We start from the raw sequence: 55,009 nt of genomic DNA, 5'->3' as shown, positions 1-55,009 counted from the left end.
CACCATCCAGGGCACCGTCGGCGCGGTCAGTCTGATCCCCGACGCGCTGACCCCGCACGAAGAAGCGGTGCTCACCAATATCGCGTTCATGGAGTCGGTGCACGCCAAGAGCTACAGCTCCATCTTCTCCACGCTGTGCTCCACCCGCGAGATCGACGACGCCTTCCGCTGGTCGGAGGAGAACCGCAACCTGCAGCGCAAAGCCGAGATCGTGCTGGAGTACTACCGCGGCGAGGATCCGCTCAAGCGCAAGGTCGCCTCCACCCTGCTGGAGAGTTTCCTGTTCTACTCCGGTTTCTACCTGCCGATGCACTGGTCCTCGCGGGCCAAGCTCACCAACACCGCCGATATGATCCGCCTGATCATCCGGGACGAGGCGGTGCACGGCTACTACATCGGTTACAAGTACCAGCGCGGGCTCGAGCAGGTGACCCAGGCCGAACGCGACGAGCTGAAGAACTACACCTTCGAATTGCTCTTCGAGCTCTACGACAACGAGGTCGACTACACCCAGGACCTCTACGACGAAGTCGGCCTCACCGAGGATGTCAAGAAGTTCCTCCGCTACAACGCCAACAAGGCGCTGATGAATCTGGGCTACGAGGGCCTGTTCCCCAAGGACGAGACCGACGTGAACCCGGCCATCCTGTCGGCCCTGTCCCCCAACGCCGATGAGAACCACGACTTCTTCTCGGGCTCGGGTTCCAGCTACGTCATCGGCAAGGCGGTCAACACCGAGGACGACGACTGGGACTTCTGACCCACCCGTCCGGCGCAGCACCGGTCGTTTCCGCGATCCCCACCGGTTCGGCCGGTTTCGGGGACGGCCGGGAGGTGGCCTGGATGAGCCGCTGAAGCGGTGGCACGGCTCGGCGGATGTTATGCGTCGATGGTTTCCTTGTCCGCTACCGCATTCTGCTGGTTCGGTGCGGGGATATGGCGCAGCAGGACGAGAACGAGCCCGACGGCCAGGGCGGTGAGGCCGATGCTGAGGATCGAGTTGACCTCCAGCGCCTGGGTGAAAGCTTGCCGTGCAGCCGTTGCCAATTCCGCGCCGAGTTGCTCGGGCAGCTGGCCGGAGACGTGCAGCGCCCCGGCCAGGGTGTCCTTTGCGGCGTCGGCGGTCTCCGCGGGGAGTCCCGTCGGCATCGCATCGGTCATCTGTGAGCGGTAGACCGCAGTGCCGATGCTGCCGATCACGGCGACACCGAGGGCGATGGAGAACTCCTGGCCGGTTTCCGAGACCGCCGACGCAGCCCCCGCGCGGGCCGGATCCACGGCTCCGACGATCATGTCCAGACCGAGGACCGACATAGGGCTGAGCCCGAGGGAGAACACCACCATGCCGGTCACGATGATCGCGAGGTCATCGCCGCCGGAGAGTTGGGTGAAGATCGCGTATCCGACGATGCTGGTGAGTAGTCCGCCTGCCATCAGGTAGGCGGGGCGGATCCGCGGTGCCAGCGCACTGACCAGTACCGTTCCGACCACCATGGCGGCCGCTTCGGGCATGGTCCACAGACCTGCCTGGAACGCGGACAGTCCGAGTACCAGTTGCAGGTACTGGGCGAGCAGCAGGAAGAGTCCGCCCATTGCCAGCATGGTGACCATCAGTGCGATGAGTGCGCCACTGAACTTGACGTTGCCGAACAGGCGCAGATCGACCAGCGGGTTCGCCAACCGCCGCTGTCGGGCTATGAACACCGCGCCCAGGACCAGACCGGCGGTCAGCACCAGGACCGGGGTTACGCCGAGGCTGTTCTCGGCGAGATCCTTGATGCCGTAGATGATGCCGATCACCGCCGCCAGGGACAGCGCCGCGCTGAGCAGGTCCAGCTTGCCGGGATTCGGATCCCGGTACTCGGGTAGCAGCATCGGTCCGGCGACGACCAGTAGCACCATCGCGGGCACGGCGACCAGGAATACCGAACCCCACCAGAAGTGTTCGAGCATTATTCCGCCGATCAGCGGACCGATCACCATCCCGACCATGAAGCTGGTCATCCACACTCCGATGGCGGTGGTGCGCTGCTTCTGGTCGTGGAACATATTGCGGATCAACGCCAAGGTGGACGGCATCAGGGTCGCACCGGCCACGCCGAGCAGCGCCCGGGTCGCGATCAGGACTTCGGCGCTGCTCGAGTACGCGGCCACGACCGATGCGATGCCGAATGCGACCGCGCCGATCAGCAAGAGTTTGCGACGTCCGATGCGGTCGCCGACGGTGCCCATGGTGATCAGGAATCCGGCCACCAGGAAGCCGTACACGTCGAGGATCCACAGCAGTTGCGAGCTGCTCGGCTCGAGTGCGGCGCTGATTTGCGGGATCGCCAGGTACAGCACACTCATATCCATGGAGATGAGCAGGGTCGGCAGCGCGAGGACAGCGAGGCCGATCCATTCCTTCCGGCCGGCCGTTGCAGGCGATCCGTCGATGTTCGGCTCTGTCGGCGCCTGCGCCATCACCACTCCTCTGCTGTCACCACCACCCGTCGGGTGGCTCCCGTCCAGTACAGCAGGTGACGCCCGTCGGACCATCTCGGACAAAGCTGACAACCTCTGAGCCAAATGTCACACGGCCGATCCGGAGCCACCGAATCGTCATGGCTGTACCGTATCATGATACGGTACAGCCATGACGATCGGTGCGAGGAAGCGTCGCGCAGGCGCAAGCCGGAGAAGTGACGTGCTGAGAGCGGTTCTCGACATCGTGTCCGATAGGGGATACCAGGCGACACGGTTTCAGGACGTCGCGGCCTCGACCGGTCTGGCCGTCAGCACCTTGCAAGGATATTTCGGTTCACGCGCCGACATGGTCGTCGAGGCGATGATGACCGGAACCGATGACGAAGTGTCTGCCATGCAAAAGGCCGCTCGTGAGTCCGCTGACCCGTGGCAGCAATTGGTGATATTGGTCGATCGCGGACTGCGGACACCCATCCCGATATGGCGAGTGCTGATGGAATTCTGGTGCGCCGCCGCACATGACGAGGAGCTGCGACAACACAGCATCACGCTGCAGCGAAAGTACCGGCAGCCGTTTCTCGACGCGATCACCGGTGGTATCGAATGTGGCCGATTCCAGCCGACCCATGCGCCCGATGCCATCGCGGATGCGACCATAGCGACCCTGGATGGGTTGCTTTTTCCGTATGTTCTGAGACAGCCGCATCCTGGCGATTCCGTTGAAGTACGCGCAGTGATCCTCGACCAACTCGCGCACACTCTGGGGGCGCGGTCGTAACGATGCCGATCACCGGAGCCACCGGCAAAGTCAGCCGCCGCATCGTCGAACAACTCGACGATTTCGTCACAGCGGCGGCGAAAGGCATCGCATGATCTTCACCGACGCTATCGCGGCCGCGATAGCGGCCGGCGACGTTCGGGTCGTGTACAGGCGGTGGCCTCGCTGTCGAATCATCCCCGGCGCGACTGTCATGACTACCGCAGGGATCATCGGCATCGGCGCTGTGGACACAGTGGCGGCGACCGCGCTCACCGATGACGATGCCCGGGCAGCCGGATACCGCACTCGACCGGAACTATGTGCGACATTCCGCGGCCGCGTCAGCGACCCGATATTCCGGATCGCTGTGCACTTTGCCGGGCCCGATCCCCGCGAAGCACTCGCCGTCCGCGATGACCTGGATGTCGTCGCGGTCGCAGCTCTGCACGCCCAGCTCGGTGCTGTCGACCACCGAGCCGCGCAGCCGTGGACCCGTCAGACTCTTGGAGCGATCGCACGGAAACCCGGAGAGCCTGCCGCCGACCTCGCTCACTCTCTCGACCAAATGCCGGCCGAGCAGCTCAAACGTCGAGTGCGCAAGCTCAAGGCACTCGGGTTGACCGTCAGCCTCGCGCGTGGCTACGCGCTCTCGTCACGTGGGCGAAAATATTGGGACCTGTCGAACGAGGGTCGCACCGCACCCTGATTCGTGACGGGTCCACTCGTTGGAGCCGAGTCGACGGGTTACCGCAGCCTTCCGCCGATCTGTCGGCCCGCATGCCCAGACCTGGACAGTCCGCCGCAGGTTCGGCCGCGAGGTGGCCTCAGCTCCCAGCCTTCTCGACAAGGGCGGTGATCGTCTTTTCGGCCTTGCTGCTCATCTCGGTCACGGCGAACGATGTGGGCCACAGGCCGCCGTCGTCGTCGATGTTCGCTTCAGTGGTGAAGCCGAAGGTCGAGTAGCGCTCTTTGTCGGCGTGCCCGCTACGGAAGAAGCACACAACCTTCCCTTTCCTGGCGTAGGCCGGCTGTCCGTACCACAGCTTCGGCGACAACTCGGGGGCGTTGGTGGTAACGATGGAGTGGATGCGTTCGGCCACCACACGGTCTGATACTTCCATCTCCGCGATTTTCGACAGCACGTCGAGCTCCTCGGTGGCCGCCTTGTTGCCACGACCACGGTTCGTCTCCTTCTTCAGTTCCGCAGCACGCTCCTTCATCGCAGCACGTTCGTCCTCGGAGAAGCCTTCTGTGCCCTTTGCGCTGGTCGTGCTGGTATTCGCGCCCATCGCTGTCATCTCCTGGTTGTTGTCGGTGTGCCGTCCATTCAGACGCTAGCCGTGTCGAGAGACCTGGCGCTTCTCGATTCCTGACCGATTGCTGGGCGGGTTACTCCTATGGGAGGAGATCCCCGGTAACGCCACCGACACTGCGAAGGCGACCGTCCACCTCACCCGCAACGGATCCCGAGAGTGTGAGGATGGGAACGTCGAGCCGGCGAGGGAGGAACCGATGGGGAAGTTGGACGGACAGGTCGCTGTCGTCACCGGCGGCGCGCGTGGGCAGGGCCGGTCGCACGCCGTCGCACTGGCCGGCGCGGGCGCCGATATCGTGGTCTGCGATATCGGCGCGTCGATCGCGAGCGTGCCCTACGCCCTGGGCTCGCCCGACGATCTCGCCGAGACTGTGGAGTTGGTCGGCGAAACCGGCCGCCGATGCCTCGCGATCACCGCCGACGTCCGCGATCAGCGACAGATGGACGCTGTAGCCGATCGAACGATCTCCGAGTTCGGACATATCGATATCCTGCTGGCCAATGCGGGTATCGCGTCCAACGCCTTTCTCTCCGAGATGCCCGAGCAGACCTGGCGGGACATGATCGATGTGAACCTGACCGGCGTCTACCACAGTTTCCGCGCCGTGGTCCCGCATATGCTCGAGCGCGGCCGAGGGCGGATCGTCGCCACCTCCTCCATCGTCGCCCGGATGGGCGCCCGCAAGTCCGGCCACTACGCCGCCGCGAAATGGGGTGTGGTCGGCCTGGTGAAATCGCTGGCGGAAGAGGTCGGCGCACAGGGAATCACCGTGAACGCGGTGCTGCCCTCCGGCGTACAGACCGATATGATCATGAACCCCGCCATCTACCGCGAACTCATGCCCGATGTCGAGAACCCGACGCGCGAGGCGGCGCTGGCAATGTTCGAAGCGGGAGGTGGGCTGATCCAGCCGGCGGAGGTCTCGGAGATGATCCTGCTGCTGGTCTCCGACACCGGGGCTCGCTACAACGGCGAAGCCATCACCATCTCCGGCGGCCTCAGCACCGGCACGACCTGAACCGCAACAGAGCGCACACCGACGGACTCTCTGACTATCCTCCGGAAACCGCGTCGCGGGCGCAGGGACTTGCACAGTTCCTGCCCGGTACCGCGGCGCGCGGCCCAGAACGCGACCGTTCGTCGGCCGAGATTCACCGCCATCGTGAGCAGCTGCCACGAAGAGCGCTGGTAAAGGCGCCCCACTCCGTCGATGTGAACCGCAGCACGGGCCCGTCCGAATACTTGGAGTCGCGGACACCGACCCTTCCTGAGTCGAGCCAAGCAACTTCGACGCATTCGTCGTTGCCGCTGTGCGAGGATTTGAACCACTGCACATCTGAGAACTCAACGTTCACTGCTCGTATCTCCTTGCTATCTTTCTGATTCGGTCTCGGGAAGCCGTCTCGTCGATAGTCGCGGCTCGGATCAGGTCATAGAGCGATCGGTAGCGCAGCACGTCTTCAGCATCGTCGAAAGTAGTCGACCCCAGGGCTGCTTCGGCATAAACTGCCGACGGCTCTCCGTCGAGAAACCCGAGAACGATGAACGGCGTCATGACACCGCCAGTCGGAATCCCCGCAGAAAATGGCAACACCCTGACCTCAATGTTGTCACGTGCACTAATATCGGCGATGTGTCGACATTGAGCAGCCATGACTCGAGCCGATCCGACCACCGCATGTAGAACGCTTTCATGTATTACGAACTCGACCCGGATCCTCAAATGTCGCCGTGTAAGTCGTGCGTATCGACGCATACGCAATTCCACCTTTCCCTCGATAGAGTCTTCCGACTCTCCGGGGGAATACTTGGCGAATATCTGCCTTGCATAATCGCCCGTCTGAAGAAGGCCGGGAACAATTAGTGGCTGGAATACTTGAAGTTCTGTAGCATAGGACTCCAATTCCAGGTAAGTCGTGAAACCGCCTCCCAGAACATGGCGATATCCTTGCCACCAAACTGTTGTACTCGATTGCGCTGCTACGGCTTTCAAGTAGCTCATTTTCTCAGAAGATAAACCGTAGTAGCGGCAGAGGTATTCGACCTCGCGAACCTTGATCCGCTCGTACTGCCCCAACTCGATACGGCTCAGCGTTGCCCGGCTGAACTCCGTATCCCGCGCGACTTGATCCAACGTCGCTCCGTGAGCGTGGCGGGCATCACGCAACGCCCGTCCCAGCTGCCGCCGCGGCAATGTGGTGCCGCTGAGATCCGCCTTGCTCGGCATCGTGCCTCCCCTGTTTCTCAACGAATCGCTCGGCGTTTCTCAGTTCGAGAATCATCGTAGGCAGGCCCTGAGAAACGCGCTGGGCCGATACGCAGATCCCGTGAAACCTTCTCGTCGAAACACTCCGAGTTCCTGACCTGCAGCAACATACCCACATGCCCGAGATACACGGAAGTTGGTGGCGCAAAGGCGAATCACCGTCGAGGCACGGTGCCGCCGCAGCGAACATCTCTCGCTACGAACCGATCCCGCCACCGCGCGCCGACGGTCCGGCCCGCCCGCGTGGAGGAACCCGATCCGGCTCGGGCGGTGGATTCCAGCAGAGCGCCAGGACGCAGAAACCGACTGTGCGGCAGACCGAGGCCGGCGGCTGGTCGGCGGTATGGCGACCGGACTGCGGAGGTATCCGAATCCTTGCCCTGAGAACTCCTTCCGGCACCCCGATGGAGTTGCCGGTGAGCTCTCGGCCGGGCAACCTGCCGGATCTCGCGGATATCAGGGAACGACTGCCGGAACATACGCGGCTCTGGGATGCGATCCGGCACGAGTTCTGGTCGAACGCCGTTCCGAAGAGCTGGGTCGGATGAGCGTCATCCGCTATCCTGACGACGAATCGATCGCGGAGATCACAGCCCGCTACCTGCTGTTCTTGCCCGCCGCAACATTGCCCATGCTGTACGGGTTCCGATTCGACGGCACCACCATTCACGCTGATTGCGCCGGAGTCGATCTGGGCCGGGACCGAACTTGCGGCGAACCGAATCCGCTCCATGTGCAGGCGGCGCATCTCCGGGCCGTACTGGGTCCTGACACCTTCGGATTCGGTTTCGCCTTCCCCGTTTTCGCCGACCAGCTGGATGTCCTTGCACGCAACCGGCATATCCCGGCGCCGGTCCGCGCCGCGGCGAAGCGACTGCCCGCGATCGATGATCTCATCGCCGCAGCAACCATCGATGCCACCGGCCGGTAGTGGTGGGCCGTGATCCCTCGACACCTACCGGAGATAGACCCGGTGCTTCTGCGATTTCCGGCAGTCGCCCCGCAGGATTGGCGGCTACCCGAGTCTCTCGATGCTTCGTTGTGGACCGCGGCTCTTGCCCTCGACGAATCGAACCACGCCCATCTATCGCGGCTGCGGACGCCGCAGTCGGACGGCGGTCCGATCCGATGAAGCCGGCACCATACGATCGCGACCGCTGTTGCCACGGGACCGGCGCCGCATCAGGTCGTTCACCAAGCGGCGTCCGCGCGTTCCTCCTCCAACCGGCGCCAGGCATTGTCCAGCCAGGTACCGAAATGGCGGGTGAACTCTGCGGAGGTGGCCGGTCGAACCGTCACATGGTTACCGCGCTGTTCGGTATAACGGCCGTCGCCCGCGATATCGTGCCACCGCAGCACTCGGGCCGGCTCGGTCGCCGCGTCGAAACGCCCCATGAGCAGCACCGCACAACCGCTGCCGTCCTTTTCCCGGCCGATCAGCTTTCGATACTCCTCGCGAGCCCGGGCACGCCGGTGGTCCTCGAAATGGGCCTCTTGTCGGGGTTCCAGATCCCCGGGGTGGAAAGTGGCCGCTTCCCCGGTACCGGGTGTGCAGGGGGCGAGACCAGAAACCAGACGGGCCGCGAGATTTTCCGGGCGGAAGAGACGCACCTGGATCGGACCGTAATCGCCTTCGGCACCCACCTGGCTCAACATGACCGCGTATGCCTCGGTACGTGCCCCGACGATCCGGTATTGGCGCCTGTCATCGCGCCCGGTACTGCGTTTGTGCGCACAGGTGGAGCCGAGGATCTCGATGCGCATCTCGGAGGTACCCAGAGTGTCGAGCGCGACCTGGATCCCGGCTCGTTCCTCCCGCGAATACCGGTCACGGACCGTGAGGCGATGGGCCCGGGCTTCGTCGTTGAAGGCGAAACGGCTGGTGTAGCGCAGCGGAGTCGGAAACCGATCGTAGGCGTCGCTGTACCACAGCGCCGCGAAATCATCCGGCTCCCAAACCCACTCGGCCATCGATCGATCCTCTTGTCGTATGCGGAACAGCGGTACCGGCAGGTCCGAAGTAATCGGGTGGGCCCGCGCCGGAGCGGGCCCACCCGATGGCCGGTCGAACGGCCGAATCGAAAAGTTGAGCAGTTATTCGGGGTTGGCGCCGATGACCCCTCCGGGGATGGTCCGGGGTGCTTCACCGAGCAGTTCGTCGGTGTTCTCCTGGTTGATCAGATAATCGGGCGTCGAGCGGTTGGATTCCTCATCTTTCCCGCCTCCCCGCTGCCCGGCCCCGCCGCCCATCGGCATACCGCCCATTCCCCGGTTTCCCGCAATGGAGGAGGCGGCACCGGCGCCGACCGGTGTTCCGGGAACAGTGCTCGGAGCACCCGAGACCGTCCGCCCCGGCGCCTGGGTATCCGGGGAGCCGGTCGGAGAACCCGGGGAACCCGGAGAGCCCGGGCTGGTGGTCACACCGGAGGGAGTGGTGCTCGCCGGAACCGTGGGTGTCGTAGCGCTCGGCACCTCGGTACCGGCCGGGTCGGTAGCGGTCTCGCCGGGATCGGTGCTGGTCGGCTGACCTGCCTCATCGTCGCCGGGAGTCTCCGGTTGGGTCTCGCCCTCCGGATCACCGGGGGTCTCTCCGGTAGGGGTTTCGCCGGGTGCAGCGCCGGTCGAATTACCGGTATCCGACGTGGTGGGGTTCGAGGTGCCGGGATATCCGGCGGGTGGAGGCGCGGGAATATCGGTGGTACTGGTCGGGCCGGTGGGCACGGGGATCACCGGAATCTTGCCGTCCAGCTGCCCGAACGGGGTGACGTAATGGGTGGTCATGGCCGCCCGGGCCTCCTGAGTTCGCCGCGAGATCTCGTCGTCGTGAACCAACGGGTTCCACCAACTGTCGATGAACCCATCGGTGTCCATCGGCTCACCCACGCTGTTCTTGGTGTTCACAATGGCATTGGCCGCATCGCGAACACCAGCGGAAAGCAGCTCGAGTGCGGGCGTTACCGGGCGGGCCTGCTTATCGATGTAGTCCTGGATCGCTCGCTTGGTCTGTTCGGCCGCTGGGCCGGACCATGCCTGAGCGAGCGAAGCCTGCACGGACCGGATGAAGGTCTCGACGCCCTGCTCCCACGATTGCCGCATCTGCCAGTATTTTTCGGCCTGATCTATCGCGTCCTGGACAAGGAGTGGGTCGAACGCGCCTTTGATCGTGGGGTGATCCCAGCTGTCGGGATTCTCCCCGCCGTTCAAGATGATCGGGTTCTCGAATTCCGGCACTTTGCTCATCGGGTGGACCCGTCAGGCAAGATGTGCGGACCAGGCGTCGGTTCGACGGGTGGGCGTTCGGGAAGGCTGGCATTCAACGAGTTGAAGGCGGCCGCCCATTCGCTATCGGCCTGTACCATCTGGTCACGCATAATACGGAAGACGTTCTGGATGTCCTCGGCAATCTTGAAATGCTGTTCCATGATCAGATGGACGCTGTTGCCATCCTCTGCACCCTTGGCTTTCACTTTGTAGCGACCCACCATGGCACGTGCGGAATACAGATCGTTGTTCGCTTCTCCGAGACCCCAATGATCCTGGTCGCCGATCTCGTCGGCAAGGCGTTGTATCTGCCGGATTGCGATCTTGAACGTTTCACAGTCACGCTCGAGATAAACAAACTCCTCAGGCGACATCTGAATAGTGGTCTGTCCTTCGTTGGCTGCGGCAAGCATATTGGCCATCGGCCGTGGCGCCGATTCGTCACTCATAACTCTCCCTCCCAGTGTCCGTAGCGCGCCGGATACGCTACATATCCGCAGGTATCGACGGCACAACCTTCTCTGCCAGCGCCCTGCCCAGCTCGCAAGTATCCAGATGCCCGGTGTCAGGAGCGGACGACGGATTGGTCAATCCGAACTGCAGGCTACCGCCGGTCATTTCGACGTTTACGTAACAGGACTCTTCCGGTTCATCGCCCGGACGCCTCGTGGACAGCGTCTCCCGGCCGCTGATCGTGGACTCCGTAGCATCGGGAAAGTTCTTGTCCCGCACCATATCCAGGGTGAGATTCGTCGTTTGAATACTGACCGCATACCCATCCGGCTGCGCCCAGATACACCCGCGCCACTTCGCTCCGCTCGACAAATCCGTATCGTCCGGAATCGGCATCTTCAGACCCTCCGCGTCCAGCACACTCTGCGGGACATCTGTGCACGCGTTGTACCCTGCGGGTACCGCCGCCATGGCCGGAGTAGCCGACACGTTTGTTGCTCCCTCGATGGAGGATTCACACCCAGTCAGCGCCAGTACCATCCCGCCGACCAGCGCGACCAGTAGCTTGCGTTTCCCCGTGACCACGATTCCCGACCTCCACCACCGATGACACCACTGGTCCGGTTTGGGGAGGACCGGCGTCTCCGCCCCCTTGCTGCCGGCTGACCCAGACGCTACCGGCGCTAAAAAGCCGACGCAACCGCCCAGAGACCTCCCGCCCAACGTTGGATGCCTCGCCGTCCCAACACGTTTCCCCGCCGCTACCGGGCATCGGCCACCGACCCGGCCTTCGGTGCCGGGGTCGGCAGCGACTACTTCCGGGGGGATTTCCGCAGGGTCTCGCTGGGTCGTTCGCCGTAGGCCAGCCGGTAGGACCTGGCGAAATCGCCGAAATGCGTGAAACCCCAACGGAGTGCGATCGCCGATACCGTCGTCTCCTGCGAATCGGCCTGCTCCAGTTCGGTCCGGACGTGTTCGAGCCGTATCCGCCGGAGGTAGGCCGTGGGGGTCGTATCCAGGTGCCTGCGGAAGCTTTCCTGCAAGGTCCGCACACCGACACCTGCGGCGGCCGCCAGCCGGGTCACGGTCATGGGTTCCGCCGCGTGCACCCGCATGAAATCAACCGCCCGTTCGACCTTCGAGGCCACCGGCGTGGACCGGTCGCCGTGCAACTGTTCGGAGTACGAGTGGCGGGCGCCGAGCAGCAGGCCGGTGATCATCAGGTCGTGCAGGTGGCGTAGTGCGAGGGGGTGAGTGGCGACCCGCTGCCCCTGGTCGATCTCGCGGACTACGAGCCGCACCTGGTCCAGCCAGGCCCGCATCGGTGGGGCCGTGAGGTCTTGGCCCAGTTCGAACCGCAGTCGGCCCGTCAACTCGCCGCCGATCATCTGCTGCAATATCGACTTCATGTACGACGCGTCGAACCACACCAGCAGCATCGGGCTCTCGGCCGGCCAATCCAGCATGAACGGTTCGTGGGGCTGAGCTATCGTCGCGCACGCCCTCGTCGCTGTCGCTCGTTCCTCCCCGCTGACCGCGCCGACGGCGCCGGCCAGCTGGATGTGCACCAGATACAGGTTGTCGGTGTGGCGTGGGGTGACCTTTACCTCGGCACCGGCACCGTAGTCGAGCGCGGCGAGCGCGACCCGCCCCAGCGATACCGCGTTCTGCCGGGCTTCGAACCGGTGGGCCCCACCGGTGATCCTGACATCGTGGGGTGCCTGCAGCACCTTGCCGATCACGTCACGGGCCTCGTCGACATCGGGGGTCCGCAGCACACGGTGACCGGCCAACGGCAACGGTCTTCTGTTCACGGCTCGCCTCCACTGCCCGAGCTCGGCATATGTAGCGGGGCCGCTGTCGAGCATTACACGGAAATCGCAGCATACCGCGAGAGAGAACGGACGCGGCTCTGCAACGCACATATCGACTCGAAGTGCGTTGCAGAGCAGCGGTTTACCAGCTTGCCGTCGGGTACAGTGCGACGACACGGTGGTTCAAATCTCCCTCTCGATCGGATCCGAACCGAACGGCGTTGCCTACAGCGCCAGGCCCGGTGAGCAGGTCCAGCCGGGTGGTTTCCCCGAGAAGGATTCCTGGAGATAGGCGCCTGGTTGCGCGACGCAAGCACTCACCTGTGTGATCCTGCCGGGCGCGACCTCTGTCGCGTCCAAGCCGACTGGAAAGTGGGCGCCGATCCACCCGTCCTGTTCCAGACCGTCGGGGCCGACATATGTGTAGTTCGCCGACCCCAGCAGCCCGAACGGAGTCCGCACGTGAACGACCTTCGAGTTCGCCCCGGATACGGTGACCACGACCCCTCGCCTTCCGACCACGTGGTCCGCCGCTGATGCCGGTGCGGCCGACCACGCCATCGCCGCGCCCGTGAACACCATTGCCGCGCAGAGTTTCACCGATTTCCCGGTCACTTCTGTAGATCCTTCCAGTCCGAGCACTCGGCGTTCGCGGCCTCGCTCTTGCAGATCATGAACCCGGTGATCCAGGTGTCCACCTTCACGCTGTGCTGCAACGCCGGATCGTTCTTCACATGCGCGAACAAATAGTGGTATCCGGTGAACGTCTGATCGTGGGTGGTGTATTTGAGGACAGCGTCTCGGTCCGCGGGCGCCCACACCGAGGCCTCGGTCCAGCGGTTGGGTCCGTCGCTGGAGGCACTGAAAACCCTTGCGACGGTGCCGTTCCACGGAAGGGCGTACTCCGCGGCCGCGGCGGGCCCGGCCGCGCAGACCAGGGCAGCGCCTGTCACAGTGAGCACACCGGCGATACCGGCGAACAATCGATCGGTCATTTCGAACTCCCCGGATTTCGGCCCGCACGTCGTGCCGGGCGGAAGGCGTCGTCGATAGCGGCCCACGCCGGGCCGCTGGCTGCGGATATACGAACCGGTTCGAAGACAACACGTCCCGGTATCACTGCTGTCGTCGCGTCGCCCGCCTTTCCGGGCGACGTCTCGTCTGGTGTCATGCTGTTGATATCTGTCTCGTTTCCACTCGGCCGGCGGCGTCGCCGCTTGCGACTCTGTCGATTCCGTGCGGCGATTGCGCCCCTGCGTTCACATCTCATCCGTGGAGAAGGATGCGATGAGCGACCACGGACGCGCTATGGACCTGCGCGTTTCCGATCGACCGGTACACGCTTTTCCGATAGCCGGCACCCGCAGCCGACCGCCACGTGGATAGGGCCAGGCAGTATCCGGCTACTGGTCGGCGGCTGGTCACCAGCCATTCGGTAGTGGCGGTCGGTCACGGTGTCCGGTGCCGCCGATCGAGTTCGCGTCGTCTCCCGCGGACCTCAAAGCCCGACAAGCTCATAGGAGGTGCTGCGACCAGCCGAGTTCGATCGCCGCAGCACACCGAGGCCGACGAGTTCGTTGACATCCCGCAGTGCGGTGTCCTGAGAGCTTTTGGTGATGACCGCCCACTTACGAGTGGTGAGTTCGCCGTCGAATCCGTCCAGGATCCGGTTCAGCATCGTCATTTGGCGGTCGTTCATCGAAATCTGCTGCCAGCGCCGCCAGAAACGGGACTTCAGCAAGACCTTGTCGACCGTCTCGTCGGACTGGACGATCGCACGATGCAGCGCTTCGAGAAACCAGGTCAGCCACCCTGTCACGTCGAGGGCGCCTTTCTGGGTGCGTTCCAAGACCCGGTAGTAGGCCGCGCGGTCGCGTTGGATCTGTGCGGAAAGACTGTAGAACCGCCGAGTGCTGTGGTCGGCGCGCGCCAGCCACAGATCACCGAGGGCGCGGGCGATGCGCCCATTTCCGTCGTCGAAGGGATGCACGGTCACGAACCACAGATGTGCGAGTCCGGCTTTGATGATCGCCGGTTCCGCGGTATCGGTATCGATCCAGTCCAGGAACTTCTCCATCTCGGCGTCCAGCCGCGCGGCCGGCGGTGCCTCGAAGTGCACCCGCTCCCGGCCGTAACCCCCGGACACCACTTGCATCGGTCCGGCGTCGTCGGTGCGCCACGAGCCGATGGAGATCCGGGTCCGGCCCGAGTATCCGGTCGGGAAAAGCGCGGCGTGCCAGCCGAACAGGCGGTCCGCGGTAACGGGCGTGTCGTGGTGCACGGTGGCGTCGAGAACCATTTCGACGACACCCTCCACGTGCCTGTCGGCGAATAGCTGATGGCACTCGCGCAGCGTCAAATACCGAGAACCAGCTTCGCGGTCGTGAAATAGATGATCAGACCGGTGGCATCGACCAGCGTCGTGACCATCGGTGCCGACACCACCGCCGGGTCGATCCGCAGTCGCTTGGCGAGTAGGGGCATCGTGCCGCCGATGGTGGCGGCCCAGGCACAGATGAGTACCAGCGTGACGCCGACGACCACCGCGACCCGGGGGCCCACGAACAGCCCGCCGATGGCCACACCGACCACGGCCAGCATGGTCCCGAGGACCAAACCCACCCGGCATTCCCGCCAGATGACCTTGAGCAGGTCACCGCCACGCACCTCACCCACCGCGACCGCACGCACACACGCTGTCGCCGCCTGAGCACCCGCGTTACCGCCCGCGCCGATGAGCAAGGGAATGAACAGCGCCAGCTGAGCAGCCTGTTCGAGGGTCGCCTCGAAGAAACCGGTCACGCTCACCGTCAGTGTCGCCGCGACCAGCAGCAGCATCAGCCACAGCGCGCGGTAGCGGGCGAGCTGGAACACCCCGGCCGCCATGTAGTGGCCCTCCCAGGGAGCCGAACCGGCCTGCTTGGCGACGTCCTCGCTGTCGGCGGCCTCGATGACCTCGACCGCGTCGTCGATGGTGAGCAGCCCGACCAAGCGGTCCTCGCTGTCCACGACCGGCAGGTTGATGTCGTTGGTCTCGCGCATGAGGCGCGCTGCCTTCTCGGCCGAATCGGTGGCGCGGACGAACGCGGGTTCGGTGACCACCAGGTCGGCGACCATGGTGTCGGGGCCGGTGAGCACCAGTTCACGCAGTTCCACGATGCCCTGGAGGCGGCGGCTCGCGTCGACCACGGGCAGGGTGTAGACCGTTTCGGCGTTACCGCCCTTGAGGCGAACCGTGCGCAAGGCGTCGGCGACGGTGAGGGTCCCGGGGATCGCGACGACCTCGGGCGACATGTACCGCCCGACCGATCCCTCCGGGTAGCCGAGCAGGGCGGCGGTCATCCGGCGTTCGCGCGGACTCAGCCCGGCGAGGGCCTTCTTCGCCACCTTCGCGGGAGCCTCGCGCAGCATGCGCGCCCGGTCGTCGGGCGCCATCCCCTCGACCAGTTCGCGGAAGCTCTGGTCACGCAGGCCCTGGAGGATCTGCTGCTGATCGACCGGCTCGAGTTCCTCGAACACCGCCAGCGCCAGATCCTTGTCCAGCAACCGGAACGCCACACCGGCCTCGACCGCGTCCATCCGGGCGAGTTCGTCGGCGATGACGTGTGGTGGATGATTGTCCAACCAGTGCAGCGCGGCGTCCACACGGTGGCTTTCGACCACGTTCTGGAGGGATTCCGACAGCGTCGTCGGCACTTCGATGAGATCGATCTGCGACATGAGAGTCCTCGGCACAGCAGTAATTAGCGAGTGATTTCGAAGGAAAGTCACACCGCGAGGCGCCGAGCCGGGCCGCTCCGCCGACAGTCGCTGCTAGCGGAAAAGCGGGCGGACGACGCCGCGCGGCCTTCGACTGGGAGGTTCGCTGCGCATTGCAACACCACCTCCTCGTTCGGTCGCCGCTGCGCGCGTGGATTCACGCCCGTTCCGGAAAACTGTCTATGAATGCGAACGCACTCATGATCAGAGTACATCCTGATCATGGGAAGTCCGCATCGGAAGGTTCGCCACACGGCGTTTCACACTCCCGGGCGTGTCCGCACGCCGCGTAGCTCCGCCGAATTATCGAGAAACAGGCTGATCCGGGTCACCTCGGCGGAGATCCGACCGCTGGGCAGTAGCGACTCGACCCGGACCCCGACCGGTTCGCGGAGTGTCACATCGACGGTGGTGCCGTCCGGGCCGGCGAGGAACAAGCGGTCGCCCTCGAGGGCCGTTCCGGTGTGGTTGTAGCGGCGATGTTCGGCGACGGCCGCGATCCGGTCGAACGCGATGGTCGCGATCTCACGGCCGCCGCGGCGCAGCACCAGCGCCCGGTCGGTCACGTAGTGCGGGTAGGCGATATCGGCGACGACCACCGCGAACACCCACAGCAGTGACCACAGCGTCAGCACGCCGAGCAGCACGCTCAGCCACGCCCACGGGATCAGAATGTGGAGCACTGTCATCTCCAGCACGGTCGCCACCAGGAAAGCCAGCGGCAGCGCCAGCACCCCCTGGGTAGCGGGTAACGGCTCATGCTCCCGGCCATCGCAATCGGTTCGCCGCCTCAGCCACAACCAGACCCCGCGGTGGGCCCGGCACCGGTTGTGTAGGAACTTGGCTGTCCGCCCGGTCACGGCCGGGTGTCCGGGTGGCCGGTCAGCAGTTCGATCGCACGCAGTACCGCCCGGCGCTGAGCCGGATCGGGCACGAGTTCCGCCGGCGAAAAGTCGGGTCCGCTCGCAGCGCCGGAAGCCAGCAGCGAGTCGAAATCGGCAGCACGTAAGCCCGCAGCGAGTTCGTGCGCCACCTGTCCGATCAGCTCCCCGCACTGCTCCACCGCCCGGCCGCGCAACTGCTCCCAACCACGGAGCATCCGGCGATAGCTCTCCCGCGCCGAGGTGTCCGAGATCGCGCGCGCGAACCAGGTGAACATCTCGTCCGGGGTGTCGCCCGAGATGGCGATGATCTCCAGCAGATCGCGCTCCCGGTTGAGCGCGCTCCGTTCCAGATCATCGGCCCGCTCCCGGGCGGCGTCCAGCGCGTCGGCGAGCTCCACGGGTAACGCGGTGAGCGCCCGGCCCGCATCGACGGTGGCCAGCATCCGGCCCAGCCCTTCCTTCTTACGGACGAGCTGAGCCACGCGGTGGGAGATCTCGTCGTGCAGAGCCGCCAGATCAGCGCGAAGGTCTTCGGTATCCGATGTTCCGGGCTCTGCCGCGAACACCGCGGCCATCGCACCCAGCGACAACCCGTTCTCGGCGAGCCAGCGGATTCGCATGAGTCGCGCCAGCTCCGCCATTCCGTAATCGCGGTAGCCGTTGTCGGGGCGGACCGGTTCGGGAAGCAGGCCCAGCCGGTGATAGTGGCGGACGGCGCGCGGGGTCGTTCCGGCGGCCGTGGCAATTTCACTGATCCTCACCGCACCAGTTTCTGGTGTGACGCTGCGTCGTAGTCAAGTATCGAGATATCGAGCACCGGAACCTGGGATCGGACGCACCCTGCGCGCAAACATTGCCTGTCCGGCCCTATATGGCCAGAGTGGAGGACGAGATATCTCGCAGCGGCCCCGGGCCCGACATCTGAGGAGAGTGCTGTGCGCTTCGGAATCTTCATCCCGCAGGGGTGGCGTCTCGACCTGGTCGGTCTCGAACCCGCTACCCACTGGGAGGTGATGCGGGGCCTGGCGGCCCGCGCCGATGCGAACCCGGTGTGGGAGTCGCTGTGGGTGTACGACCATTTCCACACCGTCCCGGAGCCCACCGAGGAGGCCACCCACGAGGCATGGACCCTCATGTCGGCCTTCGCCGCCACCACCTCGCGGGTGCGACTGGGCCAGATGTGTACCGCGATCAGTTACCGCAACCCCGCCTACCTCGCCAAGGTCGCCGCGACGGTAGACCTGATCTCCGGCGGCCGCACCGAGATGGGTATCGGCGGCGGCTGGTACGAACACGAATGGCGGGCCTACGGATACGGTTTCCCCACCGCCGGGGAACGGCTCGGCCGCCTCGACGAAGGTGTGCAGATCTTCCGCCAGGCCTGGCAGACCGGCACCGCCACCCTCGACGGCCGCTACTACCGGGTGGACGGTGCGATCGTGCGCCCGCTACCGGCCCAGGAAGGCGGCCTACCGCTGTGGATCGCGGGCGGCGGTGAGAAGAAAACACTGCGTATCGCCGCGAAGTACGCGAACTACACGAACTTCGCCGGGAACAGCCCCGACGAGTTCACCCATAAATCGGAGATCCTGCGCGCGCATTGCGCCGATGTGGGAACCGATTTCGACGCCATCGTGCGCAGTGCCAACTTCAATGTCGCCATCGGCGCCACCGAGGCCGAGGTCGAACAGCGCAAAGCCGAGCACACCGCCCGCATCGCTCCCGTCCTGGGCGAGGAGAAAGCCCGCGCCTACGTCGACAACCTGAACAGCGGCGGCGCGGCGGTCGGGACCCCGGAACAGATCGTGGAGAAATTGTCCGCCGTCCGCGATCGTGGCCTGGGCTACGCCATCTTCAACTTCCCCGAAGCCGCCTACGACACCAGCGGTATCGAACTCTTCGAGCGCGAGGTGCTCCCGGCACTCACCGACTAGAGCCCGGCGTACCTCCATCTTCGCTATCCGCCGCGGGTCGGACTCGTTGGCGGACTTTCAGAGCGCGACCACCGTCAGCAACGGATCCAGGCCTGTGAAGTCGTCCACGTTGCGTGTGAACAATGGGAGATCGTTCGCCGAGGCGATGGCAGCAATCATCAGATCCATTTTGCGTGGTTTCGGGCTTCGTCCGGCCGCCAGCACCAGTTTCGCCATCGAGGTGAACCGTCGCGCCGCGGTAGAGGAGAACGGCAGTGCATCGAAAGCGTGCTCGATCTCCAGGAGTCGTTCGGTTCGGAGCGCGAGCGTTTCCGCATCCGATGCCAGAGCCACGCCCAAGCCCAGCTCCGCGAGCGTCACCGTACTGATCTTCGGCTGAATCGGAAGGTCCGCATCGTCGATGATGGTCAAGTCGATGAGTACACACGTATCCAACAGGCCGACGGGGTAGCGGAACTTCGCCCCCGGTTCAGTCATCCACTCTGTCCTCTCCGAACGCGGCGTCGATTTCCGCACGCTCGTTCGCAGCGTTCGAAGTGCTCGCAAACCTGGTGAGTCGCCTTTTCAGTTCCGTGGTCGTCAGATTGTGCCGCGGAGCGATGGGCCGCAGTTCGCCGACAGGGCGGCCATTGCGGGTGATGACGAAGTCCTCCCCCGCTTCCAGCGCATCCATGACTCCCGCACTGCCATTGCGTAGCTCGGCTTGGCTGATCGTCCTCGTCATACACCCCAATATAGCGATCGATGCTATCTGATGCTATCAACCGTTCGCGCGGCCACCGCACTTCCGTCGGGAAGGTGATTACGATGCGGCGGCCGCCGCGATGGATGCGTGATCCAGGACTTCAGAGCATGCAGCTCACGCAGCCCTCGACCTCGGTGCCCTCCAACGCCATCTGCCGCAGGCGGATGTAGTAGAGGGTTTTGATGCCCTTGCGCCACGCGTAGATCTGGGCCTTGTTCAGGTCGCGGGTGCTGGCCGTGTCCTTGAAGAACAATGTCAGCGACAAACCCTGGTCCACGTGCTGGGTGGCCGCGGCGTAGGTGTCGATGATCTTCTCGTAGCCGATCTCGTACGCGTCCTGGTAATAGTCCAGGTTCTCGTTGGTCATGTACGGGGCCGGATAGTAGACGCGGCCGATCTTGCCTTCCTTGCGGATCTCGATCTTCGACGCCACCGGGTGGATGGAACTGGTGGAGTGGTTGATGTAGGAGATCGATCCGGTCGGCGGGACGGCCTGCAGGTTCTGGTTGTACAGGCCGTGTTCCATGACCTCGGCCTTCAGCTCCCGCCAGTCGTCCTGGGTGGGAATGCGGATATCCGAGTCGGCGAACAGCCGCGCGACCCGCTCGGTCTGCGGCTCCCACACCCGGTCGGTGTACTTGTCGAAATATTCGCCGCTGGCGTACTTCGACTCCGGGAACCCCCCGAAGTACGTACCGCGTTCCCGCGCCAGCGCGTTCGAGGCGCGCAACGCGTGATAGACGACGGTGTAGAAGTAGATGTTGGTGAAGTCCAGGCCCTCTTCGGATCCGTAGTGGATGTGCTCGCGCGCCAGGTAACCGTGCAGGTTCATCTGGCCGAGCCCGATGGCGTGCGAGGAGTTGTTGCCCTGTTCGATCGAGGGCACCGAGTTGATATGGGTCTGGTCGGAGACGGCGGTGAGCGCGCGGATCGAAACCTCGATGGTGCGCGCGAAATCCGGGGAATCCATCGCCTTGGCGATGTTCAGCGATCCCAGGTTGCAGGAGATGTCCTTACCCACGTGCGAGTAGGTGAGGTCGTCGTTGTAGATCGACGGGGTGGAGACCTGCAGGATCTCCGAGCACAGGTTCGAATGAGTGATCTTGCCGGCGATCGGGTTGGCCCGGTTCACCGTGTCCTCGAACATGATGTAGGGGTAACCGGATTCGAACTGCAGCTCGGCGATGGTCTGGAAGAACTCGCGTGCCTTGATCTTGGACTTGCGGATCCGCTTGTCGTCGACCATCTCGTGGTACTTCTCGGTGACGTCGACATCGGCGAACGGCTTACCGTAGATACGTTCCACATCGTACGGCGAGAACAGGTACATGTCCTCGTTCTTCTTGGCCAGCTCGAAGGTGATGTCGGGAATCACCACACCCAGTGAGAGGGTTTTGATACGGATCTTCTCGTCCGCGTTCTCCCGCTTGGTATCGAGGAACCGATAGATATCGGGGTGATGGGCGTGCAGGTACACCGCGCCCGCGCCCTGCCGCGCACCGAGCTGGTTCGCGTAGGAGAACGAATCCTCGAGCAGCTTCATGATCGGGATGACACCGGAGGACTGGTTCTCGATCTTCTTGATCGGGGCGCCGTGCTCGCGGATATTGCTGAGCAGCAGCGCGACCCCGCCGCCACGCTTGGACAGCTGCAGCGCGGAGTTGATGGAGCGCCCGATGGACTCCATATTGTCCTCTATGCGAAGAAGAAAACAATTGTGCACAACAGTGCCGCGAATCGTATAGGTGTGCGTACCCTCGACGTGCAGGTTGTACACCTTCTCGGGCGTCTCATCGGTGCGCTCGATCGCACGGATACCGTAGACATGGCGCCCGTGCACCACCTGATAGGTCGAACGTTTCGTGCCCTTACGACCGGTGTAGTTGTGCAGGTTCTTGTCGATATCGAAGATGAACTCTTCGTTGGTGCCGGGTAGACCGGGCACGAATACCTGGCCGGTCGGGCTTCCGGCCTGGTTGACGTATGTGCGGACCACCGACATGATCCCGAGCCGTCGCAGGAGCAGCTGGACCTGATCGATCAGTTCAGGGTTCACCAGATCGAGCACCATTCCACCGGTGGTGCAGCAACCGTCCCCACGGAACAAACCCGCGAGCAGGCCGCGCTGGAATTCTCCGTCCGCGGTCATCACATCATGCGCCAGACGCTTCCTGTTGTACCCGGTCCCCGCCAGCGACAACAGCAGCGACGCTACGACCTTGCTGTTGCACACCATCTTGGTCGAGTGGTCGGAGTGGTTCGTGTGCAGCGACAGGTCGACCCCGAATACCTGCTTGAAAGCCATGCCCAGTTCGACGTGGTACTCGACTTCGTAGGCACCCAACGTGAAGTGCACGCCGTTCGGCTGGACGCCTTCGACTCCGGACCGCTTCGATACATGTCCCTCGGCGAGGTACCAACCGAGGATCAAGCCGAGTTCGTAGGACTCCTCGACGTAGCGGTTGACAGCGACGAATCGTTGATGGTGACGCTGCTTGTTCCTGTGCTTCGCGTCTCCGTTGACCTTGCGGATCGAGCCGTCGACTTCTTCGTAGACGCCCTCTCCGACGAAGTCCATCAGATCGAACACTCGACGGTCGCGGGTGTCCAGCGGCGCCGCGGTCACAACGAAATCGGACGGCCGGACGTCCTGCGCGGCCAGCCATACGAACCCGTTGAACGGGTCGGCGCCGTCGCCGTCGATCAGGGTGACAACCTCACGGTCGGTCCAGACCAGGATCGGATGCTCCGGGGTGCACCGGATCGGCTCCTTGTGCCCGAAATGCGAAATCGAGATCAGTGCCTGGTCGTTGGGATTTTCGATCAGCTCCTCGACCACCGAATACGAACCGTCGTGGGAGAGAACCCGATCCCCTGTACGCAGAGTTTCGATAGGCCGCGGGCCGTCGATCGTATCCACCGGGGTACCCGCCGGGAAGCAGGACACCGGCTCACCGCGCTGTTTCTTGCCCGAATTGAGGAAGGTCGGGGTGGCCGGCTGGAAGCGGCCGGCGATGATCTCCTCGACGAGTTTGCCCGCGAGCACCTCGTCACCGGCGGCCAGCGTGAGCGCGACCATGCAGACCCGGTCCTCGAACCGCTCCAGGTAGCGCTTCCCGTCGAAGGTCTTGAGGGTGTAGGAGGTGTAGTACTTGAAGGCGCCGAGGAAGGTGGGGAACCGGAACTTCGCCGCGTAGGCCTGCTGGAACAGCTTCTTCACGAAGGCCCGGCTGTACTGGTCGAGCACCTCGGGTTCGTAGTAGTTCTCCTCGACGAGGTAGTCGAGCTTCTCGTCGAGGTTGTGGAAGAAGACGGTGTTCTGGTTGACGTGCTGCAAGAAGTACTGGTTGGCGGCTTCGCGATCCTTGTCGAACTGGATCTCGCCGTCCGGACCGTACAGGTTCAGCATCGCGTTGAGGGCGTGGTAGTCCAGGACCTCGCCGGAGTCGCCGGTGCGCTGCGGGGGCTGCTCCAGGCGGGCGGTCATACCTGCTGGTGCTGTCGTTGTTGCTGCCAAAACAATCCCAATCCCTCACGGACGCGGGCTACGTCCTCGGCGGTTCCCATGAGTTCGAAGCGGTACAGGTAGGGCACCCCGCATTTGCGGGAGATGACATCACCTGCGAAACAGAAGGTGTCACCGAAGTTCGTGTTCCCGGCCGCGATCACTCCGCGCAGGAGTGCGCGGTTGTGCGGATCGTTGAGGAACTTCGCGACCTGGCGCGGTACGAATTCCTTGTCCGGTCGGGTCGAACCCAGGACGTGCCGACCGCCCCCGTAGGTGGGGACGATCAGCACGTAGGGTTCGTCGACACGCAGTGTTTCGGTGGTGTGCAGGGGTATCCGGAGCGCCGGGATATCCAGCTTCTCGACGAATCGGTGTGTGTTCTGCGAAGCGCTGGAGAAATAGACCAGCGAATTCGATTCCGACATCTCACCTCCCCTGCTCCCCCGACCGGTTTCGGACCCGGTAGTGCTCAGGCTGTGTCTGTTGCGCCCGAGCGCGGGCCCTATGTGGTCACTGCGCTGCCGCCGTCGGGCCTGATGCGCTCAGGCGGCGACGGTGGCCAGTGCCTTGATGCGGTCCGGCCGGAAGCCGGACCAGTGCTCGTCGCCGGAGACGACGACCGGAGCCTGCAGGTAGCCGAGGGCCATCACGAAGTCGCGGGCATCGGCGTTCTCGGAGATATCGACGACCTCGTATTCCACCCCGACCTTGTCGAGGGCCTTGTAGGTGGCGTTGCACTGCACGCAAGCGGGCTTGGTGTACACGGTGATCATTCGAGTCCCTCTCTCCTGTGCCTATGTGCGGTGTTCGCGGCCTTCGTGGTGACGGTCCGCCGCCCTCCGGGCCGAGCTCACCGCATGACTGATCCAGCCGGTGACCCGTCTGTGTTGTGCGGTGTGTCGGCACAATCGGATGATCTGCGCAAACTCCGAGGACCAGCCCTGAAACGCCATGTCCGGGCCGATTCCGCCCGGTGCCGGCGGGCCGATTGCGCCGCCGTCTCCAAGCATCGATGACACTACACCTAGTGGCCGACAGAAAGAAACAACACGAGATGTTGCGAGTCACAACGGTGTGATTTCACCTCTGTAAGCCGCAGGACAGCAACTCGACACGCCGCGTTCGCCGTGGTCCAGATCACAAATCCACCGAGCCAGCTCTCTTTCAGCAAACGCAGGAGATTACGCCTGTCACACCAGTCGCTCCGCATCCCAGCAGGCCCTCGAGCCCCGTAGGAAACCGACCGATCGGAAACGCGAAGGGCCGCCTCGTCCAGAGACGAGGCGGCCCTTCGCGTACCGCTACGGGATCAGGCGGAGACGAGTTCTCCACTGGCCGCAGTGACCAGAACCTGGACGGCCTCGGTCAGCTCACGCTGTACGTCGCCGTCCTCACGCGGGTGGCCGGCGGCGAACCGCTCGCCCCATCCGGCGTAATGCAGATGCGCCTCCTCGACGATCTTGCCGCCGGCGATACCCACGGACTTGACCGCGTCGGCGTGCGCCCATTTGGCGGCATTGGGGCTGATCGAACCGCTCAGTACGGCTACCGGCCTACCGCCGATCGCGCCCGCGCCGTACGGCCGGGACAGCCAGTCGATGGCGTTCTTCAGCACCGCCGGCAGGGTGCCGTTATATTCCGGGGTGACCACCAGCAGCCCATCGCTCGCCGCGACCGCGTCGCGCAGCGCCTGGGCGGTGGCCGGTACCGAACCCGCGACGTCGATATCCTCGTTGTAGAACGGAATATCGCCGATACCTTCGTAGATGGAGACCTCGACGCCCGCGGGCGCGGTCGAGGCCGCCGCCTCGGCGATCTGCCGGCTGATCGAGGCGCCCCGAAGGCTGCCGACGAGGGCGACGATACGGGTCTGACTCATGTTCACTCCTGCGGTACTAGTTGTGTGACGATCCCACTGCCCAGACTAACCGGACCACGGTCCGCTACATTCCTCCGGAGGGACGCACAGCGCCGTGAGCTACGACACACTCAGCCCGGGTTCCACCGACTCCGGACCCCCGGCCGAACCACCGCAAACCCCCGTGCCCGAGCCGGCCGCGGCACAGCCCCTCGCGCTGGCGCTGCAACCGCCGCAGCGAGTAGGTCCCGCGCTACCCGGGGCCACCGAACCCACCGAACGCGCGGACGCCGCGCGCAACCGGCGCCGATTGCTCGACGCCGCGCAGGAACTCGTCCGCGAACACGGAGTCGATGCCCTCACCATGGACGCGCTCGCGAAACGAGCCGGTGTCGGCAAGGGCACCGTGTTCCGGCGCTTCGGCAACCGCACCGGTCTCATGTACGCCCTACTGGACCATTCCGAGATCCTGGCCCAGGAAGCGTTCATCTTCGGTCCGCCACCGCTGGGGCCCGGAGCACCACCGGTGGAGCGACTCGTCGCGTTCGGGCGGGCACGGCTGCTCGATATCGAAGTGGAGGGCGAATTGCATCGAGCAGCCGAACTCGGTTCGTCCGAAAACCATTACAGCAGTGGGCCGTACCTCGTTCTGAAAACTCATGTGACGATGCTGCTGCGCGACGCGGGAGCCGCCGCCGACCCCACCCTGCTGGCCGATGCGCTGCTCGCGGCACTCGGCGCGACTCTCGTCCTGCATCAGATCCGGACCCTCGGCTACAGCCGCGAGCAGATCGGCGACAACTGGGAAGCCCTTGTTCGTCGCGTAGCCGATTCCACCGCGCAGTAGAGTGATCCGGCATGGGAAACCTGCGTGAACAGATCATCTCCGAGTTGGGTGTGCTGGCGAACATCGAACCGAAGGACGAGGTTCGGCGCCGCGTCGATTTCCTGAAGGGCTATCTGCGCGCCACACCGGCAAAGGGTTTCGTGCTCGGCATCAGCGGCGGCCAGGACAGCGCCCTCGCCGGACGACTGTGCCAGCTGGCCGCCGAGGAGCTGCGCGCCGAAGGCCACGAGGCCAGATTCGTCGCGGTGCGGCTGCCCTACGGCGTACAGGCCGACGAAGCCGATGCCCGCATCTCCATGACATTCGTCGCGCCCGACGAATCGGTGGTGGTGAACGTCCGGCCCGGGGCCAATGCTGTAGCGGCCGAGGTGGCCTCGGCCCTCAAGGTGGGCAAACTACGAGATTTCGTGCGCGGCAATATCAAGGCCCGCGAGCGGATGGTGATCCAGTACGCCCTCGCCGGCCAAGAGAACCTGCTGGTGGTCGGTACCGATCACGCTGCCGAAGCGGTGACCGGGTTCTTCACCAAATACGGTGACGGCGGCGTGGACGTGACCCCGCTGACCGGTCTGTCGAAGCGGCAGGGCGCGGCACTGCTCGCGGAACTGGGCGCGCCCGCGCGGCTGTCGTCCAAGGTGCCCACCGCCGACCTGGAGGACGACCGTCCGGCACTTCCGGACGAAGAAGCACTCGGCCTGCGCTACAGCGAGATCGACGACTACCTCGAGGGCAAGGACGTCACCGACGAAGTGGCGAAACGTATCGAAACGGTCTTCCGCAACACTCGGCACAAGCGGGCCGTCCCGGTCACGCCGCTCGACGACTGGTGGCGCTGAACGAAGCACTACATGGGTTCGGGACGGTCGAACATCTCCATTTCGGCCAGTCTGCGGCGTAGATAGCGGCGGGCGGGGTCGTTGCCGGCCGCCGCGATCGCAGCCCGGTACTCGCGCGCCGCGTCGGTGTGGCGGCCCGCCCGCCGGTACAGGTCGGCACGTGCGGCGACGACGAGCTGCCCACCGGCCAGCCGCCGATCGCCGGCGACTTCGGCCAGCGCCGTGAGCCCGGCTTCCGGACCGTCACGCAGACCCACAGCGATCGCACGGTTGACCCGCGCCGAAGGCGAGGGCGCCAGGGTCAGCAGATCGTCGTAGGCGGCGACGATTGCTCGCCAATCGGTCGCCGCCCAATCCGGCGCCACGGCATGGGCCGCCGCGATCCGCGCCTGCGCCAGATACGGGCCGTTCCCGTCCGCGGCGGCGAGCAACAGATGGTGCAGCCCCGCGCGAACCGCCGCCCGGTCCCAGCCGTCCCGGTCCTGTTCGGCCAGCGGAACCAGTTCTCCGTCGCCGGTCCGCCGCTGCGCTCGGCGGCTGTCGGTCAACAACATCAACGCCAGCAATGCGTGGCATTCCGACCGGACGGCCCGTTCGGCGTCCGGTAACAGTTCACAGAGCAACCGCCCGACCCGGATCGCCTCGTCACACAGTTCGTCGCGCACCGCGCTGGGTCCGGCGGTCGCGAAGTAGCCCTCGGTGAACATCAGGTACACCACCGCGAGCACGGTCGGCGCCCGTTCCGCCAGCAGGTCGGTGGGCGGCACCCGCAGTGGTATCCGGGCCTGCCGGATCTTCGCCTTCGCCCGGGTGATCCGTTGCGCGACGGTCGCTTCCGGTTGCAGGAACATCCGGGCGATCTCCACTGTCCGCAGACCACACACGAACCGCAGAGTGAGCGCCACCCGCGCCGGCGCCGCCAGCGCGGGATGGCAGCAGGTGAAGATCATCAGCAGCCGGTCGTCGGGGAAGCCCGTACCCGGTTCGGTCGCGGCGGCATCGGGAGCGAACCGTACGGCCTCGCGCTCCCTACCGGACCGCGAGGATTCGCGGCGCAACCGATCCAGTGCCCGATTGCGGGCGGTGGTGGTGATCCACGCACCCGGACGGTCCGGGACACCGTCACGCGGCCAGGTCCGCAGCGCGGCGGCGAAGGCCTCCTGCACCGAGTCCTCGGCCAGCTCGATATCACCGGTGAGCCGCGCGACAGTGGCCACCGCGCGGCCGAACTCGGCGCGATACACGTCGTCGAGCCCGGCCGCGGCCCTGATGCCGCTCACCCGCTCAGATCGACCACCCGTCGCACCTCGGTGCCGCCCTTGTGGCCGATCGGGATGAGCGCGGCGAGTTCCGTGGCCGAGCTCGCGTCCGGTGCCGCGAACAGGTAGAGACCGGCGACCACCTCTGCGGATTCGGTGAAAGGACCGTCGGTGATCAGCGGCGTATCCGGCCCGGAGCGGACCGTGGTCGCCGTCGCGGGTGGTCGCAGCGCGCCGCCACCGCGGATCGCCGCCCCGGCCCGCGCACCGAAACGCTCGTGCTCGGCCACCGCGGACTCCCATTCGGAGGTGCCCGGAGCAGCCACCGAATCGGCGTGCTCCCACAGCAGAGCCATCCACCAGTCCGCGCCCGGTTCGCCGTGCGGCAGCCACTGCACCAGCGGCCGGAGTTCGACCGCTCCGGTGGCAGCGGCGGGTAAATGGCGGGCCAGTGCTATCGCCTCGTCGAGATCGGCCACATCGAATACGTAGAACCCGCCCACCACCTCGGCGTGTTCCGCGAACGGGCCGTCGGTGACCAGCGTCGTCCCACCGTCGCGACGGACAGTGATCGCGGTATCGGCGGGATACAGCGCCGCGCCACCGGCGATGACCTCACCCACCCGCGCGTCGAACGCCGCGTACTGCGCGACTTCCGCGTCGAACTCGGCCGTACCCGGTCGCGCGACGGATTCGTCCTCGCGGCCGGTCAACAGAGCCAGGTAGTACATACCGTCATCCTTCCTCGTGAGCGAGGAGTCCGATACCCCTCACATCACTACGACGTGCGTGGACGCGGTTTCTCTACAGGGGTTCGCCGGATTCGGTGAACAGCACGCCCGGCGCTGCGGGACGAGCAGCTCAGCCGCCCGCGAAGGGAGGCATGACATCCACCCGCGGTGTCAACAGCGCGGCGGTGTCCCGGGTCAGTTCGTCACCCATCAGATAGGCACAGACACCGAGCATCTTATCCAGATCCGGGCCGTAGGTATCGGCCAGCCGGGAACGGAGGTCGGCGATCGTGGCGCCGGCGGGCAGGTCCAGGGTTTCGGTGTCCTTGCCGACCGCGTCGGCCACGGCGGCGAAGTAGCGGACCTCAACCACCTATTGCTCCCATCGTGCGTTCCGGGGGGACGAAGTCCGCGGCATCGATACCGTGGCCCGCCCATTTCTGCCACATGGCACCCCGCCACAACTGCGCGAGTTCCTCGTCGCTCGCACCGGCGCGCAGACTCGCCCGCAGGTCGAACTCCTGATCACTGAACAGGCAGGAGCGCAGCATACCGTCGGCGGTGAGCCGGGTGCGGTCGCAGGTATCGCAGAATTTCCGGGTCACCGAGGCGATGATGCCGACGGTCGCGGGACCGCCGTCCACCAGCCAGGTCTCCGCCGGCGCCGACGGATCGTCCCGGCCGACGGCGGTGAGCCGGAAACGGGTGCCGAGCACCTCGAGTAGTTCGGCGGCGGTCACCATATTCGCGCGCGCCCATTCGTGGTCGGCGTCGAGCGGCATTTCCTCGATGAACCGCAGTTCACAACCCTCGTCGAGGCACCAGCGGAGCAGATCCGCGGCACCGTCCAGGGTCTGCCGCATGAGGACCGCGTTCACCTTCACCGGCGCCAGCCCGGCCGCACCGGCGGCGCGAATACCCGACATCGCGGAGTCCAGCCGGTCGCGCCTGGTCAACCGGGCGAAACCCAGGCGGTCCACGGTGTCCAGGGAGATGTTGACCCGGCTCAGCCCGGCGGCCGCCAGACCGGCGGCGCGATGACGCAGCCCTATCCCGTTCGAGGTCATGGCCAGCGGTACCGCCGGCACGGCCGCGTGACAGCCGGCCACGATCTCCTCCAGATCGCGGCGCATCAGCGGTTCACCACCGGTGAACCGCACCTCGCGGACACCCAGTTCGCCCACCGCCAGCCCGACCAGGCGGACGATCTCCGCGGCGGTGAGCAGTTCTTCGGCCGGGATCGCGGGCAGACCTTCCTCGGGCATGCAGTACGTGCAGCGCAGCGAGCACTTCTCCGTAATGGACACCCGCAGGTCCCGCGCGATCCGGCCGAATCGATCCACCAGCAGCGGTGTTTCCGGACGCCCATCGAGAGAGGGGCGCCCGGACCGCACGGTGGGGATCCCCATTTCGACCAGCGTCACGCCTCCATTATGTACGCCGAGACCGCCGCCGGAGCGAGCCGCGGCGGTATCCGCCGGTATCGGGGCCGCCCGTCCGCGCGTCGCCGCCGGTAGGAGGGCGGCGATCGGCCGGTGACCGCCACTAGTCTGGGCCTATGATCTCTCGGCCCGCCAGTCGTCCGGTCCGATCGGCGGACGACTATCGCGACACCATCGAACAGTTGTTACGACCGCTGGCCGCCCGGCCCGTCGAGTACGTCCAGGTGGCCGCGGCACTCGGCCGGCAGCTCGCCGAGGATCAGCACGCGCCGATCGATCTGCCGGTCTTTCGCAACTCCGCCATGGACGGCTACGCCGTCCGGTCGCGGGATGTCGCGGTCACACCGGTGACCCTGCCGACGACCGGGGTGGTGGCCGCGGGCGATCCCGGCCGCGAAGCGCTGGCACCCGGCACCGCCCGCAAGGTGATGACCGGTGCTCCCCTGCCCGCCGGGGCGGACTGTGTGATCCCGGTGGAGGACACGACCGCCGGTTCGGACTCGGTGCAGATCACCCGTGGCCGCTCGGCCGGTGAATTCGTGCGGGAGCCGGGCAGCGATATCCGGGCCGGCGCCGGACTGGTCAGCGCCGCGACCATGCTCGCACCGCGGCATATCGCGGCGCTGGCCGCCGCCGGGCTGGCTCGGGTCCCGGTGTTCACGCCGGTACGCGCTGTCGTGATCAGTACCGGCAGCGAATTGGTGGCCGCGGGCACCGCGCTGCGGCCGGGGCAGATCTACAACTCCAACGGGATCGCGCTGGCCGCGGCACTCACGGCCAACGGTGTCGCGGTGGCCGGTGTCGTGCACTGTGGTGACGAACCCGCGGACTTCCGGAAAATGCTCCATGCCGCGACCGCCGCCGCCGATCTGGTGATCACCACCGGCGGGGTCTCCATGGGTGATTTCGAGGTCGTGCGGGAGGTCCTGATCCCACTCGGCGGCGAATTCGGTTCGGTGGCCATGCAACCGGGTGGTCCGCAGGGGCTCACCGTCGTGGACGGAGTGCCGGTGCTCAGTTTCCCGGGCAACCCGGTGAGCGCGGTGGTGTCGTTCGAGGTGTTGGCCCGGCCCATCCTGCGCCACGTCTCCGGACTGGGCCCGGCAATCGAATACGAGCTCCCGCTGCTGGGCGCGGTGCGCCGATCGCCCGAGGGCCGCCGTCAGTTCCTGCGCGGTCGGCTGGTCTGGAACGGGTCGCGTCCGCACGCCGTGGAGGTGGTGTCGGGTCCGGGCTCTCATCTCGTCGCGAGCATGGCGGCAGCCGATGTGCTGATCGATATTCCGGCGGCGGTCACCGAACTCCCGCCCGGCGCGACTGTGCGAGTGTGGACACTATGAGCGAGTTGTCGCATGTGGATGCCGAAGGTCGCGCCCGCATGGTGGATGTGAGTGCCAAGGCGGATACCGCGCGTATCGCTGTCGCGGGCGGGGAGCTGCGGACCACCGCCGCGGTGGTGGCGCTGGTGCGCGCCGACGATATGCCGAAGGCCGATGTGCTCGCCACCGCCCGACTCGCCGGGATCGCGGGCGCCAAGAAGACCTCCGAACTGATCCCGCTGTGTCATCAGCTCGCCCTGTCTTCGGTGAAAGTCGAGTTCGGGTTCACCGAATCCGCCATCACCATCGAGGCCACGGCCAAGACCACCGGCCCCACCGGCGTGGAGATGGAAGCGCTGACGGCGGTGGCCGTAGCCGGACTCACCTTGCACGACATGGTGAAAGCAGTCGATCCGGCGGCCGAACTGAACGGCGTACGGCTGCTCAGCAAAGAGGGCGGCAAACGCGGGCACTGGACCCGCGCGGAGCAGCCGACCGATACCGGAACCACATCGCATCCGGAGCCGCACTCCGAACCCGGAGCACACGCACTGTCCCCCCGAAGCGACGCCGGCGGGACCGCGGTGGTGGTCGTGGCATCCACCGGCGCGGCGGCCGGAACCCGTACCGACACCACCGGGCCACGTCTGGTGTCGTGGCTGCGCGATCTCGGATACACCGTGCGCGGCCCCCTCGTCTACGCCGACGCCGATATCGCCGACGGCCTCGCCGACGCATTGCGTACCAGCCCCGACCTGGTGGTGACCACCGGCGGCACCGGCGCCTCCCCCACCGACCGCACTCCGGAGGCCACCGCCGCCGTTCTGGACCGGGAACTGCCCGGGGTGGCAGAGGCGATCCGGCAGCGCGGAACCGCGACGTTCCCGTTGGCCGCGCTCAGCCGCGGAATCGCCGGTCTGGCCGGTCGTTCGGTGGTGGTGAACCTGCCCGGTTCCCCGGGCGGGGTGAAAGACGGTATCGCGGTGCTGACACCGCTGCTGGCGCATCTGCTCGCCCAGGTGGCGGGTGGTGGCGCACACGAGAACGACCGCGCGGGACACCCGCCGGGTAGGAAATTCGGAAACGAGAGCGCACATGCCTGACCTGTCCACCGGAACACCCGGCGGCGAGCCCGCCGTCGCAACAGCCGGTGTCCGGCTCGCCGAGATCAGCGAACTGCCCTTGGACCCGGCGGCGGTCGACGCCGCCGTGCGCGGATCCCGCTACGGGGCGGTGGTGCTGTTCACCGGAATGGTCCGCGATCACGACGGCGGGCAGGCGGTTTCGGCGCTCGAATACTCCGCGCATCCGGAGGCCGCCCGTTTCCTGCGCGAATGCTGCGCCGCGGTCGCCGAATCCAGCGGTCTGCCAGTGGCGGCCGTGCACCGGGTCGGGAACTTGGTGGTGGGCGATCTGGCGATCGTCACGGCGGTGGCCGCACAGCATCGCGCCGAAGCCTTCGCGGCGTGCACGACATTGGTCGACCGGATCAAACACGAGGTGCCGATCTGGAAACGTCAACTGTTCGCCGACGGGCTCTCCGAATGGGTCAACGCCTGCGGCTGAAGATCATCGGCCGCCGCGCGGCCGGTATCGGGAACGTAGCGCCAGACGGCGAGCATCGCCTGATCGCCGAGGGATCCGGGTCCGTTGTGCACGGTCGCACGCAACCGATCCAGTAACGCCCCGGTATCCAGACCGGTGCCGATGAGCACCAACTCCGTCCCCTCGCCCCGGGACCGGGGCGCCGGTTCGAGCGTGATCGCACGACCCACCAGATGCAGGAGGAATCGGCCGTGCCCGGGCGCGGCGAAGGTCACGAAACCCTTGGCGCGGAACAGTCCGGCGGGCGGGTCTTCCAGGAAGTCGATCAGACGGCGCGGATGCAGGGCCGCGGCCTCGATGAAAGCCACGCTGGTGTAGTCGTCGTGCAGGTGCCGGTGGTCGCAACCCCCGCGCTCTTCGTGCTCGTCGTGCAACAGTTCATCGAAACTCAACTGTTCCCCGACGCGGACCCCGCTGCCGCGGCGGCTCGGATCGAACAGCAACCCCGGATCGATACGACCGTGGGTGGTCGCGTACACCGGTGCACCCCCGGTCAGTTCGGCGATCTGCGCTCGCAACTCGGCCAGATGCGCCGGATCCACCCGATCGGACTTGTTCACCACCACCAGATCCGCCAGGCGTAGATGGCTCGCCAGTTCCGGATGCCGCTCCCGGCTGGCCGCGAACTCTCCCGCGTCGACCACCTCGAGCAGCCCGCCGTAGCGGATCCGGGAATTCTCGCTGCCCACCACCATCCGCACCAGATTGCGCGGTTCGGCCAGCCCGCTGGCCTCCACCACGATCACATCGATACCGGCACGGGGTTCGGTCAGCCGGGTGAACAAATCGTCGAGTTCGGAGACGTCCACCGCACAGCACACGCATCCGTTGCCCATCGACACCATCGCGTCGACCTGTCCGGCCACCAGCATGGCGTCGATGTTCACGGCGCCGAAATCGTTGACCACCACCCCGATCCGGGTACCCCGGTTGTTCCGCAACAGGTCGTTGAGCAGGGTGGTCTTTCCGGCACCGAGGAACCCGGCCACGATCACCACAGGTATACGCTCAGCCACCGCACGATAATATCTGCGCCGCCTTCGGCGGCGCGGGTTGCGGGCCCTGAGGTCCCGCGTTTCGGCGCCCGAGACTCGCGCCTGCGACGTGCTGCCGACCGTCCGAGGAATGCGACCGTTGAGCACCTCTGGCCTAAGGGCGGGACGGCCCGCAACCTCTGTGGGCCTCGTAAGACTCGGCGCGGAGGAGCGGGGGTGGTGAATCGCGTCCCACACACGAGCGTATGAAGTGCGGCGCCGGTGCACACGGTGTGTGTGGAAAGCCGGGACGATGCGATGGGCGCCGGTTCGGGTGCGACAGGCAGGGCAGGCAGGCAGGCAGGCAGGCAGGCAGGCAGGCAGGCAGGCAGGCAGGCAGGCAGGCAGGCAGGGGAGATCGTGAGTGGTTCACCGTTGATCTGCCCGAAATCTCGGCAGCCGGTAGTGAACCGACTGCATTTCAATAGAATTGTCCATGTTTCAGAATTGAATATGTTTCAAAAGGTGCCGGGCAACCCTTCTGCAATCAGCGAAGTTGGAGTGACGGGCCGCTGCCGGTCGAAAGCCCGGGATTTCCCGTGGAATCTCCGGAAATGTCGCTGTTCTCCGAAATCGGTACCGCGACTCTGGTAAACGTGCCGGGGAGATCGTGGGGGATCTCGCTGTATCGAGAACAAAGAAATACCGAGGAGAATCGAATGCGTGCAGGCACGTTTCTGATCGCCGGTGCGATGTTGTCGGCGGCGACCGTGCTGGGCAGCGGTATCGCGGCAGCCGAGCCCGCGGATTCCATACCGCACGACGGCGTCTACCGGGTCGGGGTCGATATCCGGCCCGGAACGTGGGAATCGCCCGGGCCCGCGGATCCCGCCGGGAGTTGCGACTGGCGGCGACTCCGGCTGATCGAAGGCGACAACACGAATATGAGCTACATCATCGAGAACAACTACACGAAGCTGGGCCCGATCCGGGTCACCGTCGAACCGACCGACGCGGGCTTCAAAACCGAGAACTGCGGCCCCTGGCGGATGGTGCCGCCGGCACCGACCGGTTCGGCCGGGCTCTGATTCCGGGCACACCGCCGCCCGGCGCCCCCGATACCGGGGCGCCGGGCCGCTCGTGCCGAAGCCGTCGCGGAGGGGGGCCGCGACCGGTTACCGGTGGGCTCGGAGCTGGTACAGCCCCTCGGTTTCGGCGACCACCACGCCGTCGGTATCACTGAGCACCGCGCGCAGCGTGAAATCCGCTTTCCCGTTGGCCGCGGCCTCCGCCGCGATCCGCTCGATCTCTGCCTCGTCCAGGGTGGCCTGGGCGCGCACCGCGGTGGTCGCCGGTCTCCGGAATACGATCCGCAGATCCTTCACCAGCGGATAGAAACGCGCGGTGTCGAAACTCGCGACCGCGATGGCACCGCCGAGGATCTCCCCGACAGTGAACAGCACTCCGGCGTACATGACCCCGAAATGATTGCCGTTGCCCTCGACGGGGACAGTGGCCGCGGCATACCCGCGCCGCACCTCCTCGGCGTACACACCCATCCGGTGCGCGACCGGAATGGTCTGTTCCAGCGCCGAGTTCACGACCTCGGCGATGGGCGGGTTGCGGACATCACTCATAACAGGGTCGGCCCTTCCGATGGGTCACGCGACGGATTGTTTCTCGGTGGAAGGCGGTTCGGGCTCGGGCGCGGCATCGGGTACCTCGGTACCGCGCAACGACGTACCCGCGGTCTCCCGAAGGAAAGACCACGCCACCAGACCGATCAGGGCGGCAGCTGTCATGTAGATGGCCGGGAACAGCGTCCAGCCGGTGCCCTCGATCACCGCTTCGTTCACCAGCGGGGCGGTGCCACCGAACGCGGCCGTGGACACGTTGTAGGCCAGCGCGAAACCGGCATAGCGGACGTGGGTCGGGAAGATCGCCGGGAAGGTCGCGCTGATCGTGGACAGCTGCGGAACGTAGAGCAGCCCCAGTACCACGAAGCCCACGATCGCCCAGCCGGTGCCCATACCCATCAGCCAGTACATCGGGACGGACAGCACCGCCAGACCGACCAGCGAGAACAACCACAGCGGACGGCGCCCGGTCCGATCGGACAGCCGGCCGAAGAACGGGACGCAAGCCATCATGATCACCTGTCCGATGAGCATCATGGCGGTGGTCGTGGATTCGCCGAGGCCGATGGTGTTCTGCAGATAGGTCGGCTGGTAGGTGAGCAGCGTGTAGTTCGCCACGTTCAGCGCGATGACCAGACCGCCCAGCACCAGCAGCTCGCGCCGGTACTCGGTGAGCAGCACCCGGAGCCCGCCCTGCGGGTGCTCTTGTTCGTTCACCTCGGTGAAAACCGGCGATTCGTCGAGCTTGGTGCGCATGTACCAGCCGATGGCACCCAGCGGGACGGCGATCAGGAATGGGAGCCGCCAGCCCCAATCGTGCATGGCGTCCGAGCCGAGGATCAGCTGGAACAACAGCACTACCGCCGAGCCGCCGACGAAACCACCGAGCGTGCCGAACTCCAGGAAGCTGCCGAAGTAGCCACGCTTCTTGTCGGTGGCGCATTCGGCGAGATAGGTCGCCGCTCCGCCGTATTCACCGCCGGTGGAGAATCCCTGCACCACGCGGAGCAGGATCAGCAGGATGGGGGCGAGCACCCCTATCTGGCCGTGTGTCGGCAACACGCCGATCAGGCCGGTGGCGGCCGCCATGAGCAGGATGGTGGTGGCCAGCACCACTTTGCGGCCCACCCGGTCGCCCAGCGGTCCCCAGACCATGCCGCCGACCGGCCGCAGGACGAAGGAGACGGCGAAGCCGAGCATTGTGAACAGGGTGCCGAAATCCCCGGGGAAGAAGGCGTCGGTCAGGTAGGTAGCGGTTGCGGCGTAGACGCCGTAGTCGAACCACTCGGTGGCGTTGCCCATTGCCGAGGCCGCCACCGACCTCTTGAGATGTGGTGCTTCGACCTGTGGTGGTTCCGGCTGCTGGTCCGTCACGGTCAGTCCTCTCCGGCGCATGCGCCCGTGTCGGCCCGGCCGACCCATGACGTCGCGCTCGCCGCCGACCGGGTTCCGGCGAGTATCGACCTCCATCCGTTACCCGGGAATTTCCCTGGATAAACGCGGACGCATCTGGGCCGGGGTGACCGGGCACCTCTCATCAGCTACTGGCCAGCGTATGTGAAGGCGGTCACACCTGCGGGGAAACGGCCCGGTCGGGTTGCGGGCGGCACCCGGCAGGGACCGATGATCGCGACGGCTCAGCGCGGCTCCTCGCCGCCGATGACGGCGGAATCCGGCCGGTGATTCACCACGATCAGCGGGAGCCGCAGCGCGGCGGGCGCGGACTCCGGGACCACCGGCGCCACCGGGGTCACCGGCGCGACCCGCTGATAGGTGGACCCGAGCGGCGGCCGGGGGTCGGCCTCCCCCTTGTTCGGCCACATCGCGACCGCGCGTTCGGACTGCGCGGTGATGGTGAGCGACGGGTTGACGCCCAGGTTGGCCGAGATGGTGGAACCGTCGATCACATGCAGCCCCGGATGGCCGTAGAGCCGCTGATAGGCATCCACAACACCGGTCTCCGGGCTTTCACCGATCACACAGCCGCCGATGAAATGACCGGTCATCGGGATATTGAACACGCTGCTGGTGGCACCGCCGGCGATACCGTCGATCTTGTCGGCGACCCGGCGGCCCACCTCGTGCCCGGCCGGAATCCAGGTCGGATTGGGCGCGCCCTCACCTTGCCGGGTCGTCATCTTGCGGCCGAACACCCCGCGTTTGGTGTAGGTGGTGATCGAATTGTCGAGCGATTGCATCACCAGCAGGCCGATCATCTGTTGCGACCAGCCCCGAGGGTTGTGCAGATGGGGCAGATCGCGGCGATTGCGCCAGATCTCGCGCAGCCACAGCCGGCGCTTGGAAACACCGGGTTCCTCGTCGACCATGACGCTGCCCATCAGCGAGATGACATTACTGCCCTTGCCGTAGCGCACCGGTTCGATATGGGTGTCGTGATCCGGGTGGATCGAGGAGGTGATGGCCACCCCTCTGGTGAAATCACTGTCCTTGTCCCGGCTGCGGATCGCGAGCAGTTCCTCGGAGTTGGTCCGGGAAAGAAACCCCAGGCGGCCCGATATCTCGGGCAACGAGCCGGAATCACGCAGTGTGTGCAGGAGCCGCTGGGTGCCCAGGGAGGCGGCGGAGAAGATCACCTGCTCAGCGGTGAACACGGCGCGCTTCTTGCGCAGCCAGCGCCCGGTCGTCACCGTCTCCACGGTGTAGCCGCCCCCGGGCAGCGGTTTCACATCGGTGACGGTTCGCAGCGCGTGCACCGTCGCCCCGGCTTGCTCGGCCAAGTAGAGGTAGTTCTTGACCAGGGTGTTCTTGGCATTGTGGCGGCAGCCGGTCATACATTCGCCGCAGTGGGTGCAGGTGCGGCGGGCGGGGCCGGCACCGCCGAAGTACGGGTCGGGCACATCCGCACCGGGCCGGCTGCCGGGGCCGCCGAAGAAGACCCCGACCGGTGTCCGCTGATAGGAATCGGCGACACCCAGTTCCTCGGCGACTTCCAGCAACACGCGGTCGGTCGGCGTCGTCGCCGGATTCGTGGCCACCCCCAGCATGCGCTTGGCCTGGTCGTAATAGGGGGTGAGCTCGTCTTTCCAGTCCGTGATACCCGCCCACTGCCCGTCTCGGAAGAATTTCTCCGGCGGCTCGTAGAGGGTGTTCGCATAGACCAGGGAGCCACCGCCGACTCCTGCCCCGGCCATGATGAGGGTGTTCTTCAGCAGCGCGAGCCGCTGGATACCGAAGCAGCCGAGATACGGCGCCCACAGGTACTGCCTGGCGCGCCAGGACGTTTTCGCGAATTCGTCGTCGGCGAAGCGGCGACCGGCCTCGAGGACGCCGACCCGGTACCCCTTTTCGGTCAACCGCAGGGCGCTGACGCTGCCCCCGAATCCGGAGCCGATGACGAGAACGTCGTAGTCGAAGGTCTGGCCGGGCCCGGCGCCGGTGCCGGTGCTCGTTGCGGAACTGGACATCTTTCCGAGGCTATGGCCTGGATCACCTCCGTGGGGACATACCCGCGGACACGAAATCGGTACTTTCGGCCAATCCGGTCCCGAGCGGCCCAGCAGTTACCCTCCCCCGCCCGCGGCCGGTAGGGAAGCCGGAGCGCCCGGATCGATACGCGGGCCGGGATCCCACGCGGCCTGCGCGCCCGGCCTGCCGTGCTCCACCACGTATGCCGCACGGGTGCTGATCGGCGCGCCCGGCCGCCCGACATAGGGCAACACCCGATAGTCGCTGCGCCACAGCCGCTCGTCGACCTCGACCCGGACATAGCCCCGTTGACCGTTGAAGAACTTCATATCGGGGTTGGCGGCCAGCAGTGACCGGCCGCGCGGGGGCAGATCGGCGCCGTCGCGCCCGGTCGTGATCGAGGTTCCAGTGAACTCGGTGGCCACCACCGGCGACTCCGGATCGCGATAGTCGCCGCGCAGATCGACCACATAGTTCTCGTGCCGGTCGCCGGTGAGCACCACCAGATTCCCGCGCCCGCGCGCCGCGGCCGTGGCGAGCACCGCGTCCCGATCGGCGACGTACCCGTCCCAGGCATCGGTACCCACGGCCACCGCGGGTCCGGAGTCGTAATCGGACTGCGCCATGGCGACCTGATTACCCAGGATCTGCCAGCGAGCCCGAGACCGGGTGAGCCCGTCGATCAACCAGTCACGTTGCGGTGCACCGAGAATCGTGCGGTCGGCAGCGAACCGGTCCGGGCAGTCGACCACCAGGTTGCCGCCGTCACCGCATACCAGCGAGGACCGGTACTGCCTGGTGTCGAGCATGGTGAGATCGGCGAGACCGCCGAAGGAATAACGGCGGTGCATGCGGATATCGGGGCCCGCGGGGAGCTGACCGATCCGCAACGGCAGATGCTCGTACATGGCCCGGAAAGCGGCCGTCCGGCGCCGCCGGAACAGCGCGGGCAGCAGGTGGATATCGATTCCGGCACCCGGATCGAAACCGGCCCAGTTGTTGTCGATCTCGTGATCGTCGAAGGTGCAGATCCAGGGGAACGCCGCATGCGCCGCCCGCAGTTCGGGTTCGGCCTTGTACTGCGCGTACCGCAGCCGATACCCGGTGAGATCGGTCGCCTCGGCACGTAATGTCGGCGGGATCGACACCCCGGCGCGACCGCGCGCCCATTCCTTCTCGTAGATGTAATCGCCCAGGTGCACGACGAAATCGAGGTCCTCGTCGCACAGATGCCGGTAGGCGGTGTAGTAGCCGGAACTCCAGTGCTGGCAGGAAGCGAACGCGAAACGCAACCGGTTCACCGTGGCCTCCGCGGCGGGCGCGGTGCGGGTACGGCCCACCGGAGAGATCGCCGCGCCGGCCCGGAATCGGTAGTAGTACCAGCGATCCGGTGCCAGACCCCGGACCTCGGGATGCACACTGTGCGCGAGTTCCCGGGTGGCCACCGCGCTACCGCGCGCGGCGACCCGGCGGAAATGCTCGTCCTCGGCGACCTCGTACTCGACCGTGACCGGAGCCAGGGCGGTGCCGCCGAGCGAATCCGGGGCGAAGGGGTCCGGCGCCAGCCGGGTCCACAGCACCACACCGTCGGGCAGCGGATCCCCGGAAGCCACGCCCAGCGTGAACGGGTCCCCCAGCCACCGCGGCGCCCGATACGGGGAACTGCTCGCGAGACCGGCCCCGGCCAGCAGCGCGACCGCACCGGCGGTGCCGGTCTGCAGCAGCGAACGTCTGGACAGAGTCATGAATCAGCTTAACCCGGGCGAAATGCCCGGTTCCGCGCGGCGCGTTCCGGTCGCCCGGCGCGGTCACCCGGACGACCGGAATCCGGCCTAACGATCGCCGATACAGACCACGAAGCGGCGCTGGTCGTAGACGAAACCGCGGTCGGCCGACGGGCACGCGTTCACATTCACGGTTTCCGGGAGGATGCTGATCACCTGCACCCCACCGGGGCCGCATTCCGTGCGTTGCGGCTGATCGCCCGAGACATCGACACAACTGCCGACAACCCAGTCGATATCGAGACACATGGTCGTCTCGCCGACGGTGTGGCTGGAATCGGAGTCCGCGGGGCAGGCAGTACCCGCCGGGCCGGTACTGGCCACCTTGTAGCGGGATTCCGTACTGCCGCAGGACGCCTTGGCGACGTCCTTTTCGCCCACCGCGCTCAGACATTCCCCAGCCGCGACCTCGACCTTCAGGGGGGCCTGTTTGGCCTCTTTGTTGGCCGAGCCGGCAGTACCGACCGCAGAGGCGGTGGTGGTCGGCGGCGCACTCGTCGGCACCAGCACCGACGGCGGCGCGACGGGAGCGAGCGAGGTCGCGGTCGCGCCGGTGGACGCCGTTGTCTCGGCAGCGGGCGCGGCGATGTCCTCGGCCGCGTCATCGCTGCCCGCGGTGGCCAGCAGCGCGGCCACCCCGATACCCAGCACGATCGAGGTCACCACGGCCGCGATGGCGATCGCGGCCGCGGTGGCGCCGACCCGGGCGCGTTTGTCCTGCTGCGAGAGCGGCGCCCGACCGCCGTCCTCGTCGGGGGCCGGTTCGGTCACGGTTCGCCGCGCAGCACGGCCATCACGGAGTCGAGGAACGGCTGCCCCCCGGTGATGTAGCCGCCGGCCACCGCGCCCACGACCAGTCCGATCGGGCCGGTGATGATGCTGAAGAAGCCGACACCGACGAGCGCGCCGAGCAGACCGCCCAGCACCGCGCCGACCGCGACACCGGCGACATTCTCCTGCAGTTCGGTGGTGAGCCGAGCCATCGAACTGACCGGCCGCATCTCACCGATGTTCTCGGCGGTGACGGTCGGGGTCAGTTCGAGAGTCGTGCCGTCGGCACTGATCTCGTGCGCCACGGCCATCTCGCTGCCGGAGATCTCGTACTGCAGCGGCACTTCGGCCACCACAGCGCCACTGACGGCCTTGAGCACGGCCTTGGCGCCGTCCGGGGTCAGTTCGAACCGCCCGTCCTGGACCTCGGTGGTGATCTTCTGGGTCTTCTGGTCGACGCTGGTCTCGTAGGCGACGCCCTGGTCGATGCCCTCGCTCTTGATCTCCGGAGCCGGCGCCGCAGGTTCGGCGTGCACCACACCGGCGGAAATCCCTACGGCGGCAACGGACAGAAGTGCGGTGGCGGCGAAAGTGCCGAACTTCATTACGCTCAATTCCTTCTCACGTGAACCGGCCCGGGGCCGGGCGAGCTGCGATTTCACTTCGCGCACAGGACCATACCGATAATTCGAGTTCCGATGTGTATCGGGAATTAAACGGAGAATTAATCATTTAAATTGCTACTCAATAACTCGATGGTCCGGGGACGATTCCCGGAACTCGTTCCGTTCAACGGTTATAGGACCCTGCGATATCACCGCGACGCTGCTATCGGCCCCGGCAGCACTCCCCTGGCAATCGGCTCGTACCCATAACATTTACGCACCGTTATTCACCTGACGGCACCCAGGTGTTACACACCCACCGAAATGTGCCAGTCCCGGCACAGCCGGGGCCCGGCCCGCGCAACGGAGCCAACCGGGACTACTTCGTGACCCGCGGTGACTGTGCCGCGCAATCCCGGAGTGCTGAACTACCCACAGGACGTTCCATCGTGTACCCACCGTCGACACAACCGGAGCACCTGCCATGACGACCGCACACCTGCGTATCGCTGTCACCGCCATCGCTCTCGCCACCGCGACCTCGGTCGGGCCCGCGCCGGGCGCCTCGGCCGCGGTATCGAGTGTGAGCGTCTCCGGTGGTTTCGGCCTCGGCTTCGTCCAGTACGGGACGAGCTGCGCCTACACCCTCACGGTGCTCGGCGACGGGGTGGGCGTGCTGGAGGACCGAGTGAACGGGCAACCCGGTGGCGGGACCTTCGGCCCGATCGAGCAGGTGGGGCCCGGGAAGTTCACCGCGGACTGGGCACCGGCGGTTCCGGGCCGGCACCTGGTGTCGGCCGACGGAGTGGCCGCCGAGGTGAATGTGCAGAAGGGCTACGACTTCGGCATCATCTGTTTCACCCTGCCCGAATATCTGCGCCTACCGGACTGAGCCGCGCCGCCTCGGACGGCAGGCCGCCGACGCCCTGCGACCGCCGGCCCTCTTGACAGACTCCCTACTTTTGACAAACTCCGTCGAAATGGCCGGGGACCACAGTCCGCGGCCGGACGAAGGGATTTCGGATGGGTGTCTACGCGGTCACGGGGGCGGCGTCGGGGATGGGCAGAGCGGTCGCCGACAAACTGATCGCCGCGGGCCACCGGGTGATCGGGGTGGACATCCAGGAGACCGATATCGTCGCAGACCTCGCCACGGCCGCAGGCCGGCGCTCGGCGATCGAAGCGGTACTGTCCGCCGCGGACGGCCGGCTCGACGGTGCCGTGCTCGCAGCCGGTCTGGGGCCCGCGCCGCAGCCCGAACGGCTGCCGGTGATCGCGGCCGTGAACTATCTCGGGACGGTCGAGTTGCTCGAGGCCTGGCGGCCCGCGCTCGCGGCCAGTGGTTCCGCGCGAGTGGTCGCCTTCGGCAGCAATTCCGCCACTACAGTGCCCGCAGTCCCTCGCCGGGCGGTCGCGGCCTTCCTGGCCGGCGATACCGAGCGCGCCGTGCGGGCGGTGAAGATCTTCGGCAAACAAGCCGGGCCGTTCGTATACGCGGCCTCCAAGATCGCGGTCAGCCGCTGGGTACGACGGCATGCTGTGCGCCCGGAATGGGCCGGTGAAGGTATCCGGCTCAACGTCATCGCCCCCGGCGCCATCCTGACCCCGCTGCTCGAACGCCAGCTCGACTCACCGCTGGAAGCCAAGGCGATCAAGGCGTTCCCGGTGCCTACGGGCGGATTCGGCAAACCGGAGCACATTGCCGACTGGGTGGCCATGATGCTCTCCCCTTCCGCCGAATTCCTCTGCGGTAGCGTTATTTTCGTCGACGGGGGCACCGACGCGTATTTCCGCTCCGACGAGTGGCCGCGCGCGGTCCCGCTGCGCCGTATCGTCGGCTACCTGCGCAAGTTCCGTGGTTTCTCCACGCCCCGGCGAGCGGAGTAGCTCCTACCGGTCCGGACCTCGTTACTCGGCCGCGTCCGGGTTTCCCGGCAGTTGCAGAGCGTTGCACCAGATCCAGTCGAGAGTTTCGAGCAGGGTGTCGAATTCGATCTTCTCCCCCTCCACGAACACCAGATAGGCAACCTTGCTGACCATGCTCGACAACGCCAGCGCCGTCACCCGGGCGTCCAACCGAGCGGTGACCAGCCCGCGGTCCTGCAGATCCCGGATCAACGCGGCATTGCGATCGATGAACGCCGAGGCCCGCTCGGCACGGAGCGCGGCGAACTGCTGGTCGATACGGGACACCTGCTCGAGTACCGCCATGAACCGGGCATTGCGCTGATAGGACAGCAGATACTCCCGGTTCGCCGCGGCGATCCAATCACGCGGGTCGTCGCTGCCGCCGCGAGCACGGACGTGCGGATGCAGCATCTCCTCCCGTACCTGTTCGACGACCTCGGCGAAGATCTCTTCCTTGCTGTCGAAATAGGTGTAGAACGACCCCGACGCCACCCCCGCGGTCCGGGTGATATCGCTGATCCGGGCATCGACGAATCCGTCCGCCTCGAAAACCGAGCGGGCCGCCGCGACCAATACGGCGCGGGTGCGGATACCACGTCGGCTCTTCGGGGCGGGCCGGGGCGAACCACCATTCCCCGCAGCCGTGGCCCTGCCCGGAGAAATGCTGTCTTCCTGGGCGTTCACCGGCATTCTCACTGTCATAGAAGGGTTGGGGGTGCTCAGGGTGGCACCAGGGGCCGGCGCAGCCGCTCGTATCCGGCGACGAGCCGAAAAGCCCGGGCCACCTCCGCGGGCCCGGGCGAGGACGACTACTTGCCGGCGGCTTCCGCCGCCGCGCGGGCTCTACCGAGTTCGGCCCGGGCGATCGTCAGCTTGTGCACCTCATCGGGACCGTCCGCGATCCGCAGGGTGCGCAGATGGGCGTACATGCTCGCGAGCGGGAAATCCTCGGTCACCCCCGCCGCGCCGTACACCTGGATGGCGCGGTCCACGATCCGCAACGCCATCACCGGCGCCGCGATCTTGATGGCGGCGATCTCGGTGCGCGCCTCCTTGTTCCCGACCGTATCCATCATCCAGGCGGTTTTCAGCGTGAGCAGCCGCGCCTGTTCGATATCGATACGAGCCTCGGCGATCCAGTCCCGGATATTGGCCCGCTCACTGACCTTGCGCCCGAAAGTGGTCCGGGAATCGGCGCGGGCGCACATGAGTTCCAGAGCGCGTTCGGCCATCCCGATCGCACGCATGGCGTGATGGATCCGGCCCGGACCCAGCCGGGCCTGGCTGATCGCGAACCCCTCGCCCTCGCCTTTGAGCACATCGGTGACCGGAACCCGCACATCGGTGAAATCGATTTCGGCGTGACCCTCCCGGTCGACATAACCGAACACCGGCAGATTGCGCACGACGGTGACGCCCGGCGCGTCGATGGGCACCACCATCATCGACTGCTGCCGATGCTTCGGGGCGTCCGGATCGGTCTTCCCCATCACGATGAGCACCTTGCAATTGGCATGCATGGCATTGGAAGCGAACCATTTACGACCGTTGAGCACGTATTCGTCGCCGTCGCGCTCCATCCGCATCTCCACATTGGTGGCATCGGAACTGGCGACCCCGGGCTCGGTCATCGCGAACGCGGACCGGATGGTGCCGTCGAGCAGCGGTTCGAGCCAGCGCTGCTTGTGCTCCTCGGTACCGAAGAGGGTGAAGACTTCCATATTGCCGGTATCGGGGGCCGAACAATTACAGGCCTCGGGAGCCAGCGCCGGACTACGGCCCATGATCTCGGCCAGCGGCGCGTACTCCAGATTGGTCAGACCCGGGCCCCACTCGGGATGCGGATGGAACAGATTCCACAGGCCACGCTGCTTGGCTTCGGTCTTGAGGTTCTCGAGGATCTGCGGGTGATGGTGCGGATCACCGGCCGCGGCCATCTGCTCGGCGTACACGGACTCGGCCGGATACACGCATTCGTCCATGAACGCGAGCAGGGTACTGCGGTACTCCCGCGCACGCTCGGTCGAGGTGAACAGCTCCACGAGAACTCCGATCTTCGAGGCGCGGCTCGACGCGCCGACGGCCGTTCGATGACTCCGAAGGTAAACGAACTTGAATCCGGATTCAAGTATTTTGGCGGCGCCTTCGGCGCCGCGGGGTCGGGGCCCTCGTGACCCCGGCCACGGAGGCGGACCATCCTGGGAAGACAGGAGATGTGCGCACGGATGAACTGGGATCAGCGCGAGAGTGGGCAGACCCACGACACTGTGAGTGGCGTCGGGGCGTCGGGTCCGGACCCGGTAGGCGGGTCCGGACCCGGTGGTAGCCGAGCCCCCCGCGCTCAGGCGCGGACTGCGGGACGGTCGGATGCATCCTCGTAGCCGGGCAGTGGCGTGCCCGGGGGGAAGGTCACCGGTAGCCCGGCCAGCGAACGGTGGAAGGGGCCGGGCCGCCAGACCGGTTCGCCGCCGGGGAAGTCGGCACGCATCTCCGGCAGGGCGTCCAGCAGTTGGTCGATGGCGCCTTCGGCGACCATATAGGCCAGCGACTGAGCGGGACAGGCGTGCGGACCCAGCCCCCATGCGAGGTGGGCTCGGTTACCGGTCAACTCCGAAGCCCGGATGCTGGGGTCGGTATTGCAGGCGGCCATGCTGATCACCACGGGCTGATGCGCGGGCAGCCACACGTCGTCGAGCAGGATGGGCATCCGCGGATAGGTGATCAGCAGGTTCGCCAGCGGCGGATCGTTGAACAGCACCTCGTCCAGGGCGTCCCGTGAGGTCAGGTTGCCGCCCAGGACACTGCCGCCGAACCGTTCGTCGGTGAGGATCAGCAGCAGCGTGTTGACGATCAGGTTCAGTTCGAACTCGATCCCGGTGCCGTACACCTGTGAGACATGGTGTGATACCTCCTCCTCGGTCAGCTCGACCGGATGCTGCAGCAGCACCGAGGTGATATCGCTGCCCGGGGATTCCCGTTTGAGCAGCACCAGGTTCATCAGGGCCTCGCCCAGCATCCGACTGCCCGCCTCGGCGTCCACGCCCTCGAGCAGCGCGGCCGTTCCGGCCGCGACCTGCTGGCCGATCTCGGGCGGGCAACCGAGCAGATAGTTGATCACCTGGAACGCCAGCGGGAACACGTACTGCTGGATCAGTTCCGCGTGGCCGTCCCGGCAGAACGAGTTGATCAACGGGCCCGCGATGTTCTCGACGACCGTATGGATCGCGTACAGGTCCACTTCGTCCATGCTCGCGGTGATGGCCTGCCGGTAGCGCACGAACTCCTGGCCGGCGCAACGGCTGGCCATCGGCCGCCACTCCAGCAGCGGCAGGATCGGGCATTCGGCCGGAACATCCTTCTGCCAGGTCCGGGGGTCGGCGGGGAAACGGTCCGGATCGTTGAGCACCCGCAGAGCGGTGCTGTATCCGATCACCAGTGTGGCGGGCACCCCCGGTGCCAACTCGACCGGCGCCAGCGACCCGTACCGGGCGCGCAACTCGCGGTACACCCGATGGGGGTCGGCGGCGAATTCCGGCAGGTACAGCGGTACGCGCGGATCATCGGAATCGACTGGTGATCCGTGTACATGGGCCTGTGCGTGTATTCGGTCGTCCGAGGTAGTCAAGAACGAAACTCCGTGCGATCTGAGTGCGGGGCCGATGGTTTTCCGCCGGCCGGTTCCCGGATCGAGTCTCCTCCTGCAGAAATCTGACTCGAGCCGGAACCAGGCGATGGTACGACATGGTCATTGGATCTGATCGATTTCGAAATATGTTGCACGGCCGTTAATTTAGTAATTTCGTGGGACTAGTCCGCACAATTCCGAATTATCGTGCATCCGCGCGCGGCCGGGCTCGGCGCACCGAAAGCCCGGCCCCGCAGCACTTCTCAGACCTCCAATGCCTCCAGCGATCGGTTGTCGTCGATGGCCGAAGTGATCCGGCGCATCAGCGTCAGACAGGTTTCGCGCGACTGCATCTCGGGCTGATAAGCCGCACGGCCGATGGTGAACGCCCACGCCGCGTAGGCGAACATCGACTGCTGGCGATAGATGAGCCAGGCGTCGTCGAAATCGGGCGCCGCACCCCCGGCCTCGGACAATTCCGCCAGATACGCCCGGAGCAGTTCTTCGGCCCAGGCCCGCCGGTCCTCCGGTTCACAGCCCGAGTTCACGGTGTACGCGAAATCGTGCCCCCAGCCACCCCGCATCACGACCTGCCAGTCCACATAACCCATCCGCCCCTCGGCGGTCCGGTAGGTCTGACCGATATGGGGGTCACCGTGCAGCAGCGTATGCGGCAGTCCGGTGGTGGCCAGGTCCACCGCGCGCTCGACCCCGGCCCACAACCGATCGGCCTGACCCCGCAGACCCTCCGGAACCACTTCCTCGGCCCGGTCCAGCCCGACCTTGCAGCGGGTCTTCATATCGATCGCCCCGAGATATGCCTGCAATGCCTCGTTGGTGGTCTTGAGCACCTCGATCGACGGATCTTCCCAGAATGCGCCGTGCAGGCGGGCGAGATTCCGCACCAGGTCTTCCATCTCCGCGCGGCCGATCGGGGCGGTGGGTTCACTGAACACCGCCCCGCGCGTCGCGGCGATATCCTCCATGAGCGCGATCGACCGCCAGGACGCCGGATCCGAAGCACCCCAATAGCCCAATGGTGCCTGGATTTCCAATTTCGGCCGGAAATCCCGGAAGAACCGGGTCTCGCCGTCGATCATCTTGCCGCCGCCCAACAGAATGCGCTGACTCAGCGATGTCGTGGTCTTGGCGAACAGCGCCTCCGGAAGTTCGGCCGCCCGGCCCGGCTCGTTGTATTCCACCCGGATGGCGACCCGGGTCGAGGTGCCACTGCTGCCGCCGGTGGTTTCGAAGGAGAGCACTTCGGCTCCGGGAGTGTCCCGGCAGAGCACCGCGGTCAGCCATTCGGCGGTGAGCGCGGCGCCGGATGCCGGCACATCGTCGATCGTGCGGGCCCGGTGCCCGGTGATCTTCTCGCCGACGATATGTCCGCCCACCGCGGCGAGCCGGCCGAGCAACCAGAGCTTGTGATTCATTTCCGCCTCACTTTCCGTATGCGCGCGAGAGCACGCGCACCGTGCCGAACCGTCCGGTCCGGACTTTCCGTCGCACCGACAGTTTCCGATCTTGCGCCATATTCGCAGTGCCGGAATGGCTTTCGGCCGATTACTCTACGGAGCGCGCTCGCATCCGATCGTTCGGCCGGTCCGCCCTGTCACCACCGCGGGATATATCAGAAAGAGACTTCGCCGACGCCGGAAGTTTGCCGGAGCGGGAAATATAATCGGGGAACCGACCCCTGTCGACGAAAGACGCCCACCATGGTGACGCTATCTGTTCGACATGTACCGGACGCGGTGTACCGCGCCCTGCGGATTCGCGCGGACAAACACGGACACAGCACGGAAGCAGAGATCCTCGCGATCCTCGAGGAAGCGGTGACCAGATCCCCGCAGCGAGCGCGTCTCGGAGCGGTACTGGCCGGCGAAACCTCCGACAGCGAACAGCACCCTCCCGCGGCAGCCGATGGTGATAACCCGGCCTGACCGACACGGAGACCACCGGCTGCATCCGGAGCTACGCCGGATGCCGGCGGGCCGGCGCCTGGCCGACGATCCGCGCGCCGTCCGGGAACGCGCCGGGATTCGGCCCGCACCGCGGGTCCCGGCCGACGACCGGGCGTCGGCGCGGGCCGGCCGATGATCGTGGTGGTTCCGCTCACCACCGGGAATCCCGAGCGGACCCCGTTCGTTATCGCTGTGGAGCCCGGTGATCGGGCTCGCGGACGAGGGAGCAGTACCCGCATCGCGACAAGACTGACTCGGAAGGGTTCGTCATGTCCTGGTTCATCCTGTTGGTATCGGGGGTGCTGGAGGCCGTGTGGGCCGCCGCATTGTCCGCGTCACACGGCTTCCGCCGCTGGAAACCCACCGCCCTGTTCGTCGTCGCCCTGGTCCTGAGTATGGCCGGGCTGGCCTGGGCGATGATCGATCTGCCCACCGGTACCGCCTACGCCGTCTGGGTGGGCACCGGCGCCACACTGACCGTGGTGTGGGCCGTCGCCACCGGGCGGGAGCGCGCCGATACCGCCCGGATCCTGTTGCTCTCCCTGCTCATCGTCTCGGTCGTGGGCCTGAAGGCGGTGAGTTGAGATGGCGTGGATCATTCTGCTGGTAAGCGCCCTCTGCGAAGCGGTCTGGGCGACCGCGCTCGGAAAGTCGGCCGGATTGACCGAACCGGTGGCGAGCGCCGTCTTCTTGGTCGCGCTGGCGGCGAGCATGGTCGGGCTGGGCCGGGCGGTACGCGATATCCCGATCGGCAGCGCCTACGCGGTCTGGACCGGGGTCGGCACAGCCCTGACCGTAGCCTATGCCATGGTCACCGGAGCCGAGGCGGTCACCGTCGCGAAGATCGTGTGCCTGACCGGGATCGTGGTCGCGGTCCTCGGGCTCGAACTGGTCCCGCACCGGGACTCCGAGGAGTAGTCGAATTCTCCGCGCGGCGACCTTTGTCGCCGCGCGGAGAACGGGTAGTTGCATGAGGACGAGTTTCGAATACCGTTCCCGGACAACAGGACGGAGCAACAGCCCGAGAGCGATCAGGGATAGGCCAGTTCCCGGTAACTGTCGAGAATCCCCTGGATGGACGACGTCACGTGCAGATCACCGTTGAGCGGCGCCCATTCGTAAGCGGCATGCGCGCTCAGCACCACCGGCTCGGTGGCGGCCACCTCGACGGCGAAATGCAACCGCCGCACCGGCTTACCGGCCGGGGACAGATAATCGAAATCGCCGATGTGGTGCCGGATATCGGTCACCGTCAGCCCCGTCTCCTCGTGGATACCCCGGATGAGAGCGCCGGACACGGACTCTCCGGATTCGACCGTCGCGCCGGGCAATTTCAGAGTGGGACGAATCGGGCCGCTGCTGGGCAGTTCGAGTAGAAGGACTTCCCCACCCCGGTCGATTATCGCGCCCACCCGCAGTCCGACCCCGTCCCGCTCGCCACGTGGCAGGGTCTCGTCGAACATGGATACCGTCATGTGCCGGTCTCACCAACCTTCGATCGGGCGGACTCGCCGACGATCACGCCGCAGGCGAGCGTTTCGATATTACCGCGCGGTGACCATCCGATGACAGGCGATGACAGCGGATCGACCGGGGCAACCCGGTGCGCGGTGGTCTCCCGCAGCGCCACGCAGGTCCTCGAACCCGCCCTGCCGGCAAGGGGGCTCACGCGATCCGACCGATCTCGAACGGGTTCGTCACCAGAGGATTACAGCGATTCCACGAGGGCGACCGCGGCTGGGACCGTCGCGGCTCCACAGCGGAAACACGGCCACTCCGAGCCCGCCGTCGCGCTACACCGGCTGTGACGGATACCTCGTTACTCCGGATACTCCGATGTAGCCGACAGGCGATCGGCAGGCATTCCGGAGCTCGGCTCCTACAAGCGAGCGCGATCATCGCGTGTCCGGAGACCTTGTGGCCCGGGCCGGCCACCGCTGCACGAGCCGGGCCACACCGCGGCCGCGGCGGTACGGACTATTATTCGGGCAGCGCCGGACGGCCGGTAGATACGCCGCCGGCCGGCGCCGGATATCCGTACCGCGGACGATCCGAGGGACCGCGCGAAGGTCATCCGCACTCGGGCCCGGTACTCCGTTGCCGGGTACGTGCGGGTATCGAGCGCAGAGGGGACGAGATGGACAGGCCGGCTTGGGCGCCCGAAGGTGTGGACATGGCTCAGCCGAGCCCGGCGCGGATGTACGACGCGCTACTCGGCGGATCGCATAATTTCGAGGTCGACCGGCGAGCCGCCCAGCGCGGCAGTTCGCTGGTACCCGATCTGCCGCGCCTGGCGCTGAGCAACCGGGCCTTCCTCCGGCGCGCGGTCCGGTTTCTCGCCGAGCAGGGCGTCACCCAGCTGATCGATATCGGTTCGGGTATCCCCACCGCCGGAAACGTGCACGAGATCGTGCAGCGATGCGGTTCACCGGCCCAGGTTCTCTACATCGATATCGACCCCATCGCCGTCGCGCATTCCCGCGCGATCCTGGTGGGCGAGCAGCGTTACGGCGCGATCGAGGCGGATCTCCGCGATCCGGCGGATCTGCTGGCACGGATCCGCGAGACCGGTCTCGTAGATTTCGACCGGCCCGTCGGACTGTTGATGTTCGCGGTTCTGCATCTGCTCTCCGACGACCACCGGCCTGCGGCCAAGGTGGCCGCACTGCGGGAGGCAGTGGCGCCCGGCAGCTATATCGCCCTGTCTCATCTGACCTCGGCACAGCGTCCCGAGGACGCCGCCCAGCTCGGTGCCTCCTCGGCCGCCGGTAACGGGGTGGGTATCCATTTCCGCTCACGCGCCGCCATCACCGCGATGTTCGACGGCTGGCGACTGGTGGAACCCGGCGTGGTCGAACTGCCGCTGTGGCGTCCGGAATCGGAACGGGACCGGCACGAACAGCCGGGTCGCTCACTCGGTCTGGCCGGCGTGGCGTGCAAGATCTGAACCACCCACCCGGCCCGGAGGAGCGGGCATGACGGTACGGGAACTCGCCGTCGCCTGGGCGGAGGCACTCGACGGCACCGTCGCCCCGACGCTGACCCGGGACCGGATCGAGGACCTGCTCACCGAATGGGCGGCGCTACTCGTGGACGCGCTACGCGGCCTCCGCGAACCCGCCATCGCCCGGGCGGCCGCCACGGCGCTCGCCGATGCCAACTACCGCGACCCCCAGGTGGTGGGTCGTACGGTCACGCTGATCTGCGGCACCATGGTCGAGCATCTGCGCCGGGCCGAGCCCGGCCACACCGCGGTACACGACCGCGCGATATCGGTCGCCGCCGAGTTCGCCACGGGTTACACCGCCGCCCTCCGCTCGGTCGCCCTGGCGGAGCAGGAGGCCACCCTGGCCGCCGCCCTGGCCGCCGCGCAGGAGGCCGAGCGGCGGCGGGAGCTGTCCGAGGCACGGTTCGCCGCGGTGTTCGCGGGCGCCTCGGTGGGGATCGGGACCGTCGATACCGACGGGCGCGTCCTGGAGGCCAATATCGCGTTCGCGGAAATGCTCGGGCTCGATGTCGGCGAGATGCCCGGTCGGCCGGTGATCGATCTGGTGGGCCCCGACAATATCGGCACCGCCTACGCACGGATGACGCAGCTGTTCGCAGGCAGTATCGACCGGTTCCGGCTCGAAATCGATTACCGGCGCCCCGACGCTTCGACCACCGGTATCGATCTGTCGATGTCGGCGGTGCGCGATCATCTCGGCCGGATCCGCTTCCTGATCGGCGTTGCCGTCGATGTCACCGACCGCCGGAAACTGGCTCGCCGACTCTGGCACGACGCCAATCACGACGAACTCACCGGACTGCCCAATCGCGCGTACTTCTTCGACCGGCTCGCCGCGGCCACCCCGCCGGTCGGGGTGGCGTATCTGGACCTGGACGGGTTCAAGGAGGTCAACGACCGCTGGGGGCATTCGGTGGGCGACGAGGTATTGCGCACCGTGGGTGTGCGCCTGCACGGGATCGTGACCGCCGCGGGCGGGGTGGTGGCGCGGCTGGGCGGCGACGAGTTCATCGCCATGATCGAACGCTGCTCCGGGACCGAACAGCTCGCCGCCATGCGCGCCGATCTGCTCGCCACGCTCACCGCCCCGATGGCCATTCGGCAGCAGACGATCACCATCGGAACCAGTATCGGCACCGTCTATCTCGACGAAGCCCCGACGGCGATAGACGAAGCGATGCAGGCCGCCGATATCGCCATGTACCGGAACAAGGCGTCCCGGTCACGCTCCTGACCGCGCGCTCACCGATCAAGCGATTGCATTTTTATGATGACCGGTCTACTTTCATAGCCATGGGCACCAAAGGAGCCGAAACCAGGCAGCGGATGATCGAGGCCACACGATCCTCGATCGAACGTCGCGGCTATTTCGGCACCGGACTCAACCAGATCCTCACCGACAGCGAGACCCCGCGCGGGTCGCTCTATTTCCATTTCCCCGGCGGCAAGGACGAACTCGTCGCAGCGGCCGTCACTCAGGCCTGCGGACTGATCGACAACGCCCTCGACGAGGCCGATTTCACCGATCCGGCGGGTGCGGTCGCCGGGCTGATCGCCCTGCTCGCCGATCGGCTCGAGGCTTCCGGCTGGGAAAACGGCTGCCCGGTCGCCACCGTGGCACTCGAGATTTCGGGCACCAACGATACGGTCCGACAGGCCTGCGCACAGGTGTACTCCCGGTGGACCGAGGCGATACGCATCGTGCTGCGCGCCGCCGGGCACCGCGACGCCGAGGATCTGGCGGTCGCCCTGCTCGCGCTCGTCGAGGGCGCGCTACTGCTCGCCCGCACCCACCGCAGCCGCGACCCGCTCGACCGCGCGGCACGCGTCGCCCGCACCCTGCTCTGACCCCGCACGCACTGCGCGAAGTTATTTACCTGCCCTAATAATATGTAGACCAGTCTATTAAGGAGTCGATATGGATACACCCGACACCGTTGTCTTCGGCGCGGCCGGTTTCATCGGACGCTCACTCGTGGCCCGCCTGCTGGAGCAGGGCCGCACCGTCGCCGCCGCGGTCCGCCCCGGCTCCGCGGACCGGCTGCAGGCCTGGCTGGACGACCGCGATCTGGACCGGAGCCGGCTGACCGTACTCGATTGCGATATCACCGATCCCGGGCTGGGCGCCCTGGGAACAGCGCAACTGGACGAGGTGCGCGATGTCTACAACTGCGCCGCCCAGTTCTCCTTCGGCCTCGACCACGCGGTGGCCCGGGCGGTGAACATCGACGGCGCCGTCCGC

60 protein-coding genes, 1 pseudogene and 1 riboswitch (2 of these 62 only partly in view) are annotated in these 55,009 nt (G+C 66.2%); of the genes and pseudogenes, 22 read left to right on the top strand and 39 right to left on the bottom strand.

Annotated elements, in window-relative coordinates; all coding sequences use genetic code 11:
- Positions 1–760, top strand: partial view of a class 1b ribonucleoside-diphosphate reductase subunit beta gene (gene nrdF / locus OG405_RS03755; protein WP_327150248.1) — the 3' portion only. The gene continues 203 nt to the left of window position 1, outside the view; 760 of the gene's 963 nt are visible here — the last part of the coding sequence; its start codon lies off the left edge, out of view; the stop codon is at positions 758–760.
- A gap of 119 nt (positions 761–879) precedes the next feature.
- On the opposite strand, the gene OG405_RS03750 is transcribed toward nrdF, so the two are convergent.
- Positions 880–2,463 carry an MFS transporter gene (locus OG405_RS03750; RefSeq protein ID WP_327150247.1) on the bottom strand — a complete coding sequence of 528 codons (1,584 nt, stop codon included), beginning with the start codon at positions 2,461–2,463 and terminating at the stop codon, positions 880–882.
- A gap of 172 nt (positions 2,464–2,635) precedes the next feature.
- Between OG405_RS03750 and OG405_RS03745 the strand changes: the two genes are divergently transcribed.
- Both OG405_RS03745 and OG405_RS03740 read left to right on the top strand, forming a co-directional pair.
- Positions 2,636–3,244 (top strand): TetR/AcrR family transcriptional regulator, encoded by a 609-nt coding sequence (locus OG405_RS03745; RefSeq protein WP_327150246.1) that lies wholly within the window; start codon positions 2,636–2,638, stop codon positions 3,242–3,244.
- A gap of 193 nt (positions 3,245–3,437) precedes the next feature.
- Positions 3,438–3,932: a hypothetical protein gene (locus OG405_RS03740; RefSeq protein ID WP_327150245.1), complete on the top strand. Its 495-nt coding sequence runs from the start codon at positions 3,438–3,440 to the stop codon at positions 3,930–3,932.
- 118 nt (positions 3,933–4,050) lie between these two features.
- On the opposite strand, the gene OG405_RS03735 is transcribed toward OG405_RS03740, so the two are convergent.
- A complete protein-coding gene (locus OG405_RS03735) occupies positions 4,051–4,515 on the bottom strand; it encodes a DUF1801 domain-containing protein (RefSeq protein ID WP_327150244.1) in 465 nt (154 codons plus the stop codon).
- Positions 4,516–4,738: 223 nt separating this feature from the next.
- On the opposite strand from OG405_RS03735, the gene OG405_RS03730 reads away from it, so the two are divergent.
- Positions 4,739–5,560 (top strand): mycofactocin-coupled SDR family oxidoreductase, encoded by an 822-nt coding sequence (locus OG405_RS03730; RefSeq protein WP_327150243.1) that lies wholly within the window; start codon positions 4,739–4,741, stop codon positions 5,558–5,560.
- Here the strand turns inward: OG405_RS03730 and OG405_RS29100 are convergent.
- The 3 genes and pseudogenes from OG405_RS29100 to OG405_RS03720 form a co-directional block, all read right to left on the bottom strand.
- Entirely contained in the window at positions 5,506–5,823 is a 318-nt protein-coding gene (locus tag OG405_RS29100) for a DUF3459 domain-containing protein (RefSeq protein ID WP_442790656.1), read from the bottom strand. The two genes, OG405_RS03730 and OG405_RS29100, sit on opposite strands and share 55 nt — an antisense overlap.
- Positions 5,778–5,876 (bottom strand): annotated as a pseudogene (locus OG405_RS29095) (DUF397 domain-containing protein); the annotation flags it as partial. The pseudogene OG405_RS29095 and the gene OG405_RS29100, both read right to left, overlap by 46 nt.
- A gap of 17 nt (positions 5,877–5,893) precedes the next feature.
- Positions 5,894–6,769 (bottom strand): helix-turn-helix domain-containing protein, encoded by an 876-nt coding sequence (locus OG405_RS03720; RefSeq protein ID WP_327150242.1) that lies wholly within the window; start codon positions 6,767–6,769, stop codon positions 5,894–5,896.
- 455 nt (positions 6,770–7,224) lie between these two features.
- Here OG405_RS03720 and OG405_RS03715 point away from each other — a divergent pair, with 455 nt between their 5' ends.
- Together OG405_RS03715 and OG405_RS03710 are read left to right on the top strand one after the other, a co-directional pair.
- Positions 7,225–7,356, top strand: a complete 132-nt coding sequence (locus OG405_RS03715; protein WP_327150241.1) for a hypothetical protein — start codon at positions 7,225–7,227, stop codon at positions 7,354–7,356.
- The gene (locus OG405_RS03710) at positions 7,353–7,739 is read left to right on the top strand and encodes a hypothetical protein (protein WP_327150240.1); all 387 of its coding nucleotides are present in this window, start codon (positions 7,353–7,355) and stop codon (positions 7,737–7,739) included. The genes OG405_RS03715 and OG405_RS03710 overlap by 4 nt, the downstream gene beginning before the upstream one ends.
- A 260-nt stretch (positions 7,740–7,999) precedes the next feature.
- On the opposite strand, the gene OG405_RS03705 is transcribed toward OG405_RS03710, so the two are convergent.
- From OG405_RS03705 to OG405_RS03655, 11 genes are all read right to left on the bottom strand, one after another.
- Entirely contained in the window at positions 8,000–8,779 is a 780-nt protein-coding gene (locus OG405_RS03705; RefSeq protein ID WP_327150239.1) for an ESX secretion-associated protein EspG, read from the bottom strand.
- 123 nt (positions 8,780–8,902) lie between these two features.
- Positions 8,903–10,048, bottom strand: coding sequence for a hypothetical protein (locus tag OG405_RS03700; RefSeq protein ID WP_327150238.1), 1,146 nt, complete (start codon positions 10,046–10,048; stop codon positions 8,903–8,905).
- Complete coding sequence (locus OG405_RS03695; RefSeq protein WP_327150237.1) at positions 10,045–10,518, bottom strand: hypothetical protein; 474 nt, start codon at positions 10,516–10,518, stop codon at positions 10,045–10,047. Before OG405_RS03695 ends, OG405_RS03700 begins: the two co-directional genes overlap by 4 nt.
- Positions 10,519–10,555: 37 nt before the next feature.
- Positions 10,556–11,107: a DUF3558 domain-containing protein gene (locus OG405_RS03690; RefSeq protein ID WP_327150236.1), complete on the bottom strand. Its 552-nt coding sequence runs from the start codon at positions 11,105–11,107 to the stop codon at positions 10,556–10,558.
- Between the two features lie 227 nt (positions 11,108–11,334).
- Positions 11,335–12,336, bottom strand: a complete 1,002-nt coding sequence (locus tag OG405_RS03685) for an AraC family transcriptional regulator (RefSeq protein WP_327150235.1) — start codon at positions 12,334–12,336, stop codon at positions 11,335–11,337.
- 225 nt (positions 12,337–12,561) lie between these two features.
- Positions 12,562–12,951, bottom strand: a complete 390-nt coding sequence (locus tag OG405_RS03680; RefSeq protein WP_327150234.1) for a hypothetical protein — start codon at positions 12,949–12,951, stop codon at positions 12,562–12,564.
- Positions 12,948–13,331 (bottom strand): hypothetical protein, encoded by a 384-nt coding sequence (locus tag OG405_RS03675; RefSeq protein WP_327150233.1) that lies wholly within the window; start codon positions 13,329–13,331, stop codon positions 12,948–12,950. Before OG405_RS03675 ends, OG405_RS03680 begins: the two co-directional genes overlap by 4 nt.
- A 503-nt stretch (positions 13,332–13,834) precedes the next feature.
- Positions 13,835–14,695 (bottom strand): Fic family protein, encoded by an 861-nt coding sequence (locus OG405_RS03670; protein ID WP_327150232.1) that lies wholly within the window; start codon positions 14,693–14,695, stop codon positions 13,835–13,837.
- Positions 14,692–16,056: a magnesium transporter gene (gene mgtE, locus OG405_RS03665; RefSeq protein WP_327150231.1), complete on the bottom strand. Its 1,365-nt coding sequence runs from the start codon at positions 16,054–16,056 to the stop codon at positions 14,692–14,694. The genes OG405_RS03670 and mgtE overlap by 4 nt, the downstream gene beginning before the upstream one ends.
- Before the next feature lie 299 nt (positions 16,057–16,355).
- A complete protein-coding gene (locus OG405_RS03660; protein ID WP_327150230.1) occupies positions 16,356–16,955 on the bottom strand; it encodes a hypothetical protein in 600 nt (199 codons plus the stop codon).
- Entirely contained in the window at positions 16,952–17,740 is a 789-nt protein-coding gene (locus tag OG405_RS03655) for a MerR family transcriptional regulator (RefSeq protein ID WP_327150229.1), read from the bottom strand. The genes OG405_RS03660 and OG405_RS03655 overlap by 4 nt, the downstream gene beginning before the upstream one ends.
- Before the next feature lie 174 nt (positions 17,741–17,914).
- On the opposite strand from OG405_RS03655, the gene OG405_RS03650 reads away from it, so the two are divergent.
- Positions 17,915–18,913, top strand: coding sequence for an LLM class F420-dependent oxidoreductase (locus OG405_RS03650; RefSeq protein WP_327150228.1), 999 nt, complete (start codon positions 17,915–17,917; stop codon positions 18,911–18,913).
- Positions 18,914–18,970: 57 nt separating this feature from the next.
- Here OG405_RS03650 and OG405_RS03645 read toward each other — a convergent pair whose 3' ends face one another.
- The 6 genes from OG405_RS03645 to OG405_RS03620 all read right to left on the bottom strand — a co-directional run bounded on the left by OG405_RS03645 (position 18,971) and on the right by OG405_RS03620 (position 25,045).
- Complete coding sequence (locus tag OG405_RS03645; RefSeq protein ID WP_327150227.1) at positions 18,971–19,390, bottom strand: type II toxin-antitoxin system VapC family toxin; 420 nt, start codon at positions 19,388–19,390, stop codon at positions 18,971–18,973.
- Positions 19,383–19,637: a type II toxin-antitoxin system Phd/YefM family antitoxin gene (locus tag OG405_RS03640; RefSeq protein WP_327150226.1), complete on the bottom strand. Its 255-nt coding sequence runs from the start codon at positions 19,635–19,637 to the stop codon at positions 19,383–19,385. Before OG405_RS03640 ends, OG405_RS03645 begins: the two co-directional genes overlap by 8 nt.
- A 121-nt stretch (positions 19,638–19,758) precedes the next feature.
- Entirely contained in the window at positions 19,759–23,145 is a 3,387-nt protein-coding gene (gene nrdE, locus OG405_RS03635) for a class 1b ribonucleoside-diphosphate reductase subunit alpha (protein ID WP_327150225.1), read from the bottom strand.
- Positions 23,142–23,591 (bottom strand): class Ib ribonucleoside-diphosphate reductase assembly flavoprotein NrdI, encoded by a 450-nt coding sequence (gene nrdI, locus OG405_RS03630; RefSeq protein ID WP_327150224.1) that lies wholly within the window; start codon positions 23,589–23,591, stop codon positions 23,142–23,144. Before nrdI ends, nrdE begins: the two co-directional genes overlap by 4 nt.
- Positions 23,592–23,708: 117 nt before the next feature.
- Positions 23,709–23,939 (bottom strand): glutaredoxin-like protein NrdH, encoded by a 231-nt coding sequence (gene nrdH / locus OG405_RS03625; protein WP_327150223.1) that lies wholly within the window; start codon positions 23,937–23,939, stop codon positions 23,709–23,711.
- A 536-nt stretch (positions 23,940–24,475) separates the two neighbouring features.
- Positions 24,476–25,045 carry an NAD(P)H-dependent oxidoreductase gene (locus tag OG405_RS03620; RefSeq protein ID WP_327150222.1) on the bottom strand — a complete coding sequence of 190 codons (570 nt, stop codon included), beginning with the start codon at positions 25,043–25,045 and terminating at the stop codon, positions 24,476–24,478.
- A 202-nt stretch (positions 25,046–25,247) separates the two neighbouring features.
- On the opposite strand from OG405_RS03620, the gene OG405_RS03615 reads away from it, so the two are divergent.
- Together OG405_RS03615 and nadE are read left to right on the top strand one after the other, a co-directional pair.
- The gene (locus tag OG405_RS03615) at positions 25,248–25,871 is read left to right on the top strand and encodes a TetR/AcrR family transcriptional regulator (RefSeq protein ID WP_327152188.1); all 624 of its coding nucleotides are present in this window, start codon (positions 25,248–25,250) and stop codon (positions 25,869–25,871) included.
- Positions 25,872–25,882: 11 nt separating this feature from the next.
- Positions 25,883–26,707, top strand: coding sequence for an ammonia-dependent NAD(+) synthetase (nadE, locus tag OG405_RS03610; RefSeq protein WP_327150221.1), 825 nt, complete (start codon positions 25,883–25,885; stop codon positions 26,705–26,707).
- 8 nt (positions 26,708–26,715) lie between these two features.
- Here nadE and OG405_RS03605 read toward each other — a convergent pair whose 3' ends face one another.
- From OG405_RS03605 to moaA, 4 genes are all read right to left on the bottom strand, one after another.
- A complete protein-coding gene (locus tag OG405_RS03605; RefSeq protein ID WP_327152187.1) occupies positions 26,716–27,978 on the bottom strand; it encodes an RNA polymerase sigma factor in 1,263 nt (420 codons plus the stop codon).
- 5 nt (positions 27,979–27,983) lie between these two features.
- A complete protein-coding gene (locus tag OG405_RS03600) occupies positions 27,984–28,697 on the bottom strand; it encodes a YciI family protein (RefSeq protein WP_327150220.1) in 714 nt (237 codons plus the stop codon).
- Positions 28,698–28,827: 130 nt separating this feature from the next.
- Positions 28,828–29,070 carry a MoaD/ThiS family protein gene (locus OG405_RS03595; protein WP_327150219.1) on the bottom strand — a complete coding sequence of 81 codons (243 nt, stop codon included), beginning with the start codon at positions 29,068–29,070 and terminating at the stop codon, positions 28,828–28,830.
- A complete protein-coding gene (gene moaA / locus OG405_RS03590) occupies positions 29,063–30,121 on the bottom strand; it encodes a GTP 3',8-cyclase MoaA (protein ID WP_327150218.1) in 1,059 nt (352 codons plus the stop codon). The genes OG405_RS03595 and moaA overlap by 8 nt, the downstream gene beginning before the upstream one ends.
- 134 nt (positions 30,122–30,255) lie before the next feature.
- On the opposite strand from moaA, the gene OG405_RS03585 reads away from it, so the two are divergent.
- From OG405_RS03585 to OG405_RS03575, 3 genes are read left to right on the top strand one after another with little or no spacing between them, the layout of a single operon-like run.
- The gene (locus OG405_RS03585; protein ID WP_327150217.1) at positions 30,256–31,479 is read left to right on the top strand and encodes a molybdopterin molybdotransferase MoeA; all 1,224 of its coding nucleotides are present in this window, start codon (positions 30,256–30,258) and stop codon (positions 31,477–31,479) included.
- A complete protein-coding gene (gene moaCB, locus OG405_RS03580; protein WP_327150216.1) occupies positions 31,476–32,561 on the top strand; it encodes a bifunctional molybdenum cofactor biosynthesis protein MoaC/MoaB in 1,086 nt (361 codons plus the stop codon). The genes OG405_RS03585 and moaCB overlap by 4 nt, the downstream gene beginning before the upstream one ends.
- Positions 32,554–33,024 carry a molybdenum cofactor biosynthesis protein MoaE gene (locus OG405_RS03575; protein WP_327150215.1) on the top strand — a complete coding sequence of 157 codons (471 nt, stop codon included), beginning with the start codon at positions 32,554–32,556 and terminating at the stop codon, positions 33,022–33,024. Before moaCB ends, OG405_RS03575 begins: the two co-directional genes overlap by 8 nt.
- Here the strand turns inward: OG405_RS03575 and OG405_RS03570 are convergent.
- Positions 32,976–34,079: a CobW family GTP-binding protein gene (locus OG405_RS03570; protein WP_327150214.1), complete on the bottom strand. Its 1,104-nt coding sequence runs from the start codon at positions 34,077–34,079 to the stop codon at positions 32,976–32,978. The two genes, OG405_RS03575 and OG405_RS03570, sit on opposite strands and share 49 nt — an antisense overlap.
- 677 nt (positions 34,080–34,756) lie before the next feature.
- Here OG405_RS03570 and OG405_RS03565 point away from each other — a divergent pair.
- Entirely contained in the window at positions 34,757–35,125 is a 369-nt protein-coding gene (locus tag OG405_RS03565; RefSeq protein WP_327150213.1) for a hypothetical protein, read from the top strand.
- Positions 35,126–35,212: 87 nt separating this feature from the next.
- Here OG405_RS03565 and OG405_RS03560 read toward each other — a convergent pair whose 3' ends face one another.
- The 6 genes from OG405_RS03560 to OG405_RS03535 form a co-directional block, all read right to left on the bottom strand.
- Positions 35,213–35,674 (bottom strand): PaaI family thioesterase, encoded by a 462-nt coding sequence (locus OG405_RS03560; RefSeq protein ID WP_327150212.1) that lies wholly within the window; start codon positions 35,672–35,674, stop codon positions 35,213–35,215.
- Between the two features lie 24 nt (positions 35,675–35,698).
- Positions 35,699–37,069 carry an MFS transporter gene (locus tag OG405_RS03555; protein ID WP_442790719.1) on the bottom strand — a complete coding sequence of 457 codons (1,371 nt, stop codon included), beginning with the start codon at positions 37,067–37,069 and terminating at the stop codon, positions 35,699–35,701.
- A 242-nt stretch (positions 37,070–37,311) separates the two neighbouring features.
- Entirely contained in the window at positions 37,312–39,099 is a 1,788-nt protein-coding gene (locus OG405_RS03550) for a GMC family oxidoreductase (protein WP_327150211.1), read from the bottom strand.
- Between the two features lie 96 nt (positions 39,100–39,195).
- Positions 39,196–40,845: an alkaline phosphatase D family protein gene (locus tag OG405_RS03545; RefSeq protein WP_327150210.1), complete on the bottom strand. Its 1,650-nt coding sequence runs from the start codon at positions 40,843–40,845 to the stop codon at positions 39,196–39,198.
- A gap of 87 nt (positions 40,846–40,932) precedes the next feature.
- The gene (locus OG405_RS03540) at positions 40,933–41,655 is read right to left on the bottom strand and encodes an LppU/SCO3897 family protein (protein ID WP_327150209.1); all 723 of its coding nucleotides are present in this window, start codon (positions 41,653–41,655) and stop codon (positions 40,933–40,935) included.
- Positions 41,652–42,260, bottom strand: a complete 609-nt coding sequence (locus tag OG405_RS03535; RefSeq protein ID WP_327150207.1) for a hypothetical protein — start codon at positions 42,258–42,260, stop codon at positions 41,652–41,654. Before OG405_RS03535 ends, OG405_RS03540 begins: the two co-directional genes overlap by 4 nt.
- A 484-nt stretch (positions 42,261–42,744) precedes the next feature.
- Here OG405_RS03535 and OG405_RS03530 point away from each other — a divergent pair, with 484 nt between their 5' ends.
- Positions 42,745–43,152, top strand: coding sequence for a hypothetical protein (locus OG405_RS03530; protein ID WP_327150206.1), 408 nt, complete (start codon positions 42,745–42,747; stop codon positions 43,150–43,152).
- 131 nt (positions 43,153–43,283) lie between these two features.
- A complete protein-coding gene (locus OG405_RS03525; RefSeq protein ID WP_327150205.1) occupies positions 43,284–44,147 on the top strand; it encodes an SDR family oxidoreductase in 864 nt (287 codons plus the stop codon).
- A gap of 21 nt (positions 44,148–44,168) precedes the next feature.
- Here OG405_RS03525 and OG405_RS03520 read toward each other — a convergent pair whose 3' ends face one another.
- The 4 genes from OG405_RS03520 to OG405_RS03505 form a co-directional block, all read right to left on the bottom strand.
- On the bottom strand, positions 44,169–44,858 hold the full coding sequence (locus OG405_RS03520) for a TetR/AcrR family transcriptional regulator (protein ID WP_327150204.1): 690 nt from the start codon (positions 44,856–44,858) through the stop codon (positions 44,169–44,171).
- A gap of 119 nt (positions 44,859–44,977) precedes the next feature.
- Positions 44,978–46,150: an acyl-CoA dehydrogenase family protein gene (locus OG405_RS03515; RefSeq protein WP_442790718.1), complete on the bottom strand. Its 1,173-nt coding sequence runs from the start codon at positions 46,148–46,150 to the stop codon at positions 44,978–44,980.
- Positions 46,151–46,509: 359 nt separating this feature from the next.
- Positions 46,510–47,793 carry a cytochrome P450 gene (locus tag OG405_RS03510; RefSeq protein WP_327150202.1) on the bottom strand — a complete coding sequence of 428 codons (1,284 nt, stop codon included), beginning with the start codon at positions 47,791–47,793 and terminating at the stop codon, positions 46,510–46,512.
- Between the two features lie 263 nt (positions 47,794–48,056).
- Positions 48,057–49,229 (bottom strand): aminoglycoside phosphotransferase family protein, encoded by a 1,173-nt coding sequence (locus tag OG405_RS03505; protein WP_327150201.1) that lies wholly within the window; start codon positions 49,227–49,229, stop codon positions 48,057–48,059.
- Positions 49,230–49,514: 285 nt separating this feature from the next.
- On the opposite strand from OG405_RS03505, the gene OG405_RS03500 reads away from it, so the two are divergent.
- From OG405_RS03500 to OG405_RS03490, 3 genes are all read left to right on the top strand, one after another.
- On the top strand, positions 49,515–49,739 hold the full coding sequence (locus tag OG405_RS03500; protein WP_327150200.1) for a FitA-like ribbon-helix-helix domain-containing protein: 225 nt from the start codon (positions 49,515–49,517) through the stop codon (positions 49,737–49,739).
- Positions 49,740–49,952: 213 nt separating this feature from the next.
- A riboswitch (guanidine-III (ykkC-III) riboswitch) is annotated at positions 49,953–50,019 on the top strand.
- A gap of 10 nt (positions 50,020–50,029) precedes the next feature.
- The gene (locus OG405_RS03495; protein WP_327150199.1) at positions 50,030–50,344 is read left to right on the top strand and encodes a DMT family transporter; all 315 of its coding nucleotides are present in this window, start codon (positions 50,030–50,032) and stop codon (positions 50,342–50,344) included.
- Between the two features lies 1 nt (position 50,345).
- Positions 50,346–50,678, top strand: coding sequence for a DMT family transporter (locus OG405_RS03490; RefSeq protein WP_327150198.1), 333 nt, complete (start codon positions 50,346–50,348; stop codon positions 50,676–50,678).
- A gap of 113 nt (positions 50,679–50,791) precedes the next feature.
- Here the strand turns inward: OG405_RS03490 and OG405_RS03485 are convergent, their stop codons facing one another.
- Both OG405_RS03485 and OG405_RS03480 read right to left on the bottom strand, forming a co-directional pair.
- Positions 50,792–51,235, bottom strand: coding sequence for an NUDIX hydrolase (locus OG405_RS03485; RefSeq protein WP_327150197.1), 444 nt, complete (start codon positions 51,233–51,235; stop codon positions 50,792–50,794).
- Positions 51,232–51,390 (bottom strand): hypothetical protein, encoded by a 159-nt coding sequence (locus OG405_RS03480; RefSeq protein WP_327150196.1) that lies wholly within the window; start codon positions 51,388–51,390, stop codon positions 51,232–51,234. The genes OG405_RS03485 and OG405_RS03480 overlap by 4 nt, the downstream gene beginning before the upstream one ends.
- Positions 51,391–51,933: 543 nt before the next feature.
- On the opposite strand from OG405_RS03480, the gene OG405_RS03475 reads away from it, so the two are divergent.
- The 4 genes from OG405_RS03475 to OG405_RS03460 all read left to right on the top strand — a co-directional run.
- On the top strand, positions 51,934–52,707 hold the full coding sequence (locus tag OG405_RS03475) for an SAM-dependent methyltransferase (protein WP_327150195.1): 774 nt from the start codon (positions 51,934–51,936) through the stop codon (positions 52,705–52,707).
- A 28-nt stretch (positions 52,708–52,735) separates the two neighbouring features.
- Positions 52,736–54,001, top strand: coding sequence for a sensor domain-containing diguanylate cyclase (locus OG405_RS03470; protein WP_327150194.1), 1,266 nt, complete (start codon positions 52,736–52,738; stop codon positions 53,999–54,001).
- Between the two features lie 59 nt (positions 54,002–54,060).
- Positions 54,061–54,615, top strand: a complete 555-nt coding sequence (locus tag OG405_RS03465; RefSeq protein WP_327150193.1) for a TetR/AcrR family transcriptional regulator — start codon at positions 54,061–54,063, stop codon at positions 54,613–54,615.
- A gap of 70 nt (positions 54,616–54,685) precedes the next feature.
- Positions 54,686–55,009, top strand: the beginning of a protein-coding gene (locus tag OG405_RS03460; RefSeq protein WP_327150192.1) for an alpha/beta fold hydrolase. Its footprint extends 1,428 nt past the window's final position; the window shows 324 of its 1,752 coding nt (coding positions 1–324); its start codon is at positions 54,686–54,688; its stop codon lies off the right edge, out of view.

Source organism: Nocardia sp. NBC_01329 (genome assembly GCF_035956715.1).
Taxonomy (GTDB): Bacteria; Actinomycetota; Actinomycetes; order Mycobacteriales; family Mycobacteriaceae; genus Nocardia.
Note: the sequence above shows the minus strand (reverse complement) of the source record. Positions and strands in the feature narration are given on the sequence as shown.

What these genes read in the sequence shown, in the direction of transcription:
- OG405_RS03720 (WP_327150242.1), bottom strand. Translation starts at nt 6,769, where the DNA reads ATGCCGAGCAAGGCGGATCTCAGCGGCACCACATTGCCGCGGCGGCAG.
- OG405_RS03555 (WP_442790719.1), bottom strand. Translation starts at nt 37,069, where the DNA reads ATGCGCCGGAGAGGACTGACCGTGACGGACCAGCAGCCGGAACCACCA.
- OG405_RS03565 (WP_327150213.1), top strand. Translation starts at nt 34,757, where the DNA reads ATGCGTGCAGGCACGTTTCTGATCGCCGGTGCGATGTTGTCGGCGGCG.
- OG405_RS03675 (WP_327150233.1), bottom strand. Translation starts at nt 13,331, where the DNA reads ATGACCGATCGATTGTTCGCCGGTATCGCCGGTGTGCTCACTGTGACA.
- OG405_RS03495 (WP_327150199.1), top strand. Translation starts at nt 50,030, where the DNA reads ATGTCCTGGTTCATCCTGTTGGTATCGGGGGTGCTGGAGGCCGTGTGG.
- OG405_RS03745 (WP_327150246.1), top strand. Translation starts at nt 2,636, where the DNA reads ATGACGATCGGTGCGAGGAAGCGTCGCGCAGGCGCAAGCCGGAGAAGT.
- OG405_RS03490 (WP_327150198.1), top strand. Translation starts at nt 50,346, where the DNA reads ATGGCGTGGATCATTCTGCTGGTAAGCGCCCTCTGCGAAGCGGTCTGG.
- OG405_RS03470 (WP_327150194.1), top strand. Translation starts at nt 52,736, where the DNA reads ATGACGGTACGGGAACTCGCCGTCGCCTGGGCGGAGGCACTCGACGGC.
- OG405_RS03535 (WP_327150207.1), bottom strand. Translation starts at nt 42,260, where the DNA reads ATGAAGTTCGGCACTTTCGCCGCCACCGCACTTCTGTCCGTTGCCGCC.
- OG405_RS03560 (WP_327150212.1), bottom strand. Translation starts at nt 35,674, where the DNA reads ATGAGTGATGTCCGCAACCCGCCCATCGCCGAGGTCGTGAACTCGGCG.
- OG405_RS03710 (WP_327150240.1), top strand. Translation starts at nt 7,353, where the DNA reads ATGAGCGTCATCCGCTATCCTGACGACGAATCGATCGCGGAGATCACA.
- OG405_RS03520 (WP_327150204.1), bottom strand. Translation starts at nt 44,858, where the DNA reads ATGCCGGTGAACGCCCAGGAAGACAGCATTTCTCCGGGCAGGGCCACG.
- nrdI (WP_327150224.1), bottom strand. Translation starts at nt 23,591, where the DNA reads ATGTCGGAATCGAATTCGCTGGTCTATTTCTCCAGCGCTTCGCAGAAC.
- OG405_RS03645 (WP_327150227.1), bottom strand. Translation starts at nt 19,390, where the DNA reads ATGACTGAACCGGGGGCGAAGTTCCGCTACCCCGTCGGCCTGTTGGAT.
- nrdH (WP_327150223.1), bottom strand. Translation starts at nt 23,939, where the DNA reads ATGATCACCGTGTACACCAAGCCCGCTTGCGTGCAGTGCAACGCCACC.
- OG405_RS03730 (WP_327150243.1), top strand. Translation starts at nt 4,739, where the DNA reads ATGGGGAAGTTGGACGGACAGGTCGCTGTCGTCACCGGCGGCGCGCGT.
- OG405_RS03575 (WP_327150215.1), top strand. Translation starts at nt 32,554, where the DNA reads ATGCCTGACCTGTCCACCGGAACACCCGGCGGCGAGCCCGCCGTCGCA.
- OG405_RS03500 (WP_327150200.1), top strand. Translation starts at nt 49,515, where the DNA reads ATGGTGACGCTATCTGTTCGACATGTACCGGACGCGGTGTACCGCGCC.
- OG405_RS03515 (WP_442790718.1), bottom strand. Translation starts at nt 46,150, where the DNA reads ATGGACGAATGCGTGTATCCGGCCGAGTCCGTGTACGCCGAGCAGATG.
- OG405_RS03530 (WP_327150206.1), top strand. Translation starts at nt 42,745, where the DNA reads ATGACGACCGCACACCTGCGTATCGCTGTCACCGCCATCGCTCTCGCC.
- OG405_RS03485 (WP_327150197.1), bottom strand. Translation starts at nt 51,235, where the DNA reads ATGACGGTATCCATGTTCGACGAGACCCTGCCACGTGGCGAGCGGGAC.
- OG405_RS03705 (WP_327150239.1), bottom strand. Translation starts at nt 8,779, where the DNA reads ATGGCCGAGTGGGTTTGGGAGCCGGATGATTTCGCGGCGCTGTGGTAC.
- OG405_RS03640 (WP_327150226.1), bottom strand. Translation starts at nt 19,637, where the DNA reads ATGACGAGGACGATCAGCCAAGCCGAGCTACGCAATGGCAGTGCGGGA.
- OG405_RS03505 (WP_327150201.1), bottom strand. Translation starts at nt 49,229, where the DNA reads ATGAATCACAAGCTCTGGTTGCTCGGCCGGCTCGCCGCGGTGGGCGGA.
- OG405_RS03525 (WP_327150205.1), top strand. Translation starts at nt 43,284, where the DNA reads ATGGGTGTCTACGCGGTCACGGGGGCGGCGTCGGGGATGGGCAGAGCG.
- OG405_RS03600 (WP_327150220.1), bottom strand. Translation starts at nt 28,697, where the DNA reads ATGTACTACCTGGCTCTGTTGACCGGCCGCGAGGACGAATCCGTCGCG.
- nrdE (WP_327150225.1), bottom strand. Translation starts at nt 23,145, where the DNA reads ATGACCGCCCGCCTGGAGCAGCCCCCGCAGCGCACCGGCGACTCCGGC.
- mgtE (WP_327150231.1), bottom strand. Translation starts at nt 16,056, where the DNA reads ATGTCGCAGATCGATCTCATCGAAGTGCCGACGACGCTGTCGGAATCC.
- OG405_RS03750 (WP_327150247.1), bottom strand. Translation starts at nt 2,463, where the DNA reads ATGGCGCAGGCGCCGACAGAGCCGAACATCGACGGATCGCCTGCAACG.
- OG405_RS03735 (WP_327150244.1), bottom strand. Translation starts at nt 4,515, where the DNA reads ATGGGCGCGAATACCAGCACGACCAGCGCAAAGGGCACAGAAGGCTTC.
- nadE (WP_327150221.1), top strand. Translation starts at nt 25,883, where the DNA reads ATGGGAAACCTGCGTGAACAGATCATCTCCGAGTTGGGTGTGCTGGCG.
- moaCB (WP_327150216.1), top strand. Translation starts at nt 31,476, where the DNA reads ATGAGCGAGTTGTCGCATGTGGATGCCGAAGGTCGCGCCCGCATGGTG.
- OG405_RS03585 (WP_327150217.1), top strand. Translation starts at nt 30,256, where the DNA reads ATGATCTCTCGGCCCGCCAGTCGTCCGGTCCGATCGGCGGACGACTAT.
- OG405_RS03620 (WP_327150222.1), bottom strand. Translation starts at nt 25,045, where the DNA reads ATGAGTCAGACCCGTATCGTCGCCCTCGTCGGCAGCCTTCGGGGCGCC.
- OG405_RS03740 (WP_327150245.1), top strand. Translation starts at nt 3,438, where the DNA reads ATGACTACCGCAGGGATCATCGGCATCGGCGCTGTGGACACAGTGGCG.
- OG405_RS03465 (WP_327150193.1), top strand. Translation starts at nt 54,061, where the DNA reads ATGGGCACCAAAGGAGCCGAAACCAGGCAGCGGATGATCGAGGCCACA.
- OG405_RS03695 (WP_327150237.1), bottom strand. Translation starts at nt 10,518, where the DNA reads ATGAGTGACGAATCGGCGCCACGGCCGATGGCCAATATGCTTGCCGCA.
- OG405_RS03475 (WP_327150195.1), top strand. Translation starts at nt 51,934, where the DNA reads ATGGCTCAGCCGAGCCCGGCGCGGATGTACGACGCGCTACTCGGCGGA.
- OG405_RS03545 (WP_327150210.1), bottom strand. Translation starts at nt 40,845, where the DNA reads ATGACTCTGTCCAGACGTTCGCTGCTGCAGACCGGCACCGCCGGTGCG.
- OG405_RS03700 (WP_327150238.1), bottom strand. Translation starts at nt 10,048, where the DNA reads ATGAGCAAAGTGCCGGAATTCGAGAACCCGATCATCTTGAACGGCGGG.
- OG405_RS03550 (WP_327150211.1), bottom strand. Translation starts at nt 39,099, where the DNA reads ATGTCCAGTTCCGCAACGAGCACCGGCACCGGCGCCGGGCCCGGCCAG.